Here is a 57671-nt window from a genome sequence, read left to right as displayed (position 1 = left end):
TTCCAACTGTAATCGTTTGCGTTTTGTATCCCATAAAACTGAATACCAATACATCTCCTGCTTTGGCTTCGATCTTATATAATCCGTCAAAATCAGTTGCAGTGCTTGTTTTTGTTCCCTGAACCAAAACAGTGGCACCCGGAACTCCCATATTATCCTCTGCCGATGTTACATTTCCGCTTACAGTTTGAGATTGTGCCTGAGCAAAACCTGACTGTATCATCAATACACCAAGCAACAGCGCCATACAAAATGAGAGCGGCGTTGTTCTAATACAATATTTGCTTTTCATAATAGTTAAGAATTGGTTTAAATTATAGTTAGTTACTTTATATCTGATTAATAGGCATTCGAAATGATCTGCTCGAATAATTCCTGTCTTCCACTAAGTGGTTGAGGTTCTCCGCTTGCACGGGCAATTTTGCTAAGATCTTCAAGAGATAATTCTCCATTTTCAAACTTCGCTCCGTTTCCGCCGTCAAATGAACTGTAACGCTGCGTGCGTAATTTTTTATAATCTGTATTTTGTAGTATCTGATCTGCACAAATTAGTCCTCTTGCAAAAACATCCATTCCTGAAATGTGTGCAATGAATTTATCTTCTAAATCGATTGAATTTCTTCTCACTTTTGCATCAAAGTTTACACCACCGCCCTGAATTCCGCCACCTTCAAGGATAACCAACATCGCCTGAGTAACTTCCTGAAGATTGATTGGGAATTGATCTGTATCCCATCCGTTTTGATAATCTCCACGATTGGCATCAATACTTCCTAACATTCCCGCATCAACGGCAACCTGCAATTCATGTTCAAAAGAATGTCCGGCAAGAGTGGCGTGGTTTACTTCAAGATTTAATTTGAAATCATTCTGAAGTCCGTATTTATTAATGAATCCTAATGAAGTTGCTGCATCATAATCGTATTGATGTTTGGTAGGTTCCATTGGTTTTGGTTCGATAAGGAAGTTTCCCTTAAAACCTTCTTTACGGGCATAATCTTTACAGGTATTCAGGAATCTTCCTAAATGGTCTAATTCTCTTTTCATGTCTGTGTTCAGCAAACTCATGTATCCTTCGCGTCCTCCCCAGAAAACATAATTTTCACCCCCAAGTGCAATAGTGGCATCGATCGCAATTTTTGCCTGAGCTCCCGCATACGCCAAAACATCAAAGTTTGGGTTGGTTGCAGCACCATTCATATAGCGTGGATTACTGAATAAGTTTGAAGTTCCCCACAACAATTTAATGCCTGATTCCTGTTGTTTTTGTTTAGCATACTCCACCATAGTCTGAATACGCGCTTCAAATTCGGCAAGTGTTGGCGCATCATCCACCACATCAACATCATGAAAACAGTAGTAAGGCAAACCTAATTTGGTCATAAATTCAAAAGCCGCATCCATTTTGTCTTTGGCTCTTAAAATCACATTCTCATTTTTATTCCATGAAAAAGTTTCAGTCGAAGCCCCAAACGGATCTCCTCCTGTGTTGCATAGCGTATGCCAGTACGCCATCGAAAAACGCAAATGTTCTTTTAGCGTTTTTCCCGCAACGATACGATTTTCATCATACCATTTAAACGCCAACGGGTTATCACTTTCTCTGCCTTCGAATTTAATCGTGTCTATATTTTTAAAATAAGATTGTTTAGTTGTACTCATTTTTATTGTTCTATTTTAATTTGATTTTTCCATTCTTGATACAAATCCTGATATTGAGAAGTCAGGATTTTATTAGGTTCAATTAGGTCTAAACATTGCAATCCCTGAAAAGCTTCGTCCAGCGAATTGTAATATCCGTAACCGTATGCAGCACCTCTTGCAGCACCTTCGGCTCCTGAAGTATTGTATAATTCTAAAGTTGTTTGTGTGGTATTGGTGAAGATTTCCCTGAAAACCGGACTCAAAAACAGGTTTGAATTTCCTGCTCGAACCACTGTTCCTGAAACTCCAACTTCTTTCATTACATCAAAACCGTAGTTCATAGCAAACCCGATTCCTTCGCAGGCCGCGCGCACTAAATGTGACGGCTGATGCATATTGAAATTTAAATTCTGAATTCCTGAAGTCGCATTTTTATTGTTGAAAATACGTTCAACACCGTTTCCGAAAGGATAAAAACGAAGTCCGTTGCTTCCTGCCTCTACTTTTGCAGCTTCGGTATTTAGTTTTTCGTACGCAATTAAATCCGTTCTGTCAACTGACATAATTTTACGCAACCATTGGTATAAAATTCCCGAACCGTTAATGCATAACATTACGCCGTTGCGTTTCTCGGCTTCGGTATTATTGAGGTGTAAAAAAGTATTGATTCTGTTTTGTTTGTCGTAAGCATCCTGATCGCTTACAGCATATACTACTGCCGAAGTTCCGGCTGTTGTAGCAATTTCTCCGGGTTTTAAAACATTCAATGACAATGCATTGTTAGGTTGATCTCCGGCTCTATAGGTTATTTTAGCATCAGGATTAAGTCCTAATTCTTGTGCAATATCTAAGTGAATTGTTGCCTGAATTCCGAAATTTGAAACAATTTCCGGAACAATATCTGCTGGTAATCCCATCTGAGAAAGGATTTGGGTTGCCAGTTTTCCTTCTGAGAAATTCCACAAAGCGGCTTCTGATAATCCCGAAGTACTAATTTGCGCTACTTTTGATAATTTTGCAGCAATAAAATCACCCGGAAGCATCATGTATTTTGCTTTTGCAAAAACTTCAGGCTGATTGTCTTTTACCCATTTTAGTTTTGAAGCCGTAAAGTTTCCCGGACTTCCCAAAATTTGCTGCTGACAATTTTTAGCGCCCATTTGATCATAAATTTCGTCTCCAATACCAGCGGCACGACTGTCGCACCAAATAATTGAAGATCGAATGGGATTCAGATTTTCATCGGTTAAAACCAAACCATGCATTTGGTACGCAATTCCAATTCCGGCAATTTTTTTTAAATCAATATTCGATTTTAAGCCTAATTGTCTGATTCCGTCTTTTACATATTGCCACCACGATTCCGGATCTTGTTCTGCCCAGCCAAATTTTGGGGCAACAATTGGCATTTCAAAATCAGGAACACTAACAGCACCAATAGTCGTTCCTTTTTCAGGATCGAAAACTGATAATTTTATCGAAGAGCTTCCTAAATCAATTCCTAAAAAAAACATTTGGAGGTATTTAAAGTTAGTGATAGATTTGCCCCTTTTAAACTTATAGTCAAACTGAACTTATCTTATGGTTATTTTGACTACAAGTGTAAAACATTTTTTCTATATTAACAAAATATTAGGGTTATTTTTTTTCAATTCTGATTATATTATGGTTGTTATTATGAATACGATAAAATATCAGTTGAAATGGAATAAAAAAATATCAAAAAAATAACGAATTAGCCATTTGACAGTCAGCCATTTAAGGATCATCAGTTTCAAACACGTTTTTTAGTCAATTTCCAAATCGCTGATTGTCAGAAAATTATTTCGTTAAAAAAATATAAAGCTTTTATAAAGACAACTATACATTTTATTTATTTAATTTGTCAAAATTTAAATAGCACATGGTTAAAAATACAGATGACGATTCAGCTTTAAAAAGCGAGCAAACCGCAATGAACGCGATCACGATTGACTGTGTTATATTTGGTTTTGATCAGGGAAGTTTAGAAGTGCTTTTGGTGCAACACGGAGAAGGGATCAGTAAAGGAAAATGGGGGCTTCCGGGAGGGTGGATTTATAAAAAAGAAAGCACCGATAATGCCGCACATCGTTTATTGAATGAACTTACCGGTCTTGATAATATTTATCTGGAACAATTGAAAGCGTTTGGGGATCCGGATCGTTTTCCGCTTCGACGTGTTATTACTATTGGCTATTATGCCTTGGTAAAACGAGAAGACTATAATATTAAAGCAGGTTTTACGGCTTCTGATGCCAAATGGTATAAAATCAACAGCATTCCGGATTTGATTTATGATCATAACGAAATCTTAGAATATAGTCTGAAACATTTACGAAACAGAGTACGCCAGGCTCCTATTGGTTTTAATCTTTTGCCTGAGAAATTTACCTTATTGCAATTAATGCATTTATACGAAGAGGTTTTAGGAATCGAAATGGACAAATCTAATTTTAGACGAAAGATTCTGCACATGAAATTATTGGTGGCACTAGACGAAAAACAACAGGATGTTTCGCACAGAGCGGCAAAATTATATAAATTTGATCCCGAGATTTACAATAAACTCACTGAAAAAGGATTCAATTTTGAATTTTAAAACTCCTTTTAAGCAATGACTTTTTCACCATCTAAGAATAGTTCTGAAACAGCTCCTCAACCCACTATCCCGGCGATAGACGGAATAACGATTGATTGCGTTATATTTGGATTCAACAAAGCGAGCCTTGAAGTACTTTTAGTACAACATGCTGAGGGAGAAAGCAAAGGAAAATGGGGACTTCTGGGTGGCTACATGAAAAAAGAAGAGAGTGCCGATGATGCCGCGCAACGCATTGTATACGAACTGACAAGTCTTGACAATATTTATCTTGAACAATTGAAGGCGTTTACAAACCCCAATCGTGTACCGGAAAGAAGAGTGGTGACTATTGGTTATTATACTTTGGTGAATCGCGAAGATTATAACATCAAGGCCAGTTTATCTGTAATTGAAGCCAAGTGGTACAAGATTAACGGGATACCTGATTTAATTTTTGATCATAATGAAATTCTGGATTTTAGTTTGATGCAATTGCGTAATCGCGTTCGTCAGGCTCCTATTGGTTTTAATCTTTTACCTGAAAAATTTACCTTATTGCAGTTAATGCATTTGTATGAAGAAATATTAGGGATCGAATTGGATAAATCTAATTTTCGCCGAAAAATTCTGCACATGAAATTGTTGGTTGCCCTGGATGAAAAGCAACAAGATGTGTCACACAGAGCAGCGAAATTATATAAATTTGATTCGGAAATTTACAAGAAACTGACTGAAAAGGGATTTAATTTTGAATTTTAAAGGTTGTTTTAAATCTTAGATTCTAACTATATAACAACTACATTCCAGAATCCAAAACTTTGCGCTATCTTTGCGCCTTAATAACATGCTCTAAGGCAATTGCTACAGCGCAAATTTATACCCTGAAATTACTTAAAAACTCGTTTAGAGAATTGACATATTAAAATGAAAAAGATACGTAACTTTTGCATTATTGCACACATTGACCACGGTAAAAGTACACTGGCAGACCGCTTATTAGGCGCAACACAAACCGTTACAGCTCGTGAAGAAAAAGCACAATTGCTTGACAACATGGACCTGGAGCGCGAGCGTGGAATCACCATTAAGAGTCATGCCATTCAGATGGAATATACTTATAAAGGTGAGGAATATATTTTGAATTTGATTGATACTCCCGGTCACGTCGATTTTTCATACGAAGTTTCACGATCTATTGCTGCCTGCGAAGGCGCACTTTTGATTGTTGATGCTGCACAAAGTATTCAGGCACAAACTATTTCGAACTTGTATTTAGCTTTAGAAAATGACCTGGAAATTATTCCGGTATTGAATAAAGTAGATTTACCAAGTGCCAATCCGGAAGAAGTTAGTGATGATATTATTGATTTATTAGGATGTAAATTAGAAGATATTATTCATGCCTCCGGAAAAACAGGTTTTGGTGTTGAGAATATTTTGGCTGCCATTATCGAGAAAATCCCACCTCCGTCAGGAAATGTTGATGAGCCTTTACAAGCTTTGATCTTCGATTCACATTACAATCCGTTTCGTGGAATTGAAGTCATTTTCCGTGTGAAAAACGGACAGATTAAAAAGGGGCAAAAAATTAAATTCATGGCCACAGGAAATGAATATTTTGCTGATGAAATTGGAACTTTAAAATTGAATCAGGTTCCTAAAAATGTGATTTCTGCAGGTGATGTTGGTTATTTAATTTCAGGAATTAAAGAAGCCAAAGACGTAAAAGTTGGAGATACTCTAACAGATGCTAAAACACCTACTACCAATATGATTACCGGTTTTGAGGATGTAAAACCAATGGTATTTGCCGGAATTTATCCTGTCGATACTGAAGACTATGAAGATTTGCGTTCTTCGATGGAAAAACTGCAACTGAATGACGCTTCGTTAGTTTTTACTCCTGAAAGTTCTGCGGCTTTAGGTTTTGGTTTCCGTTGCGGATTCTTAGGAATGCTTCACATGGAAATTATCCAGGAACGTTTAGAACGTGAGTTCGATATGACTGTAATTACTACAGTTCCTAACGTTTCGTATTTGGCTTATACCAAAAAAGATCCTGAAACTCCATTTGTAGTAAATAATCCTTCTGACTTGCCTGAACCTTCTCGTTTAGACAGAGTTGAAGAACCTTATATTAAAGCAACGATCATTACAAAAGCTGACTTTGTTGGAAACGTAATGAGTTTATGTATCGAAAAACGTGGTGTAATTACCAACCAAACGTATTTGACTACAGAACGTGTTGAATTGAATTTTGATATGCCGTTGGCCGAAATTGTATTCGATTTTTACGATCGTTTAAAAACAGTTTCTAAAGGTTATGCTTCTTTTGACTACTCTCCTATTGGAATGAGAACTTCAAAATTAGTAAAACTGGATGTTCTTTTGAATGCTCAGACAGTTGATGCTCTTTCTGCATTGATTCACGAAGACAACGCCTATAACATCGGTAAAAAAATGACCGAGAAATTACGAGAATTAATTCCGAGACAACAATTCGACATTCCGATTCAGGCTGCAATTGGAGCTAAAATTATTGCTCGTGAAACCATTAAGGCACTTCGTAAAGACGTTACCGCAAAATGTTATGGTGGAGATATTTCGCGTAAGCGTAAATTGCTTGAAAAACAGAAAAAAGGTAAAAAACGTATGAGACAAGTAGGAAACGTAGAAATTCCTCAAGAAGCTTTTATGGCTGTTTTGAAATTGAATGACTAGATCCTTCTAGCTTACTACTTAACATAAATCAAAGTCTGGTAACAAAAGTTATCAGGCTTTTTTTTATATCGCAATCACACAAGCTAAAATAAAACTTACAAAAAAATTAATTATTGTAAGTTTTTTATATATTTTTACTGAAATTAAAAATTTAAGTATAATTATTATGAAATCAAAAATCACAGCAATTTTAGCATTATTAGCTTTTTCATTTGCAAATGCACAACAACAAGAAGTTGACGAACAATTAAAAACGGGTAAAGGGGTTCAATTTGAAAAAGGCGATATGTTTATGGAGGGGTCAATTAAAATCAGTACTGGCGGAACAAATGATTATTATGGTTTAAGTCCTCAATTTGGATACTTCTTAAATGATAAGATTGCTATTGGAGGTAAATTGAGCTTTTCTTCTAATGAAGTAAAAAAAGCATCTGACGAAAGTGACGCAATAAATGGAACTAAAACTACTCAATTTGGAGTTGGGGCTTTTGCAAGATATTATTTCCTGGAATTGGCTTCAAAACGCTTCAAAGCTTATTCTGAAGTTGGCTTAGGATATGGACATAACAAAACAGAAATTAATTCGTATAGTGATACTAGTAATAGTATTACTGCTGATATTAATGTAGGTTTAAACTATTTTTTTACAAAAAACTTAGCTGTTTCCTTTACTTTGGCCAATATATTATCTTACAACAGCGTTTCTCCTGAAAATGGACCTTCTTCAAATACTTTCAACTTAAACCTGAACTTATTTGAAAATATTTTTGATACACCGCAATTTGGTTTATTATATAGATTCTAGGAATAAAAATTAACCAATAAAGAGAACCCGATGACTAACGTTATCGGTGCTTTTTATTTTAATGAAAAGCCATTTTTTACCCCATGATAATCCCATAAACTATACATAAAACGTTAATTAAGCAATCAAAATAAACACGTAAATACCTACTAAAATGTAGGATTATTAACTCAATAACTTCATTTTTAATGCAATTGATTGGTTTTTTGAAATTTTTGAGATTAAAAACATAACTTTAATCTTACAACATTTAAAAGCAATTATTATGAAAACTAAATTTTTTATTATTTTATCGATGCTAACTTTTTCATTTGCCAATGCGCAACAGGGGGAAGTCGACTCTGAAATGAATTCTGCAAAAGGCGTGACTTTTCAAAGCGGAGATATGTTTCTCGAAGGTTCTATCAAAATTAGTACAGGCGGCGACTCGGATTATTACGGATTTAGTCCAAAATTTGGTTATCTATTAAGTGATAAATTTGCGGTTGGGGCAAAACTAAATTACTCTAGTGAAAAACTGGAAGCAGCTCCACAAACAAAAACAAATGTATTTGGAGTGGGTGCTTTTGCGCGTTACTACTTTTTAGAATTAGATAAAAAGCGTTTTAAAGCTTTTGCTGAGGCTGGCTTAGGTTATGGACGTAATAAAATTGAAACTCCACCAAATAGCGATACCAGCAACAGCGTTACGGCAGACATTACCGTTGGTCTTAACTATTTTGTTACCAAAAACATTGCAGTAACTTTTACATTAGCTAATGTATTAGCATACAACAGCGTTGCACCTGAAAATGGTAAATCATCAGATACTTTTAATTTAAATATTAATTTATTTGAAAACATTTTCGATCAGCCACAATTTGGACTTTTATATCGATTCTAGGTTTGTATCAATCAAATACTAAAAAAGCTGTCTCAATTTGGGACAGCTTTTTTATTTCTTTACACTTTCAACATTTGTATCTTTGAAACTTAAAAAAAACTCAGCAACTGATAGCCTTAGTCGCTCAGTAACTCTAAAAGAAAAAAAATGGACGAAACTCCAAAACGATTTGACCGTATTGTCGCTATTCTTATTCAATTACAATCGAAAAAAATTGTAAAGGCACAAGAATTAGCAGATCGTTTTGAAGTAAGTCTAAGAACTATTTACAGGGATATTCGAACTCTCGAAGCTTCAGGAGTTCCTATTTACAGTGAGGCCGGAGTGGGTTATGCCTTAATGGAAGGCTACAGGTTACCACCCGTTATGTTTACGCGAGAAGAAGTAGGCAGTTTTATTGCTGCAGAAAAATTGATGCAAAAGTTTACTGATCCGTCTCTGGGTTCACATTATGCAACTGCCATGTACAAATTGAAATCGGTTTTGAAAAGCACAGATAAAGACTGGCTTTCGAATATAGAATCGAGAGTGGTTATGCAGACTTCAGGGCCACTATTTCATGATAAATCGCCTAATACTCTGGCACTTTTATTTGGAAGTATTGCAGAGAAAAAACAAATAGTCTTATGTTATAAAACTTTAGAAGCTGAAGAAGCCAGCTATAGAAATATTGAACCTGTGGGGGTTTTTCATGACAATAATAATTGGTACTTTCTTGGGTATTGTCATCTGCGAAAAGATTACCGGCAATTTAGAACGGATAGGATTCATGGCATTCAAAAAACCGAATGCGATTTTACAATAGAACATGATTCTCTGGAAACTTATCTAAATAAAACCGAAACAATTCCGACTACAAAAGTCCGAATTCTGGTTTCGAAAAAAATAATCAATTATCTTCGGTATGAACAAAAATATCACGGCTATGTTTCTGAAAGAGAAGTTGAAGATCAAATCGAAATGACGTTTATGTCTCGTGACATTCAGGAAGGCTTTCCGCGTTGGTTTTTGATGTTTGGCGATTACGCCAGTATTCTGGAACCCGAAAAACTTAAAATCCGAACGCTGGAACTGGTAGAAAATTATATAAAAAGACTCTCATAAAAAAACTCCTAAAAGAAGAATTTCAGGTTCATCTCTCAGGAGTTTTTTTATTTAGCCAATCTTCAAAAATGCTATCTTTCCCAGAAAAAAGGAGGATCAATTCCTAAAGCTCTCAGATATACATATCCTTGTCCACGGTGGTGCACTTCATTATCAACAAAATACAATATATTCTGAATCACCGGAAATTCATACTGGCCAAAAAGATTAAAAATTTCATTAAAGTCTTCAATTGATAATTTCTCCCAATACTGATCTATTTCTGCCGTTGCTTCATCCCATTTTTCAAGATATTGCGCCTTAAAAATCAATTTTTCTGTTTCTTCAGTAAAGGGCTTAACTTCTTTATTGACAATTCCTTTAAGTCCGGGAACTGCAATGGCTAAAAGTTCATCGGCTAATTTAGAAAAAGTTCTCATCCCTCCTATCGAAAATTCGAAAAAGTCTTTTTCCGGAAATGCTTCAATCACACGGCGTGTAAGGGCGCGGTGACCTTGCCAGTGTTTCAATAAATCTTCGGGAGTAATTACCTGAGCTGCTAATGTTTTCATAGTTTTAAAGTTTTAATTGTTTTTAATACTTCAAAAGTATTGAGGGTCGGTGACAACAGTTTGTCAACAGGAAAAAAAATATTTAATTTTTTTTTCCTGTTGACAAACGTAGAGACGCACAACAGTACGTTTCACCCAACATAACCTCATTTATCCCATTAGCCAAACCCAACGGGTTAAAAATCTGTCGGGTTTAACAACCAATCATCTACTTATCCTTCAACCACTCAAACAATCGATTGGCATCTTTATATTGAAACAATTGTGTTCCCTCGTTCATTGTGGCAGCAGATCCACAGGCCACTCCCCACCGAATGACTTCTTTCAGACTTTTATTTTGAGACAATGCCCAAACCATTCCGCCCACCATACTATCACCGGCTCCAACGGTGCTTTTCCTGACAACGTTTGGCGCAGGAACATATTCGTAATTATCTTTGGTAACTAAAACGGCTCCTTGTGGTCCCAATGAAACTACTATAATTTCGGCCCCGCCCTTAGCAATAATTTTTTTAGCAGCTTCATTTACTTCTTCCATTTCAAGACGTTCTACTCCAACTAATTTTGCCAATTCACCTACATTTGGTTTTATTAGATAAACACCAGTCTCGAGAACTTTCTTTAATGCTTCACCGGAAGTATCAATAATTAATTTTGAATTTGCTCCTTTGGCAATTTCAGCTACTTTTTGATAAAAATCAGTAGACAAGCCTTCATTTAAACTTCCGCTTGCGACCAGAAATTTTGGTTTTAAATTCGAAATGGTTTTTAAAACCTTTTTAACTTCTGAATCAGATAAGACATCACCGGAAAATCCAAAACGGTATTGAGAATTTGTATTATCATCAACTGCAATAAAATTTTCTCTGGTGGTAGTTTTGATTTCAATCGCTTCAAAATCTACTTTTTCTTTGGTCACCAGATCTTTCAACATTTGCCCTACTCCTCCGCCTGAGGTAAAAACAGCTAATGAACTTCCCTGTAATCGGGAAATTGCTTTCGATACATTAATGCCACCGCCTCCGGCATCAAATTGCGGTTCTTTGCATCTAATTTTCTGCTCTGCGATTAAACCTGAAAAATGAGTACTTTTATCTACGGAAGGATTTACAGTGAGGGTTACGATATCGAATGTTTTCATTTCATCTTTTTTTTATATCTCTTAAAGATCCGAAAAAAAATATCATTTCTAGAAAAAAGAAAATTATACGCATTGCTGTGTTCCTTCTACATCCGTGCCTCTACACTATTTCGCCATTAAAATTTGTACCTTTGCAACTTAATAACATTGGAATTCAGAAAAAATGATCGAAGATAAAAATCCGCAACGTACCAGTATAGCACAATTAGGCGAGTTTGGCTTAATTGAACATTTAACCAAAAATTTTGATGTCACACAAGAATCTACTTTAAAAAGTATAGGAGATGATGCTGCAGTTCTTGATTTTAAAGACAAAAAAGTAGTGGTTTCGACTGATTTATTAATTGAAGGTGTGCATTTTGATTTGGCCTATATGCCCTTGAAACATCTAGGATATAAAGCAGTGGTTGTAAATTTGTCTGACATTTGCGCCATGAATGCCAAACCAACGCAAATAACGGTTTCTGTGGCCGTTTCTAATCGTTTTCCACTAGAAGCTTTAGAAGAATTATTTGATGGGATTACGCACGCCGCAAAAGAATATAAAGTTGATGTGATTGGCGGAGATACCACCTCATCGCAAAAGGGATTGATTATTAGTATCACAGCTATTGGTGAAGCCGATGAAGATGAACTGGTATATAGAAATGGTGCCAAACAAACGGACCTGCTTGTCGTAACAGGTGATATTGGTGCTGCTTATATGGGATTACAAGTTTTAGAGCGTGAAAAACAAGTTTTTCAGGTAAACCCCAACAGCCAGCCTGATCTGGATATGTACAGTTATCTAATCGAACGCCAGTTAAAACCTGAAGCCCGCAAAGATGTCCGTACTTTGTTGCATGCGCTTGAAATTAAACCAACTTCTATGATCGATATTTCAGACGGTTTATCATCTGAGATTATTCATTTATGCAAGCAGTCAAAAGTGGGTTGTAATTTATACGAAGACAAACTTCCGTTAGATCCGCAATTTATTTCGACTTGCGAAGAGTTTAATATTGACAGCACAACTGTTGCAATTAATGGTGGTGAAGATTATGAATTGCTTTTCACGATTGACATCAATGATTTTGATAAGATAAAAGGAAATCCAAATTTTTCTGTTATAGGTCACATGGCAGACGAAAGCGAAGGGATACATCTGGTTACCCGCGCTAATACTCAAATTGCGTTGAAAGCTCGCGGTTGGGATGCTTTGACTGAATAATTTATTTGAAAATTGAATATAAAATTCCAAATTTCAATACTTAACAAGCATTGGAATTTGGAATTTTCATTTTGGAATTTATTTATAAAAGCCCTTTGCTCTTAGCTTCTTTTACTAATTCTTCATCAGAACCGGATCGCACTTTGAGAAGTTCTTTTAAGCTAGCTCTTCTTCTTTCAATTGCATTTAAAGAAATCGGAATATACTGCGGCATATCTTCAACTGCTGTTCCTTTCGATAAATGAAATAAAATTTGTTTGTCAAACTCATCAATTTCAATTGAATTATGAGGCGATTGATTGATTATTTTCTGAACCGACTGACTATAATATTTGTCGTTTTTCATCACTTTATCCAGGGCAAAAAGCAACTCATCAAAAGTGAGGTCATTTTTTATAATCAAACCATTTGGACTTATGGTTCTGATAATGGTTTTGATTTTTAGCAGCTCTGTGTACATCGTTAATAAAATCACTTTGCATGTTGGCATTTTTTTTAAAATTAGCCTGGCTAAATCTTCGCCGGAAAAAATATCTTTTTCTTCATAAGCGGGCATGCTAATATCTAAAAAGGCGATATCAAAATCGGGGATCTGGTCGTCTTCGATTAACTCATATCCGGATTTACAATCATGAGCCTGCGAAATCAGAAATTCGTATTGATGAGGATTATAGCGGGTTATCGCATTTTTATATCCCTCAATAATAAAAGGATGATCATCTACAATTAATATATTCTTTTTAATTAATGGAGGATCTGTGGCATTTAAGTCAATTGTCATGTATTGTGTAGGTTAATTTTCTGATCTATTGGGACTTTAACTACAAGAAGAGTTCCTTCTCCTTTGGCAGACTTTAAGGCAACTGTACCCTTACATTCTGCGGCTCTGTATTGAATATTATGCAAGCCTATACCGTTTTTTGTTCTGTGGGCGTTAAAGCCAACACCATCATCAAAAATGGATAACACCAAATGATCTATTTCACTTTTAAATTCAATTGTAATCGTATTTGCATTGGCATATTTATTACAATTCTGAAGTGCTTCCTGAACAATTCTGTACAAATTAATTTTAACGGCATTACTTACCAATTCCCATTTGATATTAGAATCGAAAGATGTTATTAATTTTGAATGATATGTATGTCGTTGATCTTCGAATAACTTGTTTAAAATAGCAACAAAATTATTGATTAATTCGGATTTCTCTCTATTTAAATCATGTGAAATTTCACGGATATCTTCTTCGATGTGCTTAAGTTCTGCCAAATACTTTTTTCTTTTTGGAGCTGCTTCTGCCTCATCCACTTTATCCAAGCTATCCAGACTGATCCGTACTCCAAACATCCTTCCTAATACACCATCATGCAAATCCTGGGCTACTTTTTTCTTTTCTTTAATACGGGTGAGCTCAATATCATTTTGCTGTGAAATCATCAGATTATAAATATCCTCATTAGCGACTTGCTGCTGTTGCTTAAAAATTAATTCTCGATTTTTCGCCTGTTGTATTTTGTAAACATAAAAAAACAAGCCAATTAAAGTACAAATACTAAAAACATATATTAAGGTTTTGTTCTTTTCTTGCAGGCTTGAATTCTGATCTTTTATTTCGTTGGTTTCGTACTCTATACGGGAGAATTTCTCCCCCATTTTACGTTCTTCCCTTTGCAATTCTTCATTAATTTTTATGTATTCCTTTGAGTATTTGGATGCATTTTGAGGATCTACAATTGCAATTTGTTTAAGAGCATCTAAAGTATTTCTTGGTTTACGTAAAGTTCTGGATAAATTCAAGGCTTGTTTAGAAAATTGAATTGCTTTAAAAGTATCCTTCCTGAATGCATAATATTCAGATAAATGTATTCTATTTAATATAATTCCAGATGAAAGCTTTAAACTATCTCTAATTTTCAATGCACTATAAAACTCTACGGGAAGTCCCTTAAATTCTTTTGACTTAAATTTTGAATATGCTAAATTATCTAAAAGCATAGCATACAACACTGTGTTACCATTAAACAAATCTTTTTGCTCCAGACCTTTTTTAAAATAGATTTTTGCTTGATTAAAATTATGCATATTTAAATAAACAAATCCAATATTATTAAGTGAAGTTGCTTTTAGCTGAAGTTCTAATGGAATTGATTTATCCTCGAGTATAAATAATGCTTTATTGTGGTATTCCAATGCTTTGTCATATTCTTCACGGTCATTGTATATAATTCCTAATAAATTATAACTATCATAAAGATCATTATTAACATTTTTCTTGTTTTTCAAAGCTTTAAGAGCTTTAAAAACAGTTATTTCACTTTCAAAAAAGTCCCCCGCACCCAATTGTAAATCCGCTTTAGTTAAAAAGGTTCTAGCGAGATTAACATTATCATTAATGGCTAAATATATTTTCTCTGCTTTAAAATAATTCAAAAATGCACTATCTAATATCTCTTGCGATTGATAATAATCTCCCAAATAAATATAAGCTTTAGCCATATTGATTGAATCTTTACTATTAATAGATTCCTCTAAAACTAGTTTCGACACACTTTTAAAAGATTGCCAATCACTCATATTATAGTAACGGTTGGCAACTTTAAAAAGATTTACTTTTTTTATTGAGTCATCTATTTGATTCTTAATAATATCAAATGCTTTTTTATTATATTTTTGCTTATATTCAAAAGGCAAATTTAAATCATTGGCTAACGAGAGATAAGTAGAGAGACTGTCTTTTCGAGAATTTAAATACATCTCTTCATTTTTATTATTGGTACAACCAAATAAAATGAGAAATAATAATAATAATAATAATATCTGCGAAAGTTTACTCAATGTATATCTTTGATTTTTATCAAAAATACTAAAACAATGGACATAAAAAAAAGGCTATCAAAAACTGATAGCCTTTTATACGTTTTATTTTATTTTTCCTAGTCTAATTTTATTCTAGATTTTGTCAATTGACTATCAGAAGCAAAACTATTTAATTGTCGTTCATTAGAATTTAACTCATTAGACGCAGTAAAAATATCTTGTTTTTTTTGACCATTTCTTCCTGCTTGGCCACCAAGATCAACATCTTCCGTTATCATTGTTCCTTTGTTTGATTCACTATTTATTTTTGGAGTTGCAAAAGAAGTTGCTACCATTACTGTAGAAATTAATGCGAATGTTAAAGCTGCTTTTTTCATGATCTTAGGGTATTAATTTGTTTGATTTATTGTTTTGGGAGATGATTGCTTTTACGCTAATCACAATGCAAAACTAACATCACAAACAAAAAAAATTATATGAAAAAACAGGTTTATGGTAGAACATACCCAATTGGTAGTCAATGGGCATCAATCTAATGTAAACGCTTAATTATTAGACTTCTAAGTAATTTCCTATAGAAAAATCAGCAATAATAAAATCTACATTTGATTTGTAAGTTTTAGAAAAAGGAATCTTTTTGGAAGAGTTTTTTATGTAACAAACTGAGTTTCCGTTATGAATTCTCGAAATGTAATTCTGATTCACAATATAACTGTTATGAATCCGTATGAATGGATGTAATAAAACACTCTCAAAATGCTTTAATGTTTTAAAAGCAGTTATCATTTCGCCGGAATTCAAATAGATATCTGTTGAATTATTATCAGCCTGAAGATAGCAAATATCATCGGCATTTATGTAACGATAATCGCCATATGATTTAATACAAATAACAAGAGGCTTTTCTTCCGTTTTTGGAATTTGAACGAATGGAAGTACCGAAGAAGTTATTTCATCTCTTATTTCAACAGAATCTGTTAGTGAGAAAGCTTTCTCCAGCTTTAAAACTGCCTTAAGCAAATCGCCTGGCAAGACAGGTTTTAATATGTAATCGAGAATACCGTACTGAATGGCATCAAAAGCCAATTCTTTTTTTGTGGTAGTCACAATTACTTTAGGGATAATGGATAAAAACCGATAAAGCTCATTGATAAAAGCAAGCGATAAATTACTGGATAAATCTTCCGGATCAATTTCTAAAAAAACAATTGAAGGCTGATGTTGCAAAACCAAATCTAAACCTTCCTTGTAATTCGTAGCCCACGCCACAAAAGTTAATTCTGAGAAACCTCCCGCGACAGTTTTGGTCTTCAAAATACTTTCTGTATCATCGTCAATGATAATATACGAATACTTTTTCAATGTTAGTTTTTGTTGAATTTTCATGAATCCCCGACAACTATCCAGATAGCCTCATCAATGCTTTTGAAAAATTTATTTTTAGTGGTTTATTCGCAATTAAAAATACAAATTTCAACTATTTTACTATTTCATTGTTAATACATTGCAAATAAATGTTAACACATAAAGGCAAAATGCATATTTCATCGACAAAATACACCATTTTAGATTAAAAAAAATCCCAAATTCCATAAAGGAGTTTGGGATTTATATCATTTGATTTTTGATAAACCTACATTTTCATCAACCAGTTTTTCATTGAGACTTCATTCTCGATTATATCTTTCAATTCAGAAATTTTAACACGATCCTGTTTCATCGTGTCCCTATGACGAATTGTAACCGTTTCGTCTTCGATAGTTTGATGATCTACTGTGATACAAAACGGAGTTCCAAGTGCATCTTGTCTTCTGTAACGACGTCCTACAGCATCTTTTTCATCATACGCTACACTGAAATCCCATTTTAAATCTTCGATAATTTTTTTAGCAATTTCCGGTAGTCCGTCTTTTTTAACCAATGGTAAAATAGCCGCTTTTGTTGGCGCTAAAACTGATGGTAATTTTAAAACTGTCCTTGTTGAACCGTCTTCAAGCGTCTCTTCTTGTAATGAAGTGGCAAAAACAGCCAGAAACATACGATCTAAACCTACTGAAGTTTCAACTACATATGGCACATAGTTTTCATTCAGTTCAGGATCAAAATATTGCAATTTTCTACCTGAAAATTTTTCATGTGCTTTTAAATCGAAATCTGTACGAGAGTGAATTCCTTCTAATTCTTTGAAACCGAATGGAAAATTAAACTCAATATCAGCAGCGGCATTTGCGTAATGTGCTAATTTTTCGTGATCGTGAAAACGGTAATTTTCTTTTCCTAATCCCAATGATAAATGCCATTTCAAACGTGTTTCTTTCCAGTATTCGTATGATTTCATTTCTTCGCCCGGACGCACAAAAAATTGCATTTCCATTTGTTCGAATTCACGCATACGGAAGATAAATTGTCTTGCAACAATTTCGTTTCTAAACGCTTTACCGGTTTGTGCAATTCCAAAAGGAATTTTCATACGACCTGATTTTTGAACGTTCAGAAAATTCACAAAAATACCCTGTGCTGTTTCCGGACGCAAATACAAATCCATTGCAGTATCTGCAGAAGCGCCTAATTTTGTTCCGAACATTAAGTTGAACTGACGTACTTCTGTCCAGTTTCTTGAACCGGTTTCAGGATCAGCAATTTCTAATTCTTCGATTAAAGCTTTTACATCTTCCAGATCTCCATTTCCTAAAGAACGTCCTAAACGCTCTCTAATTTCTGTTTCTTTAGCCAAATATTCAATTACTCTGGCATTTGTAGTTACAAATTCCTCTTCGTTGAAAGCATCTCCAAAACGGGCTTTTGCTTTTTCGATTTCTTTTTTAGCTTTCAGGTTTAGCTTTTCAGCATAATCTTCTACTAAAACATCGGCTCTATATCTTTTCTTTGAATCTTTATTATCAATTAACGGATCATTGAAAGCATCAACGTGGCCTGAAGCTTTCCAAGTCGTTGGATGCATTAATATTGCAGCATCAAGGCCCACAATATTCTCGTTCATCTGAACCATTGATTTCCACCAATATTCACGGATATTCTTTTTTAACTCGACACCATTTTGTGCGTAATCATACACTGCACTCAATCCATCGTATACTTCGCTTGACGGAAAAATATATCCGTACTCTTTTGCGTGCGAAACCACATTCTTTAATAAATCTTCTTGTTTTGCCATAGTGATGCAAAAATATAAAAAGTACGTTTAAAAAAAAGAAAAATTATAAAGATTGAAGCATTGATTTCGTTATTTTTGTAACTAAATTCTTTCTATTTGTGTTTAATTATCTTATTAATCTCTTTTTCCCTAAAGTTTGTGCCGGATGTCATACCATTTTGCTCACCAATGAAAGTGTTTTGTGTACTCATTGTCGTCACGAAATGCCGCTGACACAATATCATTTAGATCCTAAAAACGAAGCTGTCAAGAAATTTTATGGCAAGATTACGATCGAGCATGCTTCAGCCCTTTTGTATTTTAATAAAAAAGGAATTGTTCAGGAACTTATACATAACCTAAAATATAAGGGCCGCGAAGAAATTGGAACTGTTTTAGGCAATTGGTATGTTGAAGACTTAAAACAATTGAATTTAGAAACCCCATTTGACATTATAATTCCTGTTCCGTTACATCCAAAAAAATTCAGGGAGCGTGGCTATAATCAGGTTACTACTTTTGGGAAGGCGCTAGCCAAAGGTTTAAATATTTGTTATGACGACAGTATTTTATATCGAAAAAAATATTCAAAAACCCAGTCCAAGAAGAATCTGGCAGGCAGGTCTGATAATATCGAGAATCTATTTGATGTAATCTTTACAGAAGAAAACCAAAACAAACATTTTTTACTGGTAGATGATGTTTTGACTACTGGCGCAACTCTCGAAGCTTGTTCACGTGCTTTATTAAAAATTCCAGGGTCCAAAATTAGTATTGTCTCTATGGCAATAGCGAATTCTTAAGTTTTAAAATAAATTCAAAAAACAAAAAAATCCAAATTCCAATGACTGCAAAAGTTGGAATTTGGACTTTAAATATTGAAATTTAGAAGTTTAATTTACAATTATTTTCTTAACCGTTCTTTTCTCTCCATCAATGATGGTAACAAGATACATTCCGGAAGATACATTTGACAACTGTATATTTTGTTTCAAATGACGTGTATTATCGAAAGAATTAAAATAAACTTGTTTACCTACAATATTATGTACAAAAACCTCAATTCTATTTAAGGAATCACTCTCTAACTGAATGGTTAAATTTCCTTTACTTGGATTTGGGTATAGCGCAAAATCTACACTTATAAGACTAGGCTCTCCTAAAGTAAACGTTTGATTGCAAATATTTATCGAAGCCGAATTTATTTTTCCAAAATTCCCCACAACGGCATCCCGAACTCTAAAAGTCCAGGTCCCCTTAGGATCCTGACCGTTGAAAGCACTTAACAAATCAACCGGAACAACAATTTGACTTGTTATCAAAGAACAATCCAAAGCTACTCCCGCATCATCATACTGAAGTGCCAAAGTAGACTGTATTCCGCCACAACTTTTATTATATAAATTAACAATTGTTCCTTTTGGACTCACCATCTGAATTTCGACATCAGAAAGTTTATCATGTGTAAAATTCACCATAACATTTACGTCAGATACCGTTCCTGTTGATGCAGGTACATTTACAGTTCTTGTCGTAAAAGTTGTTCCAAAAGGAATATCAAAAGCATTTCCGAAACTATAGGAATCACAAGCTGTAGTTGACGTATAACCCACTGCAAATGATTTGCTATTGATGGCATAATAAATATTCCCTGCAGGTTCCACCAAAACCCTGCAATTTGTAGATGCTTCTACACTTGTTGGAATCTGAACTGTTTCAGTACCATCATTTGCAGTATTTGACGCTAAAACTATAGGAAATGTTAATCCGCCGTCTATAGATAATTTTATGTTTACATTGGAAGAACCTTGCAAAGTATTGGTATTATTGACACTCCATGTTACGGTTTGAAAAGATCCTATTTGCCAACTTACGTCATCTGTATTTTGAGAAGTAACTGCAAATGGCCCCGCGTTGGCCACTACATTTACAATCATGGCATCGGTATTTGTTTGAGCTATGCCCTGAGCGGCATTATCTCTTCCGGTTAAAGTAAAGTGCAATGTTCTTGCAATAGAAGAAACAGACTCCCACATAGTAGTCAACTTATTTTGAAGAACGGTATTTAAAGCCGGCATATATCGAACCTGAGAACTGCCTGGGAGTAAAGATCTAAATAACGGACCATCTGGTTTTGCGGGATAAGCAATACTATTACTATTCGCAGTTGTTGATGATAAAGCACTGTCATTTTGTTCCCAAGTATAAGTAACATTGCCGGAATCTGCACCTGTACCTTTTAAAACAAATGCTGTATTAATTGGAATTGTATAATCTAAACCCGCATTAATCGTTGGGGGATTATTTGTGATTGAACTATTAACCGGACAACTTTTGGCCGCAAGATTATTCTGAATTTGCGAAATACTTACGTATGCAAAATAATCATCTGAGTTATTCTGAACATTATACTTTGTTATTCCTGCGTAACCCATTATCGTAGAACCACTTCCCGGCTCCACGTTTACGCCTGTTCTTTCAGTTCCATCAAAAGAAAAAGTGTGATTAGCTCCCAATTGATGTCCCATCTCATGCGCCACAAAATCAATATCAAAAGAATCTCCCTGAGGCTTGCCATTAGACGGAGATGTATATCCACTTCCTTTACCAATAACATTTGAAGATGTAGGACTGACACAAACACACCCTATACACGCTGCATTACCTCCTCCTCCGGTTGCTCCAAACAAATGTCCAATATCATAATTTCCTTCGCCAATAACACTGGTTAATGTGCTTTGAACTTCTTTGCTCCAATAATCATTTCCATCTGAGTTATCTACGGATGTTCCTATATTGGCATCAGAATAGGGATCTGTCGCAGCATTTGTATAAATTACGGCATCTGTATTGGCAATCAGGATCAACTGTACTGCAAGGTCTTTATTAAAAACGCCATTAACTCTCGTTAAAGAAGCATTCATTCCTGCTAATGCTCCTGCTTTTGTTCCCCCAAAATAAGCCGTATATTCTCCTGTACAAGAAAGCGCCAATCGTAAAGTTTTGAAAACTTTATTGCTTGCTGCCGATTTTGATGTTTTAGATGAAGTATTTGTATTCGAAGAAATAGCTGTGGTTTTGCATTCTAATCGGTTTGTTGAAGTTTCATCATTTTTAGTAAACAAAACATACTCCGCATTATTATCAGGATTTTGTTCTATATATTCAGAAGGTTTGTCCGCACGAAACACCATGGTCTGTACGCCAATTGGCGCCACACTAAAATGAATTTTTGCTGTTTTATCATCTAAACCACTTCCTTCATAAGCTCTGATTTCCGGATATTTTGCTTGTAATTCGGGCTCAAAATTAGAAGATTCCCAAACTGTAAATCTTTCTAAAATACCACTGGAATTTGGAAACGTAATTTCTGTAGTCGCACTTTTTGATGATTGATTAGTTGTTCCGGAAAGCTTAGACCATAAAAAATCCGTATTAAGCTTATAGTAAAGTCTTTCTGAATTAGACGAATTTATTCTTTTGCTCACAGAACCGGAACTCACTTGCTGCCATAAATCATTATTTTGGGCATGAATAGTTGCACAACAAAAAATAAAAAATAAAAAAAGTAGCTTTTTTTTCATACTCGAATTGAATTGAATAATCAAAATTAAGGGAATTAAATTAAATTCTTACATATATAAGACAATTAATGCTTTTTAATCGACGAGTGAGTTCATTTTCACAAAAAGAAACAGATTATAATTAAAAATCAATTGGGCTTAGTATTAAATTTAAAATAGATAGTATAAATTTGCATCATCTTAAATTATTTGTTTTGAAGCTCTTTCATTCTATAAACGATTTTCAGTCAACCAAGAAAACAATTTTAACTCTTGGTACCTTTGACGGCGTACATATTGGTCACAAAAAAATTCTGGAACGAATTACTCAAAATACTGAAAACGGAAAATACGAAAGTTTAGTACTTACTTTTTTTCCGCATCCCAGAATGGTTTTACAAGAAAAATCAGAAATAAAATTACTAAATACTATTTCTGAGAAAACAAAACTTCTGGAAGCAACCGGAATTGAAAACCTTGTTATTCATCCGTTTAATGAAAGTTTCTCACGACTAACAGCAGAAGAATTTGTACATTCTATTTTGGTTAATCAATTTCATATACAAAAAATTATTATTGGACACGATCACCGTTTTGGCAGAAACAGGACTGCGAATATTGATGATTTGATTGCTTTTGGAGCTGAATATGGCTTTGAAGTGGAACAAATTTCAGCTCAGGAAATTCAGGATGTATCCGTAAGTTCAACCAAAATCAGAAAAGCATTAAACGAAGGAAATATGTCCTTGGCCAATGAGTATTTGGGTTATGCTTATTTTTTATCGGGCGAAGTTGTAAAAGGAAGACAATTGGGAAGAACAATTGGTTTCCCGACAGCCAATATCAAAATTGAAGAAGAGTACAAATTAATTCCAAAAAATGGGGTTTATGTAATAAAAGCTTTAGTGGGCGAAAAAGATTTTTTTGGAATGATGAATATCGGCTTTAATCCAACTGTAGAAGGGCAGAATCAAACTATAGAAGTAAATCTATTTGACTTTGATGCTGATATTTATGGTCAGAAAATTGAAGTTTCATTATTAGAATATCTTCGCGAAGAACAAAAATTTGGTTCACTGGATTTACTTACTGCCCAGTTAAATCAGGACAAAAAAGATGCTTTGGCATTTGTGAGTCGACTCTAAGCATTTATTTTTTTAATTTTTCATTCGCTGTTTTTTTGGCGAAAGCTTAATTTTATTTGTTTGTGAAATGTGTAGTCCCTACGGGACAAAACATCTTGTTCAACAAATTTTCTACCAACATGTAATCTCTACGAGATATTCTTCATGGTAGCATTGCAACACAAATCTAAAGCGATAAAATCTCAATCCTAATGTACTATGTTAGGAGTTGAATATTGACAGAATGTTACCATCTATATTCCACAAACACAAATGTCCCATAGGGACTATACTTTCAAGTATTACATTTCTTAAATTATCATCTTTCTGCTTTATTACAACTGCATTCTTCATAGTTTTAACGATTTTTAAATCATCGTAGTTATTTTTTTAGTAAATTTGATATAGAACTCTGTTTATCAAATATTTACTATTAACTTCTTTAAAATAACTGCTATGAAATTACCTAAAGAAATAACCAACGGTTTCTTGATATTCCTTGGAATAGGAATTTATTTTTTATTGATGAACGTATTAGGTTTAGCACATTTGTTCTATTTGCGTACCCTGAATGTATTTTTTATATTTTATGGCGTCAACAGAACAATGAAAATGAACCTTCACGAAGGAGAAACCAATTTTGTATCTAATGCCGTTTCTGCTATGGCAACTTCTGTAGTTGGTGTAGCATTAAGTGTTTTTGGTTTACTCATTTACAGTTATGCCCGAGGTGGAGATGCCTATGTAAAAACATTATCAGAAACTTTTATGTTTGGAGGAAACCCTTCAGTACCAACGTACTGCATTTGTTTATTATTTGAAGGAGTCGCCTCTTCCGTCATCGTCACTTTGATGATGATGTTGTATTGGAACAACAAATATGTCGCCGATTAATTTCCCAAATAACAGAACCTTTTTAAAGCTCTAAAATCATACGAAACACATTCTATGTTTTTAGAGTTTTTTTTTGAAAAATATATTATATCTCATTTACAAAATTCAACATTTGGTGATTAGAACAATTTAACTACTTTTGAAGCTTCAAAAACAATGTATCAATGAGTATTACAAAACACAATTGGACTAAAGACGAGATTATCGCCATATACAATAAACCTATGATGGACTTGTTGTATGAAGCAGCAACTATACATAGAGAAAAGCATGATCCTAACGTTGTTCAGGTATCTACTCTACTTTCTATCAAAACCGGAGGATGTCCGGAAGATTGTGGTTATTGTCCTCAAGCTGCCCGTTACAACACAGGAGTTGAAGGAAATGATTTAATGAGTGTTAGCCAGGTAAAAGCACAAGCTTTGCGTGCTAAATCCAGTGGATCATCTCGTGTTTGCATGGGAGCTGCCTGGAGAAACGTAAAAGATGGTGAAGAATTTGATCAGGTTTTAGAAATGGTTCGTACCATCAATAAACTCGACATGGAAGTTTGTTGTACACTGGGTATGATTACCGAAAATCAGGCGCAACGTTTAGCTGAAGCAGGTTTATATGCCTACAATCACAACTTAGATACTTCTGAAGAATATTATAAAGATGTGATTTCTACCCGTGGTTTTGAAGACCGTTTGCAAACGATCGAGAATGTTCGTAAAACCAATGTTACGGTTTGTAGCGGAGGAATTATAGGGATGGGTGAAAGTATCGAAGACAGGGCCGGAATGCTTGTAGCGCTTTCCACCTTAAATCCACAACCGGAATCTGTACCGATCAATGCTTTGGTCGCTGTTGAAGGGACGCCGATGGAAGAAGAAAAACCGGTTGAAATCTGGGAGATGATTCGCATGGTTGCAACCACCAGAATTGTAATGCCGGATACGCAAGTACGTTTATCAGCAGGAAGAACCAATATGAGTCGCGAAGGACAGGCAATGTGCTTTTTTGCGGGAGCAAATTCTATTTTTGCCGGCGATAAATTATTGACAACACCCAACCCTGATGTTCAGGAAGACATGAAAATGTTTGAATTGTTAGGATTGATTCCACAAAAACCATTTGTAAAAGTTTCACAACCACAAACCGTAGAAGCAGCTGACTCTCAGTTTGCTCCTTTAGGCGAAAAACCTAAATGGTCGAGACCTGGACATAGTATTGAAAGAAACCTTGAAGCTTCGATCAAATCAAAAATTTAGTTAATAGAGTTCATAAATCTCGATAAATATTTTTAAATTGCTTATAACACAGAGTTATAAGCAATTTTTTTATTTAAAGAGATGAAGTTAAAGCAAATCGAAAGGGTAAAAAAGATCTCAAAAGCTGATTTTATTTCCCAATATGTAAAAAATCAAATTCCAGTTGTTGTTGAAGAGCTAACTGAAGATTGGCCGGCTTACCATAAATGGAAACTGCACTATATCAAAGAAATCGCAGGTGATACTATCGTTCCTTTGTACGATAACAGACCCGTAAATCATCAAGACGGCTTTAATGAGGCGCATACTAAAATGAAAATGAGCGATTATATCAATCTTTTAGAATCAAAACCTACTAACTACCGCATCTTTCTTTATAATTTAATGAAAGAGGTGCCAACACTAAAAGAGGACTTTTTGTGGCCTGATATCGGTTTAAAATTGGTCAAGCAAATGCCAATGTTATTTTTTGGTGGAGAAAGCTCTAAAGTATTCATGCATTATGATATTGATTACTCAAACATCCTGCATTTCCATTTTCATGGAGAAAAACAATGTATGATTTTTGCTCCGAATCAGTCCAAATACATGTATAAAGTACCGCACGCTTTGATTTCTAGAGAAGACATCGATTTTGACAATCCTGATTATGACAAATTTCCTGCCCTTGAAAATGCGGAGGGTTTTATTACCAATCTAAAACATGGTGAGATGCTTTATATGCCAGAAGGTTATTGGCATTATATGAAATATTTAACTCCCGGATTTTCCATGAGTCTGCGTGCTTTTCCAAAAAGTATTACCAACTTATCAAAAGCTGTTTATAATGTTTTTATTATGCGTCATTTTGATATTATGATGCGTAAATTCAAAGGCCAGAAATGGATTGATTATAAAAATGAAAAAGCAATCCGGGATACAAATGAGCATTTGCAAAAGACTTTTTTAAGAAAGGTTTCTTAATAAAAAAAGCAACTATAAAATTATAATTCTACAGTTGCTTTTTGCTTTCTTATTATTATTTAAAACACTATTTTTCTGGTTGCTGTAAAATCATTCTCTAGAATTACTTTTACTATTAAAACCTGATTACTGGATGGCAGGTCTTGAATTTGAAGTTTTGTATTCTCAACTTTTTTTGTATTGTAAAGCTGCTTTCCCGTAATATCAAAAATGTTTACTTCTTTTATATTTTCTTTTGATGAAATAATATTAATCATCTTATTTTTTACGGAAACCAAAATACCATTTTCCTGATTTTCAAAATCTTTAGTTCCTAAAGTTGTATTGGTATATCTTAAAACCAAACGATCTGTAAAAGTCCCTACTGCAGTAGTGAAAGTATAATTACTTGCTCGCAAATCATGAATTACTCCTGTTACCTTATCTTCAATATAAATTGCCTGAGTGGTCATATCCCCATCTACTTCGTCTATCGAAATGGTAAAATCACCAGCAATTATCGTTCGATATCCTAACGGAACTAAATCTGAATTTGTAAATGGTAATGCACGGCCCTGAATTATATATTTATTTTCATTTGCAATGCTATAGAAATCGAGATAAGGATTTGCATCAAGAGAAATTCCGTCATATCTGACATCATAATCATTAGTTGCACCTTCTATGTAGGCCACTAATAATTGTTTAAAAACTCCATTTGCATTTGTCATATCGAGCCAAATTCGGTGTTTTTCTAAAACTGTTTCTTTTGAAGAATTTTCGGTTTTGAAGAATTGACTATTGTTGGTTCCGCCTAATCGCATTGAATTGTTAAAATTAACTTTTCCTCCACTTAAAGCATTTACATAAAATGCTTGTCCGGCTGCTATTTTACCTGTTGGTTTTATACCATTGTCAAGTGCCGGATTGTTATTATGTCCTGGATCTGATTTGGCAGACACTCCACCACTTTGGTTATAACTTGCATAATCATCTGTAGTGTACTGCTGTGTTGGTGTAGGCTTTGCCGGAGTATTATGGGTCCAAAAATAAATGGTCCCGTTTAAAATTGAATTTTGACTTATAAGTACATCGGCACTTAAAGCAGACGGATAAGGATTGCCTACCAAATAATAATTTCCTGCAGCCAAAAGTTCGCCTTGCAAATTTCCATTATTAGGAACACCATTGAATAGTGCGGTATAAGTCTGTTTCGTACTATTATTGTAAGTGTCCGGACCTCGAATAATATATCCTTTTCCAACCACCATATTACTTTGCCTGTCTGTCATTACCCATTGTGTACCATCATTACCATAGTATTTAGTAGAAGTCGTAAGAGGCGAAACATCTACTAATTTTTGAGGATTTACCGGAGTAGACCAGTACACATAATCTTTCTGAAAAATTGGTGTAGTTATACGTTCGTAAGCAATACTTCCTGAATTGGTAACATTATTAACCTGTACCAAACTAGAATTATTTTTGAAAGTTAGTAAAGTTCCCGTCGAGGGATCAACAACTAGTCCATTAGTAATCGTTAATGTGTTTAATGCGTTTATAGTTACGCTTATTCCCGCATTTATATGACAAGTGCAACTCGTTAGATCACCAGCGGAAGAAAAATTATCAGCAAATATAATATTTTGATCCATTGTTGGTGTTCCGGCTGACCACCCTCCCGCAGCAGTATAGGTATTGGTTACTAAAGAATTTATAGTAATATTTTGTAAGGCTGCCGAAGAACAACTTCCGGGATATTGAACTGTAAAATTGTATGCTCCGGGAATTAATCCTGTGATCGTATAAGTTGTCAAATCAGAACCGGTCCCCCCTGTATAAGTATTTGAAGAAGTACCAGTTTGTGTAATTACATAATCACTTCTGTTTGGCAAGCCTTTTAGAACTATAGTACCGGTTGGCGCAAGGCACGTAGGCTGCACAGAAGAATTGAATTGAGGAGAAGCTGGTACGTACTGCACTGTTACGGGATAGGTCGCAGTTACTACATAAGGACTTGAACAAGCAGGCGAAGCAGTTACCGTCATTGTTAATGTAACCTGATTCCCTGCATCCGCTGTTGCAGAATTGTATGTTGGGGTTACGGTGGTTGCATTTGTAAGTGTTCCCGCACCATTATGTGTCCATAAAATGGTTCCGTTTGCAGCAGAAGCTCCACTAACAGTAGCAGATCCGTTTGCACAAATCGTTTGCGAACCTGATGAAGCGGCTGTTGGCGCCCCTTGAATATTGATAGTATAACTGGCTGTGGCCGTTTGTGGTGAACAGGAGTTATTGCTTGTAACAGTCATGGTCAAAATAACCGTTCTTGCAGTTCCTCCCAATGATGGGGTATAAGTTGGAGTGAGTGTCGTTGCATTGGTTAATGTTCCTGAACCTCCGCTGAAAGACCATAAAATAGTTCCATTGGTCGCTGTTGCTCCTGTTACAGTTGCAGAACCATTGGAACAAATTGTGGCACTACCTCCTGCTGTGGCTGTTGGCAAAGGAGAAACTGTTACTACAGCTGGCAAAGAAGAAGAGCTTGTACATCCTCCCGCATTTACTACTTTTACAGTATAACTTCCTGCTGCAGCAACTATAATACTTTGTGTGGTTGCCCCTGTAGACCATACATTATTTGTCGCCACACTAGAAGTGAGGGTAACACTACCATTCTGACAAATACTTAAAGATCCTGAAGCAGATATAGTGGGTGCTGAAGGCAAAGTCAGAGTACTTGTAGAAGCAGGAGACGGAATCCCGTATGCACTATCTGCACAACCATTTCTGGCTAAAGCTCTGTAATAATAAATAGTCCCGGGATTTAGTCCCGTAAAAGTATATGATGTTGCTGTAATTCCGGAAAATGTCTGCGTAACTGCAGTAGCCGGAAATGTATTATCTGTAGAAATCTGTATCTGATATGTTAGCGCATTTGTTACAGCCGTCCAATTTGCTGTAAAACCCGTACAAACAACACTTGTAGAGGCTGCAAAAACAACAGTACCGGGGGCAATGGCAGGTTTATATGCAATTGTATTAGAATTAGCACTAATACAAGTTCCGCTAAAAGCTCTGACCCTGTAGAAATAATTTGTTGTATTATTTAAACCCGTAACATTATAGGTAAAAACGTTACCGACATTCAGACTGTTAATTAGAAAACTTCCAAAATTAATGTCTGTAGAAACGTCAAGCACGTAATAACTTGTTCCTGAAACGGCTTGCCAGTTGGCTGTAATCTGTGTACAAGTAGCTCCAGTTCCTGCCAAAGCAACCGGGGCAGTCCCCGAAGAAATTGGCGTAATGTTAACAGTATTGCCTGAACTCAACGTTGAAACACAATTATCACCTGCATTAGCGCTTGTTCCTGATGTCAATGATGTAACTACTAAACTAGTAGTTGCTAAAGTTGTAAAACCGGAAACACTAAAAGTACCACTTCCGCCGGTAGTTACCGTCATACTTACAGGCGTTTGTGTTACACCTCCTAACTGATATGCTACAGTATAGAGCCCTACAGGTAAACCACTGAGAGTTATCGTTGAGGATGTTCCTACGCATACATCAACAACAGATGCTGCAATATTGGTTAAGGAGTAAGTAGGACAAGTATAAGCAATCGTTACTCTTCCTGCTCCTCCTGTTCCACCGGTCCCAACTGAGCCTAAAACGGCTGATTTTGATCCGCCGCCACCGCCTCCGGGTTGAGTACCCGCAATACCATTAGCATTGGCTAATAAGCCAGAAGCACCGGCTCCTCCGACTCCTCCACTATTTCCGCCGGAACCGCCGGAACCTGCAACTGCAGGCAAAAGAGTCTGGCCCGCGCCTCCTGCGCCTCCATCTGCCTTTGTCTGACCTGTTGATGCAGAAGCTAAACCTGCTGCTCCTGCAGCTGGACTACCATCATTTGAATTTGCTGTACCACCGCCACCACCCACGGCAGTAACATAACTGGTGATTAAAGAAGAACCTCCGCCAGCGCCATTACTACTTCCGGCTCCTGCGGTTCCTCCTGCCCCTACAGTAATGGATAAATTTGTATTTACTCCTGCGGGCATCGTATAGGTACCACCGGCAAAAGCACCACCACCACCACCGGCAGCAGCTCTTTGCAAAGATAATAATGGAATTGTGGATCCACCACCACCACCACCACCACCCCAGGCATTCATTGTTACTGACGGAACGCCTGCAGGAACATAAAAAGTAGTTGTTCCGGTGCTTGAAAAAGTAACTGTGGTTTGTGCATAAAAGAATAAGGGGAATGCAACTAGCTGAAGTGTAAGTAAAATTCTTTTCATTGTGGTATCTTTTACATTAAAAAACATAAACTATTGATCAGAAAAAATCTAATAGCATGATTTATAAATACCAGAATAAACAAAACAAAAATAGAGGAAGTCTGATCCTGAAATTACAAGAGAAATAATGATGCAATACGTACTTTTTGTTTCATTTAATTAGGTATTTAAATTCGGCAATCAGTATTTAGGCAGATAAAAAGCTAAAAAATAAATGGTTATTTTAGCTTCATTCGAAAAGTATAAGAATTGTCTTAATTTGGATTTTACGCATATACAACAACAAGGTACGATTTTATTTACATCGTAGCCAGATATTAAAAGTTAAAATGTAAGAATTTAACACTTAGTAAATTTTCACCGAACTAAATAACAGCCATTTAACCTGTAAAACAAACCTTAGTCCATTTTAGATTCCAAATTCGAATTTGATTGTGATACATTAAAATTATAGTAATTTTAAATTTAAGAGAGAAAAGTTAAAATATAATCTTCTTAGTTATAGTACATCCATTTTTCAACATTATCCTTATTAACAAGACCTGATTCTCAACTGTCAAATTTGATACCTGAAATTGCTTGTCTTCTATCTCATTTTTATCATAGAGTAATTTTCCTAATACATCAAAAATTAGTACTTGTTTTATAAGTTCTTTTGTAGAAGTTACTGTAACAATTTTATCTTTTACGGAAATTAAAATGTCTTTTTCCGTATTTTCAAATTCATTTTTACCCAAGGTCTGATTAGTATATTTTAATACAAAACGATCATTAAAAGTTCCTGCTTCAGTGATAAAAAAATAGGGTCCTTCTTTTAAATTATGAATGGTTTGCAACTTCTTATCTTGAATAAAAATATTCAAATCTTCAAAAAATCCATCTGTATGATCAATATTAATACTAAAAACATCATTGATACTAGTTCTGTACCCCAAAACAATTGAATCTGTTTCAACAAAAGGTAAAGTCCTACCCTGAATCACCAAATTTTTATTATCAACTACGCTATAAAAATCTACAAATTGGTTCGCATTCAAAGTTATTGCATCATAGTCATCATCATATGAATTTATTGCACCCTGGATATATCCTAATAAAATTTGCTTGAAAAGACCATCAACGTTTTTAAAATTTAACCAGATACGATGTTTTTCTATGACATTTCTATTGTCTGTTTCTTTGTTATTTTTAACAGCCTTAAAAAAAGTTGAATTCTTTCCTTTTATTCTCATACTATTATTAAACTCAATCATTTCTGAGTTTTTACTTCTAACAAAAAAAGCCTGACCTGCAGCAATTGTACCATCTGGAATAGTTTCATTAATCCCTGATGCTAATGCACCTCTTGTACCTACTCCGCCAAGTAAATTATAAACCGCATAATCATCAGCAGTATATTTTTTATTCATAATAGGTGTATTATGTGTCCAGAAAGACAGGGCACCCATTATTTTATTTTTATTTTTAATCAAAAAGGTGTCTGCATTTAAAGCTGAAGGATAAGGATTTCCTATTAAACAAGGCCTATCAGCTAAATCTAAATTTACATTGATTTTGCCATTGTTAGGAATTCCTTTAAAAACTGCTTCAAATTTTTCAGGAACATTTATCGAAAAATCCAGAGGTCCTCTAATAATATACCCCTTTGCAGAAATCATAACATTAGAAGGATTTTCTTTATTCCAATTGTTTAATACCGAATCAAAAGAGAAAAATTTATCTAATGCTGTATTTGGTGAAACGTCAATTAATTTTTGATTCTGAACGGGTGATGACCAATAGGTATAATCAGATTGTAATATAGGAGAAGATTTTCTTTTTAAATGAATAATACCGGAATTGACCATCTCATCATCGGATTGATAAAGACTGGCAGAATCTTCCAAGGCCAAAATTCCGGAACCGGTATAAGAAAATTCAATTCCTAAAGTATTTTCGCTTAAAATTGTTACCGTTTTTCTTTCATCAACAGCGCAACTACATACATTTGTTGTGGTTAAATTTGGATAATCCTCTTTAAAAACGATTTCTTTTTCAACTGACGGAAATCCATTTGACCATGAAATACCATCCCAAAAAGTGGAATCCAGGCATAACTTTAAGCGTGCTACTCTATGTTTTGAAACACCTGATATCGAATTAAAATCGCCACCTATAATGATCTTAGCATCCGATGTAAAACACATTGAAAAGAGTTTATTATTAAGTGAAGCATCGAATGAAGAGTCGTAATTTCCTGATTTATCTAAACGTATTAGTCTTGAAGAAGAATTTGTTTTGTAGGTTCCTGAAAAAGTTCCGCCTACTAAAATACGATCATCAGGCTGAACTAAAACACTTCGAACATCACCTTTACTAAACCCAGTCCCCGACTCAAAAGTTGTATCTAAACTTCCATCAAAATTCAAACGAATAATTCTTTTTTGCGAAGTTCCGTTATAGGTTAAAAAAGATCCTCCTAAAATTATTTTTTGATCAGATTGCAATCCTATTGTGTAAACATATTTATCAAAACCGATTCCAACATTAAAACTGAGATCTCTACTTCCATCCGTGTTCAATCGAATTAAACGAGGAGATGAATGACTATCGAAACTATTAAATCTTCCCGCTACCAATATTTTTCCATTAGGCTGAATGAATAATGTTTCAATAATGGCGTCGGTACCAATACCAACATTAAAAGTAGTATCGCGTAAACCGTTCTGTAGCAATCTTATTATTTTTCCGGCTTGCACACCGTTATAAGTTGAAAAATTCCCTGCGACAATTATTTTTCCATCAGATTGCATTGCTATTGCATATATCTGACTGTTAAATCCAGTACCTATGGTGAATGTATTGTCAATTTCTCCATCTGATAAAATTCGGACAATGCGATTTGTAACTATTTCATTATATTTTGTAAAATTCCCTCCAAAAATGATCTTTCCATCTGATTGTAATATCGCAGATCTTACGGTATTATTTGCTCCTGATTTTCCTGAATTAAAAGTACCATCAAACGAACCGTCTTCTAAAATCCGGGCTATTTTAGCACTGTTAATTCCATTAAATTTGGTAAAATTTCCAAAGACCATTGTTTTTTTATTTGGCAATGGTAAAAGTTTAAAGACAGAATTATCAAAGCCAATTCCGGCAGATAAATAACTAACATCATGTTCTCCGTCAGGATTAATTTTTGCTAATTTTCCTTGATTTAAACTATCAAAAACTGAAAATGACCCACCAATAAACCAAGCTCCTTCAGCGTCAAACGCCAGACACAAAACAGATGCGGATCCCGGACCTGAGCCTATATCAAAGTCTGTTTTCAGCGTTCCGTCTGAATTTAGGAAACAAATACGATTGACCTCAGTACCATTATAAAAACCTGTAAATGATCCACCAACCATAATATTTCCTAAAACATCTGTTTTTATAACCTGAACGGCTTCTTCACTAAAACCTGATCCGGAAAAAAAACTGTCATCGGTAGTTCCATCTTCATTAATTCTGATGATTCTATTGGCTTGGGTTCCTTTATAATTTGTAAATTTCCCTCCCAGAATAATTTTCCCGTCAGACTGAGCTGCTATTGCATTTACATCATCATTAAAGCCGGTTCCAACATTAAAATTATCATCTCTTCTGCCATCAGGCATTAAACGGATAATTCTGTTAGCCGAAAACCCGTTAAAGCTTGTAAAGTTTCCGCCAATTAAAATCCTCCCATTAGATAAAACCTTAACATTTGTAATGTTTGACAAAGCACCAGATCCTGTATTGAAAGAAGTATCTAACAAACCGTTTGACTCAATTCGTGCAATTCGATTTACGGTAACATTATTATATTTTGTAAAACTTCCTACTATTATGATCTTTCCATCCTCTTGCGGAGATATCTCATAAATTATACCCGTTGTTGCGGCAATTGACGTATTGAATGATGCATCATAGGAACCATCTTTATTTATTCGAATTAGCCTTCCTGCCTTAACTCCCTTATAATTTGTAAAGCTGCCCCCTAAAATTATTTTACCATCAGGCTGAACATAGCTTGTATATACTTTACCATTGAAACCTTCTCCTACATCAAAAGTATCATCGACAGTACCATCTGGTTTTAAACGTATTAAACCGGAAAATAAATTCCCATTAAGACTTAAATAGTCACCACCAACAATTAGATTTTGATCGGATTGTAAAAATAATGTTCGGACTGTATTGTCGAAACCATCTCCATTTTGCCCGTCATCGAGTACGTTAAAAGTAACATCTACCTTACCTTGTTGTGCCCAAACTGAAGAATTACCAAAATAGCCAAGTAGCACTACTGAAAGAATAAAATTTTTAATCAAAATAAAAGAATATCGGGTTAATAATTTTTGTAAGAATTAACCGAAATTACATATCTTAATTTAAAATTGCAATACCGTGTTTTAGTGATTTTTTATCGGATATAAAAAAATCCATTCGCCGCAGCGAATGGATTTTTTTATGAACATAACTTATTGTATTTATTTATTACTGAAATATGATTTTTCGGGTTGTTGTGAAATCATTTTCCAGGGTTACTTTTACCAGTAAAACCTGATTGGCTGATGGCAGGTTTTGAATCTGAAGTTCTGTATTGCCTACTTTCTTTTTATTGTACAGCTGTTTTCCGGAAATATCAAAAATAGTTACTTCTTTTATATTTTCTTTTGATGAAAGTACATTGATTACTTTGCTTTTTACCGAAACCAAAATTCCGTTTTCAAGATTTTCAAAATCTCCTGTTCCTAAGGTTTTGTTGGTGTAACGAAGTACAAAACGATCTGTAAAAGTTCCGATGGCACTTTTGAAGGTATAGTTACCGGTGGTTAAGTCATGAATTACACCTGTAGTTTTATCTTCGAGATAGATTTTCTGGCTGTTCATGTTTTGATCCACTTCATCGATGGCAATGGTAAAGTCGCTTTCAGTAGTTGTTCTGTACCCTAAAGCAACGGTATCACTATCTGTAAAAGGTAAAGCACGTCCCTGAATTACAAATTTCTCTGTATTGTTTAGGCTATAGAAATCAAGATACGGGTTGGCGTCAAAAGAAATTCCGTCATATTTGGTATCATACTCATTGGTTGCACCTTGTATATACCCCACCAATACTTGCTTGAAAGCTCCTGTTGCATTGGTCATGTTTAACCAGATACGATGCTTTTCTATTGCTTCTTTTTTTGACGTATTGGTACTTCTGAAAAACTGACTGTTAGTAGCTGCGCCTTCTCGCATACTATTATTAAAATTAACTCTTCCTCCCGGGCTTAATATATTTACGAAAAAGGCCTGTCCTGCGGCTACAAATCCTGTCGGCTTTTTACCAGAATCATTTCCCGGAATATCAGAATGCTGTCCATCTGATTTTGCAGATACCCCGCCACTTAGGTTATAAGCTGCATAATCATCTACGGTATATTGTTGGGACGGTGTTGGTTTTGCCGGTGTGTTGTGTGTCCAGAAATAAACGGTCCCGTTTAGAATAGCGTTTTGATCGATAAGATCATCAACACTTAAAGCAGACGGGTAAGGGTTTCCTATTAAATGGTAGTTTCCGGCTGTTAATACTTCTCCTTGCAGGTTTCCATTATTAGGTACTCCTTTAAAAAGGGCAGTATAGGTTTGTCTGCTAATATTATTGTAAGTATCAGGACCACGAATAATATAGCCTTTTCCGATCACCATATTATTGGTTCTGTTGGTTTGCACCCACTGTGTTCCATCATTGCCATAGTATTTAGTAGCGGTGGTTGAAGAGGAAACATCAATTAATCGTTGTGGATTTACCGGTGTAGACCAATAGATATAATCTTTCTGTAGGATGGGGGTACTGATACGCTCATAATAGATGTCTCCTGAATTGGCTACATCATTACTTTGTACTAAACTTGAATTGTTCTTGAAGGTTAACTGTCCGTTTGATGTGACAGCATTGGTGATGGTCAGGGTTACACCACTGGAAACTATTACAGGATTCGAAGAGGTAATGGTCAGGGAACAAGCCGTTACATCAGTCGTAAAAGGCTGATTTGGAGAAACGGATGTTACAATCGCTTTTTTAGTAGCATCTGGTGTTCCGCCTAACCAGGTGGTACCATTCCAGGTTACTGTAGGCTGGTCAGCAATGGTGATTAATGCTGTTTGAGTTGATGTACAAGTGCCATTATTTACCGTAAAGTAATAACCTCCCGCAGCTAAACCGGTTACAGTATAACTTGATGTTCCAGGCATTGGACTATATGAAGCTGAAGCAAAACCGGTTTGATTAATGGTCCAGTTTCCTCCCGGTAAATTGTTCAATATAACGCTTCCTAAACTGGCGCAACTAACATTTGTTATTGTTCCTAATGTTGGAGTTGTTGGTAATGAGTTTACAGTTACAGTCGCAGTTACTGAACATCCATTATTGTTTGTGTATCTTATAACACTTGTACCTGCAGCAACGCCTGTAACTACACCCGTATTACTAACTGTTGCAACAGAAGTTGAAGCAGATGTCCATGGATTTGTAGAATTTGCTGTTCCTGATCCTGCCAATGATGTCGTTGTACTTTTACAAATATTTAAGTTTCCTGAAATAGTAGGTAATGGGTTTATTGTTATTACAGCATTTCCACTCATATTTGAAGTACAATTAGTAGAAGTATTTTTAGCAACAACCGTATATATACCAGCTGCTGTTTGAGGACCAAAATTAATCGCCGATCCTGATGTTGGTCCTGTAATAGAAGTTCCAGTATTGACACCGTCTTTTTGTAATTGGTAACTAATCCCTGAAGTTGAACCAACCAAACCAACCAATACTCCCGTACCACCAGTACAATATGATCCTCCCCCGGTAACAGCGAAAACTGTTGGAGCAGCAATTACGTTAACATATGTACTAGAAGGACTACTTGCACAACCACCTGCGGTAGTTGCAATTACTTTAAATTCTTTAAGACCAATTGTTGAAAATGTTACTGTAGGGTTTTTAATATTGGTAGCTGAAGTAAATGTAGCTCCTGTAGATGTTGTTGTCCATGAATAAGTTACTCCTGAAGCAGCAACATTATCTACATCCAATTGAACAGACTCATTCAAACAAGTGGTTAAAGTCTTATAAGTGCCTTTAGGTACTGTTGTAGCAACTGGGGCTACCTGATTACTTGGTAGTAAAACTATATTATCTATAATAGCACCATAGGTTGATGATCCTGCTAAAGAATTATAAAATTCAATCGATATTGAAGAACTAGTTGCAGTAAAAGTAAAAGAACCCGTTTGTGGAGTAGTAATACTACTAGTACTAAAAAATGCTGATGTAGAAGAAGATCCTCCTATTATTTTAATATCAACTGCAACGGGATCAGGAGCTCCCGGCCTTCGAGCATAAAGAAAATTTAATGTGTACGAAACACCTGGAATAACTGTTACAGATTGTCTTAGCGATGCCCCACTATCTAATTCTGCTGTAGCATCACTATTTCCAGTAGAAAAATAAGTGGTTTCCTGATTAATTTCAACCACAGAACCTGGTACTGAAGTAGCAGGAGACCAAGCCGTCGAACTAGCCGAAAAATCGCCATTAGTAATCAAATTCCCCGAACAATTAGCAATGACAACGTCATCTGTAGAGGAACTACAAACACTACCATTACTTATTGTCCATCTTAACACATATGTACCAACTGCTGCTCGATTAAATATAGCTGTTGGATTTGTCGTACTACTAAATTGACTTAAAGCTGTACTCGGACCACTCACTATTGACCACATTCCAGTACCCACTGTTGGAGTATTGGCGCCCAAGGTAAAAGAAGAACTACTTGCCGTTTGATCGGGTCCTGCATTTGAAATTGTTGGAGGTTGATTGACAGTTACTGTAACGGTTCCTGGCATTTGTACAGAGTTTCCACAAGATGATGCTAATACATTGAAAGTTGTAGTTGCTGTTAAATTTCCTGTAGACAAATTAATAGTTGCACCTGTACCCGCAACTGCGGAACCAATTGATGCATTAGAAGCATCTCTCAATTGATAACTAACACCTACTTGTGATAAATCAACCCTAATGTTGCTACTACTACCAGAACAAATAGGTGATGGAACAGCTGCTATAGTCTTATTATCCGGCACATTAATTATTGTTATATCTGATGTTTTAAAGACTACATTTCCAGGTCCAACACCGTTAATATTACCTGCAAACCACGCAATTTGTTCAGATACTAAATCAAACGTAAGGTTGTTTATTCCCGTCGAAAGTGTAGTAGTATATCCTGCTCCTACATTGTTTGAAGCAGTAAATGGAATGCTGTAAACCCTCGTGCTTCCAGGGGCTAAATTACCTGCATTTGTACGAACATAATAATCCGCTCCGTTTATTGCACCGTTAGTATTCCACTTTACCCCTATATTAATATCTGGAGAGCTATCAGTCCAAGTAGCAGTTCCTATGTTCTGTATCTCAACGTTAACAGTTCTTGTTTCACCTGAACACCAAGTATCAGATCCATAAGTTGCACCTAATATTTTAGCTATATAAGTTAATTGAGATGTAATTTTTACTTTTCCGTTAGCACCTGCACCTCCTGCTTTGGCTAAACCGTCATTTTCACCGCCGCCACCGCCACCGCCGGGCACTTTACCAGCATTCCCAACGCCATTTGTAGCCCCTGTGCCACCAGTATTAATGCTATTTGCACCATTTCCTCCATTACCTGCCGGAACATCTCCTCCACTACCACCGTTAGCACCGGTTAGATTAAGATCTCCACTTACAGTGATATCTGCTCCTGTTGCTTCTCCTCCTAAACCACCAGAATTTACTGCATTATTACTTTGAGTTCCTAATGCACCTCCATTTGCCCGCAATGACAAAGCTGATGGAGTATGTGTTACTGTAGAATTATTTCCTATAGTTCCATTACCAGTATTACCTCCGGCTCCTCCGGCTCCAACTGTATAAGTAATGGTTTGCCCGGGAACTACTGTAATAATTTTAGTAGAATAACCACCACCACCACCACCAGAGCCTCCTCTTCCATTATTTTTAGATCCGCCGCCGCCGCCGCCAGCCCCCCATACTTCTATTTTAACACTGTTAATTCCAGCAGGAACTTTATAGTTTTTTCCTGTTGTTGGCGTAGAATCGTCAACAAGAACAGTTTGTCCGAAACCAAATTGAACAGCAAAAAACATCCCCAAACAAAACAGTTTCACACTGGAACTAAATGATTTTCCAGAAAAAGAATCAGAAGATTTTAAAAATGAAAGACGAATAATCAAAAGTAATTTTTGAATCATACAAACGGTGGTATTTATATTTAAATTTGTTTTTTTTATTTCGCAAATAAAAAAGCAGCTCCATTTGAAAGTGCGACATTCCTATTTGGACTTTTTTACAACCAAAATTTTCAGATAAAATCCTGTCTTACAGACAAGATTGAAGTGTTAAAATTTACGCACAAAAATATTATAATTCTGCACATATACAACATTTTAGCAAAAGACTTTTTAAGAAAAACAAAAAAAAGCATATAGAATTTAACATCAAAATGATTATTTTTAGCAATAATCGTTAAAAAGAAAGAAAAAACCCATGAGTGTAATTTATACAATAAAAGAGGCAACACAAAAATTGGAACACTTTTGCGCCTATCAGGAGCGCTGTCATGCTGAAGTAGTATCTAAACTATACAGTCTAAAAATGACTTCTGATGAAATGAATATTGTTGTAGTTCACTTAATTGAAAATAACTTTCTAAACGAAACGCGTTTTGCCTGCAGCTTTGCCAGAGGCAAACATCGCATTAAGCATTGGGGCAGAATCAGGATTACAAATGAGCTCAAAATCAAACAGATTTCATCGACCAATATTACCTTGGCTTTAAAAGAAATTACAGATGAAGAATATGAATCTACTTTTGAAGAACTTTCTGAAAGATGCTGGAACAATCTACAGGAAAAAAATACTTTAAAAAAGCGAAAAAAGTTCTGCGATTACATGTTGCGTAGAGGATATGAAAGTTTCTTAGTCTACGACAAAGTAACTCAATTAGAAAAGAATTTGTAAAGCTAAAAAACTCAAATTAAAACAACCATTTTACGATCATTTTTCTTATAATCCGATATGTTGTAAAACACAACTTTATTGCGAATTACTTGCTTAAACGACGTTTTTTATAACTATAGCTTTAAAAATCACCTCGTTTTTTTATATATTTTACGATTTTTCCTATAATTAAGTTTAACATTTTATAAGAAATAACATAAAATATGAATTCTCGTAATGTAGCTTGTCGATTATTTTAACATTTCATCGATTATATACCCCTTCTAAAAACCCATCCCATTTCAGACACGTAGATGTATCTATATTTGCTCGGGCAATTTTTATAGCATGTCCGGCATAACAAATTGTATAGAAAACATTTAGCATGAAGAAAACTTTACTTTTACTTTTACTATTACCTTTTTTAGGATTTAGCCAGGCTGCATCAGGAACTTATGTCATTAATTCAGGAAGTGCTGCACCATTAAATTCATTATCAAATGCAATCGCTTACATTAATGCCAACGGAATTAGTGCTCCGGTTACTCTTTTGCTTGATAGTGATCAGGTTGTTACTTCTCAAATTGTAATCAATTCGTTTTCAGGAAGTAGTGCCACCAATACTTTAACCATTAAACCAAATACGGGGAAAACGATTTTAATATCCGGAGGGCAACTCAACACGTCGACGTCAATAATAAAATTAAACGGAGCAGATAATGTTATTATTGATGGAAGCAATACGACAAATGGTACATCCCAAAATTTAACCATTAAAAGCAACATATCCTCAAATTACAATAACGAAAGTATTATCTGGATTGGAAGTGCAAGTAGTGCAAACGGTGCAAATAACAATATTATTAAAAATACTCTTTTATCCGGAAACTCAACCTCTAATAATGCTCCTGTTATCAACGGAATCGTTTTTGCCAGTTCTGCAGATGTTAACAATCAGGAAGATATTGCTAATTCAGACAATTTAATACAAAATAATACTTTTTCTAAAATCAGATATGCAATCAACGTAAAAGGAAATAGCTCAACCTATTCTAAAAACTTAACTATATCTGATAATACTTTTGGAGGAAGCGGTAACGAAATATTAATTAGCGCAATACGAATTTCAAATGGTCAAAACTATACGATTTCGAAAAATACAATTGCCGGAATGGTTAGAACAGATAATAGTTTTAGACTAAGCGGGATTTTATTAGAAGGAAATTCAAATACTGGTGTTATAAGCAAAAATATTATTAAAGGAATTTATGGTAATGGAGGAGGTAGAGCTACCGCCATTTGGGTAAACTTAAGTACCACTAATACGGGTTTAACTATTTCAAATAATTTTATTAATGATATTAAAACCAGCAGCACTAATCCTGACGACTATGATAATTCGGGTTCAGGGATTTTTATTGAAGGAGGTAAAGGAATAAATATCTACTATAACACTGTGGTACTAAACAGTACTCAGACTGGATTTTCAAGTGCTTTAATAGCAGTTAATTCAGCAACAACTCTATTAAATGTAAGAAACAATATTTTTTCAAATAATAGTAGTGGCGGTACAAAATATGCTTTATTTACAAACATAAACAAAACCGACTTCACCGATATTAATTACAACAACTATAAGACTTCGGGAACTTATATAGCATATTATGGAGCCCAGATAACTACACTTGCACAATTACAAAGTGCTACTGGAAAAGATTCAAAATCACAAACAACTACACCTGCTTTTATAAGTAGTAATGACTTTCATTTAGACGCTGCAAATACCGCTAATAACAATTTGCTAGTAGGAACTCCAATTACAGGAATAACTACAGATATTGATGAAGATACCAGAACGAAGCCGTACATGGGTGCAGATGAATTAAAAATCTGTACACCTCCAACAATAACAACCCAACCAACAGCTTTAATAGCTTGCGAAGGTCAGGACGGAACATTTAGCGTAGCAACATCAACTACAGGAGCAACGTACCAATGGCAATATTCTGCCGATGGATCAACAGGATGGACAAATACGGATGGTACTCAGTTTGTATCAGACCATACAAAAGCAACATTAGTATTAACAAACATACCTCTATCATACACCGGTTATTTTGTACGTTGTATTGTTTCGAATTCTGCAACTTGTTTTACATATTCAAATACTGCGAAACTAACCGTTAATCCTAAAGTTGTTGCAAGTGTAAGTATTACTTCATCAGAAGCTTCTACGACAATTTGCGACGGGACTTTGGTCACTTTTAAAGCAACTCCAGTTAATGGCGGGACAACACCAAAATACCAATGGTACATTGGAACAACATTGCTTACAGGCCAAACGGGTGTACAGTACACCACAAACGGATTAAAAGATGGAGATGCTATTAAAGTTGTAATGACATCGAATGCTACTTCAGCTTGTTTAACTTCAAGTCCGGCAACTTCAAATGTTATTATAGTATCGATAATAAAAACAGACAGAGGAAGAACAAAAGGAGGAATTCATATTTGTCAGGGAAGTGCAAATCCGACTTTGGGAGTCTACAATTTTGACGATCCTAATAAAGATGCACCTTACTCAGATCCCGTTAAAATTATCAGATGGGAATATAGTGATGATAATAACGTCACATGGACGCCTATTGTAAACACAGCCGGTCTAATAACTTATAAACCTACAACAGTTTTAACAGCTTCCAGAAATTATAGAGCAGTAGCAAAAAACGGAACTTGTAACGAGCAATATGCTATCGAAACAAGAATTGATATTGAATTTGCACCGACAATAAATTCACAGTCTACTGCGACTCAAACGCAATGTATTGGTGGTACATTCAATCCATTAACAGTTTCGGCAACAGGATTTGGTACATTATCATATCAATGGTACAGTAATACAGCTAAAAGTACAACAGGCGGGACTTCATTAGTAAGTGCCAACGGAGCGCAAACAAATAACTATATACCACAAGCAACAACTGCCGGAACATTATACTACTACTGCATTGTTACAGGTACTTGCGGGCCAACTATAAGCGCAGCCTCAGAAGCTATTGTCACAAAAGCAGCTCCAACGGCTCCAAGAGTTGGAATGATTACACAACCTAATTGTACAAAAGCAACGGGAAGCGTAGTCCTTGAAGATGTTCCACATTCTGGAAGATTACTTGAATCGAGAGGAACAGTTTATAATTTTACAACTTCAGGAACTACATTCGAAATTTCAGGATTAGCTCCCGGAACCTATAAATTTGCTATTGAAGACAATTGTACTGTTGTGTACTCTGCAGATATTGTTATTAAGTCTACAACAAATATCTGGAATGGTACGAGCTGGTCCGGAGGAACTCCAACAGCAACCGATCCAATCGAATTTACAGGTACTTATAATCTGGATAATGATGTAGTGGGATGTTCATGTACTGTAAGCAATAACGCAAATGTTACGATACAAAAGGGAAGAACTTTAACCATTATAAATGAAGTTAATGTTAATTCAGGAACACTGACATTTGAAAATAGTGCAAGTTTAGTTCAGATAAATAATGTAGTCAATACAGGAAGCATCTCTTATAAGCGTATAACTCCTGCAATTTTTCAGAAGGATTATCTCTATTGGTCTACTCCGGTAAATCCTCAAAAATTAGTTGATGTTTCACCTTCAACAACTTCTACCAAATATTATGGGAATGATGGTACCCAATGGGTACAGACTAATAGAGAGAGCAATATGGTTATCGGAAAAGGGTATATCATTCGTGGTCCTGCAAATTATTCAAACACTGCTAAACAAGAATTTACGGCAACTTTCAAAGGAGTACCTAATAATGGAGACTTAGAAGGAGAAGCTCTGGTTGCAGGAAATTATTTTTTGCTAGGAAATCCTTACCCATCTGCTTTAAATGCTGATGATCTGATAAATAAGAATAAAATATTGAATGGAACCATTTATCTCTGGACACATAATACGCCTGCAAAACCTACGCCAACTCAACAGTATACGGTAGACGATTATGCGGCTTATAACTTAAGTGGTGGGGTATCTGCGAAATCAGATCCAAACCATTCAGGAACTTCTGGAGTGGATAATGGCACTAAGCCAACAGGTAAAATAGCGGCAGGACAAGCATTTTTTGTGAATGCTTTAGAAGCAGGAAAGGTAAAATTTACGAATTCAATGCGAATTGGAGGAGCTAACAATAGTCAATTTTTCAAATCAGGAAATACGTCTAAAGAAACAGCTGTCGAAAAAAACAGGATTTGGCTGAATATGACCAATGCTGAAGGAGTTTTTAAACAAGTATTGGTAGGTTATATTGAAGGTGCAACTGATGAATATGATGCGAAATATGATGGAATTTCTTTTGATGGCAATCCGTATCTTGATTTTTACAGCGTAAACAACACAAACAAATACGTCATTCAGGGACGAGCTTTACCGTTTACAAACACTGATATTGTTCCACTAGGTTACAGAACTACAGTTGAGGGTGATTTTACAATTTCTATTGATGAAGTAGATGGCAATATGAGTAATCAGGCAATTTATGTAGAAGACAAAACAAGCGGTGTTATTCATGATTTAACAACTAGTAACTATACTTTTAAAACTGTTGCGGGATCTTTTACAGATCGCTTGGTTTTAAGATATACAAACAAAACTCTTGGAACAGGCGATTTTGAAAATGTAGAAAATGGCCTTTTAGTTTCAGTTAAAGACAAAGTAATCAACATACAATCATCAAAAGAAAATATAAAAGAAATTACGGTTTTTGATGTAACAGGAAAAATGCTTTATAACAAGAATAAAATAGGGGCAACAGAATTGCAAATAGCAAATTTACAATCCGGCAATCAGGTTTTATTCCTTAAAGTAACATTAGAAAATGACTTTACTGCATCGAAGAAAATAATTTTTAATTGATTCAGAAAACCATAATAGATACAATCCGGCATCGAAAGTTGCCGGATTTTTCAGGTAATAGTAACCCTAAAATTTTACAGTATATAGACAGTAATATTAAATAAGGTTAATTATTTATCCCCCTACTTTAAAAAAAAAAAAGCTTCTAATCACTAAACAATCAAACTAAAATCAACCAAATTTTATGTCCCTCAAATCATTTGTTTTATCACATTCTTTATTATTAAAAAAATTACCAATACTTTTTTTTCTAATTTCTTTAGAAACATATAGCCAGGTCACAATCACAGAAATCCATACCGACTGGAAAGGATACTGGAAATCGAATTCGATCACCGGAGCAGGGAATAGACCCGATGATTATAATAATTTATTAGCTTTTAAATGGAATAACATTACTTATTCTACTGGTGTTGAAGACAATACATTGACGACAAAAGGAGTACCTTTTAATGCTCAAAAGTTTCGATCCTTAAAAATAGGCAGTATAGGATTGAACAACAACACCTATATTTTGCAAGGTTCAATGATCGATAAATCTGCTACAGCTGCAATTTTAGTTCCGGCATTAGCGGGATCTGTTGCAACTGGGGCAGAGCTGGCCTCGAGACTTACAGACGGGAGCAATGGCCTGTCATTAGGAACAGGTGTCGCAAATATAAAAGCCGGTTCGGCCGAATTTAAAATTGGAACCAATAACCTTAATCTGCTTGGGATTGATGATGGCACCCCGGATTTAATTATAACTCAGGTCGCAGATCCCGGAACAAGCAGCCAATCTGATATCTTTAAATTTGTTGACGCAAACGGAAACACGGTAGGAAACGAAATATCTGTTGCGTTTGGAGCTGTTTCTCCTGTAGGAACTTATAGTTTGGATTTATTCAAGGCAGATGGAGGCGCAAATGGCTTTTCTCCCGCCTCTACCAGAGACATTAGACTAGTAGGGATCGAAACAAAAGCTTTTGGTATTACAAACTCAAATGCTGCGCAAGTAGATCGTTTTGTTATTAGTTTTACCGGTAGTTCAGATTGTGCTTTTATTGCTTTTAATACAAACTCATTAAAGCTGGCAGAATTAAGTTTGATAAAAACGGCTTCAATGATATCTTGTGGAAAAGTAGGAGATATCATAACCTATAACTTTGAAGTTATGAATACAGGAGATGTACCCATAACGGATATTTATATCACGGATCCAATGCCTGGGATGTCGATTTCAGGAAATCATATTGCCACTCTTGCTGCAAAAGCAACAGTTACATTAACAGGAACCTATCAAATTACAGCAGCCGATGTACAAGCAGGTAAAATTGTCAACTCGGCAAAAGTTACAGGAACTGATCCTTCTTTAAATATTGTGGAAGATATTTCGGGTACAGCCTATAACAATAACATCCAAACCACAACAATTTTACTGACAGCGCCAACAATTGGAAATATCACTAATCTTTCATGTGGTTCATTGGGCAAAGTAATTTTAAACAATCTGCCTTCAAACGAAAGTTGGACCTTAACACAAACTGGAACATCTTCAGCAACCATATCAGGAAGCGGAACTACTTTTACCGTAGAAAATCTTGCGTCAGGAACCTATAATTTTACTGTAAAAACGTTTTCAGGTTGCAAATCACCTTTGTCGGAGTCCGTTACCATTGCTGACCAGCCTACAGTAACCTGGAATGGTACCACCTGGTTAGGCGGAACACCAGATGCTACTAAAAAAGCGATTGTAACATCCGTTTCTCCAAATCAGCCTTTTACGACTGATGTAACGGCTTGTTCCCTGACCATTACCTCTTCGAATCCTGTAATAGTTTCCAGTGGTGTAACCCTGACCATCACCAATGCTGTCACATCAAACGGACAGTTAACCTTCAAGAACAATTCAAGTTTAGTACAAAGTAATGATGTAGCCAATTCAGGAGACATCTATTATGAGCGTATCAGTACCCCCATCCTACAGAAAGATTATATCTATTGGTCTACACCGGTAAATCCACAACGATTAATTGATGTTTCCTCTTCAACCACCGCTACTAAATACTATGGCAATGATGGAACACAGTGGGTGCAAACCAACAGAACCAATAATATGGTGATCGGAAAAGGCTATATTATTCGTGGTCCTGATACTTACAATAATATTAGCAGACAAACCTATACTGCCCTTTTTAAAGGAGTACCTAATAATGGAAACCTGCAAGGAGAAGTATTAACAGCCGGAAACTACCATTTAATAGGAAACCCTTACCCGTCTGCTTTAAGTGTTGATGATCTTATCGATCAAAACGCTATTCTAAACGGGACCGTTTATTTCTGGACACACAACACACCGGCAAAACCAACACCGTCCCAACAATATACCGTAGATGATTATGCAGCTTATAACCTAAGTGGCGGGGTATCTGCAAAATCAGATGGACAGCATTCTGATATTCCGGGAAATGATTCTGGTAAAAAGCCGACAGGATTTGTAGCCGCAGGACAGGCCTTTTTCGTAAATATATTAAGCCCGGGAGGAAGAGTTAATTTTAATAATAGTATGCGAGAAGGCGCAGCTACTAACAGTCAGTTTTTCAGAAGTACCAATACGTCAAAAAAAGAAGCAATAGAAAAGCATCGTATCTGGTTAAACATGACCAATGCAACAGGAGCTTTCAAGCAAGTATTGGTGGGGTATATACAAGGTGCAACCAATGAGTATGATACCAAATATGACGGAATTTCTTTTGACGCCAACCCGTATCTTGATTTCTATAGCCTAAACAATACAGAGAAATTTGTAATTCAGGGACGTGCTTTACCTTTTACAGATAGTGATACCGTTGCTTTAGGGTACAGAACAACTACTGAAAGCGACTTTACCATTGCCATCGATGAAGTGGATCAAAACATGAACAGCCAGAAAATCTATCTCGAAGATAAAACTACAGGTGTAATTCATGACTTAACCACCGGTAACTATACCTTCAAAAGTGCCATCGGAACTTTTACAGATCGTTTTGTACTTCGTTACACCAACAAAACCTTAGGAACAGGAGATTTTGAAAATCTTGAAAACGGAATTTTGGTTTCGGTAAAAAGCAAAGTAATCAATGTACTTTCATCAAAAGAAAATATAAAAGAAGTAACTATTTTTGATATTTCCGGAAAACAGCTGTACAATAAAAAGAAAGTAGGCAATACAGAACTTCAGATTCAAAACCTGCCATCAGCCAATCAGGTTTTACTGGTAAAAGTAACCCTGGAAAATGATTTTACAACAACCCGAAAAATCATATTTCAGTAATAAATAAACACAATAAGTTATGTTCATAAAAAAATCCATTCGCTGCGGCGAATGGATTTTTTTTATATCCCGAATGAAACTAACTATTTTACTAATCAATAAATCACGCTTTTTCAATCAGGATACTCACCGCATTTCCGCCAAAGCCAACAGCATTGATTAGAACCCTTTTTATCGATTTTGTTTGATGTTGCTTTATTCCAAACGGAACTCCTATAAAAGTATCATGCTCAAACATTAGAAGGGCGAGTTCTAAACTCAATATTCCGGATGCTCCAAACGTGTGCCCTATTTTCCATTTATTAGTCGTTAATAATGGCAATTGAGATCCAAAAACTTTTTCGATGGCACGCAATTCTGTCAAATCGCCTTTTATCGTTCCCGGTGCATGCATAACAATCGCATCTATACTTTCTAAAGCCACATCTTTCAATGCCATTTTCATAGATTTCTGAAAACAGGTTGCTTCTGCAGAAATAGAAATATTATGTTCTAAAATCTCCGTAGCATAACCAACTCCGGCAATATAAGCAATCGCATTTTGCCTCTCTCCTGCTTCTAAGCAACAAACCGCCGCTCCTTCGCCTAAAATCATAGTGTTTTGCGTTTTCTCAAAATCAAAAGCTAAGTTTGGCCAGGAATCTTCCTCCTGATTGATTCTCGAATATATTTTTAGAGCCCGCATTTGAGCTATTGTAAAATCCGTCAATGGTGCTTCACTCCCTCCCACCAAAAACTTATCAGCCATTCCGGATTTTAGCCATGCAACTCCATTTAATACTGCATGAAGTGCTGTTGAACATGTTATAGAATGCGAGATTTCAGGTCCCGTACTTTGCAAATCGTGTGCAATCCATGATGAAATATTTCCTAATGTAGTTGTAGGTGATGCTAACGTTTGAGCTTTACCGGTATCCAAATATTCTTTATAATGTTTTTCGAATAGATCTGTCGCACCGCGCGAAGAACCAATATTGATTCCGAAAATAGTATCTGAACCCCATCCTGCTTGTTGAACTGCTTTTCGTGAAGCTGCTATCGCAAACAAAACCGAATCGTCAAGAAATTTATACTTAATGTCTGATTCTCTTAATTCTGCTATTATTTGTTTCGATTCAGGATCAAGAGAAGCTACCGAAGTTTCTTGCTGATCTAAAAACTGTTTCGAAAAGTAATGCTGATTATCCAGATATTTTTCCCAAACTCCTTCAGAAGTATTTCCTAAAGGCGAAATAGAAGAGAAAGCGGTAATGGCAATTTTTTGTGTACTCACAATATTTTATTTACTGCGAACTCGCATTATGTAACCGCAAAGTTCGCAAAAGTTTATTCAAAAATTTTAGAAAGTTCACAAAGCATTAAACTAATCTTATACTTCCTTATATAACTTATATGGTTTAAAGACTATTATACCATTTCTATCGCTTCTTCGATTGTTTGATATATTTTACTAAGTTGTTCGTCTGTTATAATGTATGGAGGTAAAATATAAACGATATTACCAACAGGGCGCAAAACAACTCCTTTATCAATAAAGAAATTATAAAGCTTCGTTCGCATAGATCCGTAATAACTTTCTTGTGAATCTGATTTGATTTCGACCGCAAAAATAACACCCAATGTTCTGGCTGTAATTACTTTTGAATGGTTTTCGATTTTCTTTTGAAAGTTTAGATGACTGGCGTTGATTCTTTTAATGTTAGCCTGCATTTCTTCTGTTTCTAATAAATCAATACTTGCGAGAGCCGCAGCACAACCCGTTGGGTTTGCCGTAAAAGTATGTCCGTGAAATAATGCTTTATTGATATCATCGTCATAAAACGCATCAAAAACTTCTTGCGTAAAAGTCGTAATTGCCATTGGGATTGTTCCTCCCGTTAGAGCTTTAGAAAGGCAAATCATATCCGGCTGTTCCGAAACATAATCCATCGCAAAGGTTTTTCCTGTTTTACCAAAACCTGTCATCACTTCATCGGCAATGGTCAGAACCTTATTTTCTGCACAAATCTGAATCAGTTTGGCCAAAGCTTCCGGTTCATACATCACCATTCCGGCAGCTCCTTGTACTAAAGGTTCAAAAATAAAACCAGCACAATTATAATTTTGAATTACATTTTTTAATGCATCAAAACTTTCCTGCTCCTTCCCTTTTACCGGAACCGGAATCCGGACCACATCTATAAACATTCCCTGAAAAGCTTGCGTATAAAATGAGATTCCGCTTGCTGCCATTGCCGCAAAAGTATCTCCGTGAAAGGCATTTTCGAAAGCAATTATGGTCGTTCGTTTTTCGTTTTTATTAAAGAAATATTGTAACGCTACTTTTATCGCTACTTCTACCGCAGTCGAACCATTATCTGAAAAGAAGATTTTCTGCTGGTTTTTAGGTAAAATTTCAATCAATCGTTCGGCTACTTTTATAGCAGGTTCATGCGTAAAACCTCCAAATAAAACGTGCTCTAAAGTTGTTAATTGCTTGTATATCGCATCGGCAATAAATTTATTACTGTGCCCAAACGGATTCACCCACCACGATGCGATGGCATCAATATATTCTTTGCCGTTTTCATCCCAAAGCAAAGCACCTTCACCTCTGGAAATCGCAATTGGTGCTTGTGCTGTTTTGTGTTGTGTATAAGGATGCCAAAGATACAGGCTGTCTTTTTCTGTTAATGTCATAATAGTGAAAAGTTTTTTGTTAGATGTGAAATGTGATCCTTTTACTTGTCACAAATACATTTTACAATTTTAGTTTGAAAGGTATCTCGGAAAATGTAGATGCTCTCATTTTACATTTTACAAACCTCATTTTACATTTTTAATAAGTTCTCACGAAATAAATCAGCATATTCTTGAACTACATTTTGATCAAAATAAGGTTCTTCATCAATTCTTCCAATGCATTTTATTCCGGTTTTATTTAAAATTAAACTTTCGGTTGCTTTATTCTCGCTTCCGCTAAAGATAATTCCGGCAACTTCAAAACTTCGATTTCGGATTGCTTCTATCGTTAATAAAGTATGATTTATACTTCCTAAATAATGTCTGGAAACTACGATCACTTTATAATCAGGCTGAATCAAATCGATGATTAAATCTTTTTCATTCAAGGGAACAAAAATTCCACCGGCACCTTCAATCACTAAATGATTCTCTGTTTTCGGTTCTTCGATCTTCTTTAAATCAATTGAGATTCCATCAATTTCTGCAGCCAAATGCGGACTTGCAGGCGTGTTTAATTTATAAGTATTGGGATGAAATTGGGATATAGTACTTCGACTTCGCTCAGTATGACAACTTAATAGTTTTTTAACTTTATGACTATCAGAATTGTCTAAATCTCCCGCCTGAATCGGTTTCCAATAATCTGCTTCTAAAGCTTCAACAATAATAGCAGAAGTTATGGTTTTACCCACATCAGTCGAAATTCCTGTTACAAATATTTTCATAATTACTGGACCACAAATAACACAGATGAAACAGGTCAATGTGGATTTTTTTAATATTCTATCACCTAAAAGAACAGATAACTTATATAAATTAGTTTATCCGCGGGTAATGAAACAAAAATACCAATAAAAAACAAAACCCATCATTACGACGGGTTTATTGTTTTGATTATTCTTCTTTTAATTCATCTATCACTTTTTTTATCTCTTTAGCATATTTCCCATACATAAAATGCACCCACCATTCTAAAAATACCCCCATTAATAAAATGGAAAATATAATAACCAGAAATAAACTAATTAATTGAGAATTTGCAAAATCAATGATTTGAAAATTAGCCTTTTTAGAAAACTCCATATAAAAAAAACCAACCAAAAACAAGACCATAAAAGGAGTCAGTGCAAACCCAAAAGTTTTATACAATTCCATGTTCAGTCTCACATCAAAATAAGTTTCATATAAACTATCTTTTGTCTTTAAAGTTATATTATTGAGTCGCTTATAAAACAGATATAACTTTACTAAATAATAAATACAAACCGCCACAAATACGCTGAAGAACAAATAAAAAGTCTTCATGATTTTTGGTTCGAAATCGCAAATTAAAGGTACAAATCCAATCAAAATAATCGCTACGATTTGATATATCAATTCATGTCTAAGATTTTTTCTAATCTTATCCAAAGGTGTATTTGCCGTTTGTATTTTTTCTATATTATCAGGAAGAACAATATTATCCGTCTTTTCGTTATTCCATGCATTCTGTATATCGTTAAAATCCATATCCTTGATTTTTAATAATTTCTTTTAATTTCTCTTTTGCTCTGTTTAATTTTACTCTGGCATTTCCTTCAGATATCCCCAGATTTTCTCCTATTTCTTTATGTGAAAAACCCTCTAACTGATAAAAAATAATGGCTTTATCTATTTTTTCTAGTTTCTGAACCGCTTTATAAAAATGATCAATTTGACTTTCTTTTATATGAGAATCTCCTTCATCGTCTTTGATGTTTTCTGAGGCTATTTCATATTTATCAACCTTTCGTTTTTCTTTCTTCAGGAAAACAATTGCCGTATTTACTGCTACGCGATACATCCACGTCGAAAACTGACTTTCGTTTCTAAAAGAATCATACGATTTCCAAAGCTGACAAACAATCTCCTGAAACAAATCCTGCTGATCATAAGGGTTATCCATGTACATTTTAGAAACTTTGTAAAGTATTCCTTTATGACTTTCGATCCTTTTTAAAAATTCTTGTTCTTTCTCTTTCAAAACGATATTATTTCGTTACTGGTTTTACTTTATATCCTGCTTTTCTCAATAAATTAATTACTCCTTTTTCACCTGCTAAATGTCCTACGCCAACTGCCACAAACAAACTTTCCTTTTTCATCATCCCCGGCATTGTCTGAGCCCAATCTTGATTTCTGTCATCGAGTATCCATTTTTTGGCATTTTTACTCATCACCTTTTCGTTTGCAAGATCATTATAAAGATTTATTACATTTTCTGCTTTATAATCTTCTACCATTTTCTTAGTTTCGGCTTTACTAAAATCCTCCAGAGTTTCAATTAATTCTGAATCTGTGTAAGCATTTGCTAACACATTGCTTTGCTTTTTTACGGTTTCGAAACCTCCAATACTTTTATTTTCTTTTTTAGCCAAATCTATAAAATCTGATTCATATGATTTTAAGGTTTCGCAGTCAAATGTTTTCATAGAGATAAAACCCATAATAGCACCTAAAGTAAAACCGTCTAATTGTTTAATTTTTAGCCCGGTATTTTTTTGTAAAACTGCATCTAATTTCGACAATTGTTCCGGCGACAACTTCTTGCTTAATGGTTCTGAAGCAATGGCTCCTTTTTGCATATCGGCCATTTCATTTGGATCAGATAAATTGATCTCTAAAATTAGTTTATCTGATTTCTGAAATGCATTTTTTGTTTTTTCTGCCATAAAATAATCGGTTGGGCAAATACCATGAATTGTTCCGTAAACATAAGATGGTTTTGATAATCCGTTTCCTGAGACTTCCCACAAAAGGGAATTTTCTTTTTTTGGAGATTTCGTCTGTCCCTGAATTGTACCGCTAAAAACTAAAGCAAGTATTGCAAGTACTGATGTAAATAGATTTTTCATTTTGTTGATTGATTGATTTGATGATTAAAACTCCTGTTATTTGCTATATTTTTTTCTTTGTAACGAAGCAAAAGTTGCCACAAGCAAACAAACAATTACAATGAAAAGATGCGGATAAGGTTTACCATAAAAATGATGGTTTATTAAAGAATAGATTACTTGTATTGATGTTAAAAAAAGTAATACATTACAAATGATTCTTTTTATTGAAATGATTATAGCTTTCATAATTATTTTGGTTTATTTGATTACGACTCGTAAGTAATCAAACAATAAAAACGTTACAAAATAATTTAAACTTTTTTATAGAAGTGAGGAATTAAAGGTGATGAGAGCAGTATTTTTTTTACAATATACTTTCAATTCCACAAAGAGAATAACACAGCTTCACAAAATTATTCTTTATGCAGCTTTGTGCAAACTTCGTAAATCTTTGTGAAACTACTTTAACTAAAATACAAAATCTCTTAACAGTTCTAAAATCTCGTTAATTTCATCTTGAGAGTTATAACTATGAATGCAAAAACGTAAACGCTCTTGTCCCTCCGGAACAGTTGGCGAAAGAATTGGTTTCACATCAAAACCTTTATCCTGAAGTTGCTGTGCCAATCGTTTTACGTTTTCATTTCCCGGAACAATTGCTGATTGTATGGCAGATTTGCTTCGAACAAACATAGGTTTTAAACCCAGTACGTTTTTTTGTTGATTGAACAAAACAATATTCTGACGTAGTTTTTCGATGGTTTCTTTTTCAACTTCCAGTTGCTGATAAGCTACCCAAATTGTGGCTACAGAATGAGGAGATAATCCGGTGGTATAAATAAAGCTTCGGGCAAAGTTTACCAGATATTCCTTAAGATCTGTACTTCCTAAAATCACAGAACCATGACAACCTAAACCTTTTCCGAAAGTCATAATTCGGGCAAAGATTCTGTTATGCAATTGAAGGTATTGCATTAATCCTTCCCCTTTTTCTCCAAAAACACCTAAAGTATGTGCTTCATCAACGACAAGATAACAATTGAATTTCTCAGAGAGCTGAACCAATTCTTCTAAATTCGGACTATCTCCATCCATAGAAAAAACGGTTTCGGTAACAATATAAATATTTGTATCAGGGAATTTTAAGATAAGGCGCTCTAAATCTTCAAAATCATTGTGATTGAATTTATATGATTTTGCATTTGACATTACAATTCCGTCCCGTATAGATGCGTGACTTAGCTCATCATACAATATAACATCATTGCGCTGCGGTACAGCGCTAAAAAAACCAACATTGGCATCATAACCCGAATTAAAAATTAAAGCCGATTCAGCGTCATGAAACGCAGCAACAAACGTTTCAGCAATGTGATACAATGCATGGTTCCCTGAAATTAATCTTGATCCCGTTGCGCCATTCTGAAAAATTTCATTTTCTAATAAGCAGGCATGAGTCTGTTTAAAAATAGTTTCGGATTTAGAAAACCCAATATAATCATTAGAAGAAAAATCAATTAAATTATTAAACACAGGCAATTTCCTAAGCGAATTGTTCTGTTTACGATTTTCAAGCTTTTGAATTAGATTTTCTGGTAATTTCATAAAAGCAAAGTTATGAAATTGAAGTTGATATTAAATCAACAGCGGACTTGTTATCGCCCGCTGCTTTTTAATCTGATTTTAAATTGCACTTATAAAAGGGGATTGTCTGATATATTTTGAGTCAATCATTTCCCGAACCATAAATTTCGCAATATCAAATGCACTGATTTTATCTCCCAAGCAATCTTCCAGACTTATAGAAATCTCAGAACTTATAGCTGTAAATTCAATAAACGGAACCCGAACTTGTGTCCAATTTACGTTGCTTAGTTCTAACCAATTATAGGCTTTTTGTCGGTCTTCCTGAATTATCGGAAAATTGGTTTTCATCCAATCGGTCGCCATTTGTGTTTTGGTACTTTTTTTGTCAAATGGAGTCTCAACATTAAGACCCGCTAATAAAACATAACGCTGGATTCCGTAGTCATTCATTACTTGCAAAATGTTCTTTGTTGCTACACTTGCGACCAAAGGCTCTTCTTTACGTTGTCCGATAGTGCTAATAATGGCTTGGCAATCCTTAAGCAATACTTGTATAGATCCAAGATCAAGGGCATCGCCTTGGATGATTTCAATTTCCGGATTTTGAAGAGTAAAGTTGTCTGGATTTCTCAGCAAAAGTTTCACGCTAAATCCTTCTTTTAATAACTGGTTTACAATATAATTTCCAGTTCTTCCGCCACCGCCTAAAACAGCAACTTTTTGTATATTTTTCATATATTCTTTATAAAATTCGACATAAACAATTTGCGTTTTATCAAGTGGATAAAACGAAACAATAAAAACTTACTGAGCTTTTATTAAATAATCAATATTTTATAAAGAGATTTTAATAGTTCAAATATACGGGTTTTGATAAATAAAAAAAAGCCATTCACCGCAGCAAATGACATTTAAATTTATTTTGAAGTAAACCCTTTATTTATATTAATAAATTGTATAGGTCACAGAAGTACTTGTGGTGCTATTAATTACATAGTTAGTAGTAACTGGAAGTCCACGTGCAATAAGATCACGTTCAACAGCCGTAATTGGTTATTCGCAACAACTATTCCATGGAGCTGAACGCGTAACGCCATCTACAATATTTAAAGCTTCAATCTTTTTTTGAATTTTAACTGAAACTCTACTATCATTATTAGAACTTGTAGTTAGCGACATCGTCCCAAAACCCAATGCTATTACCAGCATTCCTAAAAAAACTTTTTTCATAATAAATATTTTATATGTTAATAGAACTACAAATATATATTATTTCCTTAATTTTCTGACAAAAAAACAAAACAATCCTCTGTCTATTAAATACTTATAAAAAAAACATGAGGATAAAATGTATTTCGCAAGAAGAAATGGCGCAACAAGTCAATGTTCCAAAATCACCCTTTGGAGGGCCTGAAAAGTGCGAAGTACAAAATGAGATAAAAAATGGAAGCTATTTTATTTCAGATAAAACACAAAAAAGCCTGACGATTAAGTCAGGCTTTTCTTTATAGATA

General features: G+C 35.0%; 39 protein-coding genes (1 of these 39 only partly in view). 16 read left to right on the top strand and 23 right to left on the bottom strand.

Annotated elements, in window-relative coordinates; all coding sequences use genetic code 11:
• The 3 genes in view from ACQY44_RS14060 to ACQY44_RS14050 are tightly spaced (at most 47 nt apart) and all read right to left on the bottom strand, a layout consistent with a single transcriptional unit that may run on beyond the window.
• A protein-coding gene (locus ACQY44_RS14060; protein ID WP_428230956.1) for a SusC/RagA family TonB-linked outer membrane protein crosses the window boundary here: on the bottom strand, nt 1-292 show its 5' portion. The gene continues 2798 nt to the left of window position 1, outside the view; 292 of the gene's 3090 nt are visible here — the first part of the coding sequence; it begins with the start codon at nt 290-292; its stop codon lies off the left edge, out of view.
• A gap of 47 nt (nt 293-339) precedes the next feature.
• Nucleotides 340-1662 carry a xylose isomerase gene (xylA, locus tag ACQY44_RS14055; protein WP_428230955.1) on the bottom strand — a complete coding sequence of 441 codons (1323 nt, stop codon included), beginning with the start codon at nt 1660-1662 and terminating at the stop codon, nt 340-342.
• Between the two features lie 2 nt (nt 1663-1664).
• Nucleotides 1665-3158, bottom strand: a complete 1494-nt coding sequence (locus ACQY44_RS14050; protein WP_428230954.1) for a xylulokinase — start codon at nt 3156-3158, stop codon at nt 1665-1667.
• A 389-nt stretch (nt 3159-3547) separates the two neighbouring features.
• On the opposite strand from ACQY44_RS14050, the gene ACQY44_RS14045 reads away from it, so the two are divergent.
• The 6 genes from ACQY44_RS14045 (at nt 3548) to ACQY44_RS14020 (ending at nt 9759) form a co-directional block, all read left to right on the top strand.
• Nucleotides 3548-4264 (top strand): NUDIX hydrolase, encoded by a 717-nt coding sequence (locus ACQY44_RS14045; protein ID WP_428230953.1) that lies wholly within the window; start codon nt 3548-3550, stop codon nt 4262-4264.
• A gap of 15 nt (nt 4265-4279) precedes the next feature.
• A complete protein-coding gene (locus ACQY44_RS14040; protein WP_428230952.1) occupies nt 4280-5005 on the top strand; it encodes an NUDIX hydrolase in 726 nt (241 codons plus the stop codon).
• A gap of 165 nt (nt 5006-5170) precedes the next feature.
• A complete protein-coding gene (lepA, locus tag ACQY44_RS14035) occupies nt 5171-6967 on the top strand; it encodes a translation elongation factor 4 (RefSeq protein WP_395330540.1) in 1797 nt (598 codons plus the stop codon).
• Between the two features lie 166 nt (nt 6968-7133).
• Complete coding sequence (locus ACQY44_RS14030) at nt 7134-7772, top strand: outer membrane beta-barrel protein (protein ID WP_428230951.1); 639 nt, start codon at nt 7134-7136, stop codon at nt 7770-7772.
• A gap of 265 nt (nt 7773-8037) precedes the next feature.
• On the top strand, nt 8038-8655 hold the full coding sequence (locus ACQY44_RS14025; protein WP_428230950.1) for an outer membrane beta-barrel protein: 618 nt from the start codon (nt 8038-8040) through the stop codon (nt 8653-8655).
• Nucleotides 8656-8802: 147 nt separating this feature from the next.
• Nucleotides 8803-9759, top strand: a complete 957-nt coding sequence (locus ACQY44_RS14020; RefSeq protein WP_428230949.1) for a helix-turn-helix transcriptional regulator — start codon at nt 8803-8805, stop codon at nt 9757-9759.
• A gap of 71 nt (nt 9760-9830) precedes the next feature.
• On the opposite strand, the gene ACQY44_RS14015 is transcribed toward ACQY44_RS14020, so the two are convergent.
• Nucleotides 9831-10310 carry a DinB family protein gene (locus tag ACQY44_RS14015; protein WP_428230948.1) on the bottom strand — a complete coding sequence of 160 codons (480 nt, stop codon included), beginning with the start codon at nt 10308-10310 and terminating at the stop codon, nt 9831-9833.
• A gap of 208 nt (nt 10311-10518) precedes the next feature.
• On the bottom strand, nt 10519-11451 hold the full coding sequence (locus ACQY44_RS14010) for a 1-phosphofructokinase family hexose kinase (RefSeq protein WP_428230947.1): 933 nt from the start codon (nt 11449-11451) through the stop codon (nt 10519-10521).
• A 163-nt stretch (nt 11452-11614) separates the two neighbouring features.
• Between ACQY44_RS14010 and thiL the strand changes: the two genes are divergently transcribed.
• A complete protein-coding gene (thiL, locus tag ACQY44_RS14005) occupies nt 11615-12661 on the top strand; it encodes a thiamine-phosphate kinase (RefSeq protein ID WP_072957015.1) in 1047 nt (348 codons plus the stop codon).
• 82 nt (nt 12662-12743) lie between these two features.
• On the opposite strand, the gene ACQY44_RS14000 is transcribed toward thiL, so the two are convergent.
• The 5 genes from ACQY44_RS14000 to ACQY44_RS13980 form a co-directional block, all read right to left on the bottom strand.
• On the bottom strand, nt 12744-13442 hold the full coding sequence (locus ACQY44_RS14000; protein ID WP_428230946.1) for a response regulator: 699 nt from the start codon (nt 13440-13442) through the stop codon (nt 12744-12746).
• Nucleotides 13439-15496: a tetratricopeptide repeat-containing sensor histidine kinase gene (locus ACQY44_RS13995; protein ID WP_428230945.1), complete on the bottom strand. Its 2058-nt coding sequence runs from the start codon at nt 15494-15496 to the stop codon at nt 13439-13441. The genes ACQY44_RS14000 and ACQY44_RS13995 overlap by 4 nt, the downstream gene beginning before the upstream one ends.
• A 98-nt stretch (nt 15497-15594) precedes the next feature.
• Entirely contained in the window at nt 15595-15855 is a 261-nt protein-coding gene (locus ACQY44_RS13990; RefSeq protein ID WP_428230944.1) for a hypothetical protein, read from the bottom strand.
• 175 nt (nt 15856-16030) lie between these two features.
• On the bottom strand, nt 16031-16864 hold the full coding sequence (locus tag ACQY44_RS13985) for a LytR/AlgR family response regulator transcription factor (protein WP_428230943.1): 834 nt from the start codon (nt 16862-16864) through the stop codon (nt 16031-16033).
• 247 nt (nt 16865-17111) lie between these two features.
• Entirely contained in the window at nt 17112-18653 is a 1542-nt protein-coding gene (locus ACQY44_RS13980; protein ID WP_428230942.1) for a glycine--tRNA ligase, read from the bottom strand.
• Between the two features lie 98 nt (nt 18654-18751).
• On the opposite strand from ACQY44_RS13980, the gene ACQY44_RS13975 reads away from it, so the two are divergent.
• A complete protein-coding gene (locus ACQY44_RS13975) occupies nt 18752-19435 on the top strand; it encodes a ComF family protein (RefSeq protein ID WP_428230941.1) in 684 nt (227 codons plus the stop codon).
• A gap of 90 nt (nt 19436-19525) precedes the next feature.
• Here the strand turns inward: ACQY44_RS13975 and ACQY44_RS13970 are convergent, their stop codons facing one another.
• Nucleotides 19526-22216, bottom strand: coding sequence for a reprolysin-like metallopeptidase (locus ACQY44_RS13970; RefSeq protein ID WP_428230940.1), 2691 nt, complete (start codon nt 22214-22216; stop codon nt 19526-19528).
• Between the two features lie 194 nt (nt 22217-22410).
• Here ACQY44_RS13970 and ACQY44_RS13965 point away from each other — a divergent pair, with 194 nt between their 5' ends.
• The 4 genes from ACQY44_RS13965 (at nt 22411) to ACQY44_RS13950 (ending at nt 26429) form a co-directional block, all read left to right on the top strand.
• A complete protein-coding gene (locus tag ACQY44_RS13965; RefSeq protein WP_428230939.1) occupies nt 22411-23340 on the top strand; it encodes a bifunctional riboflavin kinase/FAD synthetase in 930 nt (309 codons plus the stop codon).
• Nucleotides 23341-23775: 435 nt separating this feature from the next.
• Nucleotides 23776-24213, top strand: coding sequence for a hypothetical protein (locus ACQY44_RS13960; protein ID WP_428230938.1), 438 nt, complete (start codon nt 23776-23778; stop codon nt 24211-24213).
• Nucleotides 24214-24377: 164 nt separating this feature from the next.
• A complete protein-coding gene (gene bioB, locus ACQY44_RS13955; RefSeq protein WP_428230937.1) occupies nt 24378-25466 on the top strand; it encodes a biotin synthase BioB in 1089 nt (362 codons plus the stop codon).
• Nucleotides 25467-25547: 81 nt separating this feature from the next.
• Entirely contained in the window at nt 25548-26429 is an 882-nt protein-coding gene (locus tag ACQY44_RS13950; RefSeq protein ID WP_428230936.1) for a cupin-like domain-containing protein, read from the top strand.
• A gap of 59 nt (nt 26430-26488) precedes the next feature.
• Here the strand turns inward: ACQY44_RS13950 and ACQY44_RS13945 are convergent, their stop codons facing one another.
• The 3 genes from ACQY44_RS13945 to ACQY44_RS13935 form a co-directional block, all read right to left on the bottom strand.
• A complete protein-coding gene (locus ACQY44_RS13945; RefSeq protein WP_428230935.1) occupies nt 26489-30718 on the bottom strand; it encodes a T9SS sorting signal type C domain-containing protein in 4230 nt (1409 codons plus the stop codon).
• A gap of 479 nt (nt 30719-31197) precedes the next feature.
• Entirely contained in the window at nt 31198-35058 is a 3861-nt protein-coding gene (locus ACQY44_RS13940) for a T9SS sorting signal type C domain-containing protein (RefSeq protein ID WP_428230934.1), read from the bottom strand.
• A gap of 166 nt (nt 35059-35224) precedes the next feature.
• Nucleotides 35225-40024: a T9SS sorting signal type C domain-containing protein gene (locus ACQY44_RS13935; protein WP_428230933.1), complete on the bottom strand. Its 4800-nt coding sequence runs from the start codon at nt 40022-40024 to the stop codon at nt 35225-35227.
• A 295-nt stretch (nt 40025-40319) separates the two neighbouring features.
• Here ACQY44_RS13935 and ACQY44_RS13930 point away from each other — a divergent pair, with 295 nt between their 5' ends.
• The 3 genes from ACQY44_RS13930 (at nt 40320) to ACQY44_RS13920 (ending at nt 48991) form a co-directional block, all read left to right on the top strand.
• On the top strand, nt 40320-40793 hold the full coding sequence (locus ACQY44_RS13930) for a regulatory protein RecX (RefSeq protein ID WP_428230932.1): 474 nt from the start codon (nt 40320-40322) through the stop codon (nt 40791-40793).
• Nucleotides 40794-41157: 364 nt separating this feature from the next.
• Nucleotides 41158-45699 (top strand): T9SS sorting signal type C domain-containing protein, encoded by a 4542-nt coding sequence (locus ACQY44_RS13925; protein WP_428230931.1) that lies wholly within the window; start codon nt 41158-41160, stop codon nt 45697-45699.
• Nucleotides 45700-45883: 184 nt separating this feature from the next.
• A complete protein-coding gene (locus ACQY44_RS13920; protein ID WP_428230930.1) occupies nt 45884-48991 on the top strand; it encodes a DUF7507 domain-containing protein in 3108 nt (1035 codons plus the stop codon).
• A gap of 103 nt (nt 48992-49094) precedes the next feature.
• On the opposite strand, the gene ACQY44_RS13915 is transcribed toward ACQY44_RS13920, so the two are convergent.
• From ACQY44_RS13915 to ACQY44_RS13875, 9 genes are all read right to left on the bottom strand, one after another.
• Entirely contained in the window at nt 49095-50264 is a 1170-nt protein-coding gene (locus ACQY44_RS13915) for a beta-ketoacyl synthase N-terminal-like domain-containing protein (RefSeq protein WP_428230929.1), read from the bottom strand.
• Between the two features lie 134 nt (nt 50265-50398).
• On the bottom strand, nt 50399-51670 hold the full coding sequence (gene bioA / locus ACQY44_RS13910; protein ID WP_428230928.1) for an adenosylmethionine--8-amino-7-oxononanoate transaminase: 1272 nt from the start codon (nt 51668-51670) through the stop codon (nt 50399-50401).
• Between the two features lie 131 nt (nt 51671-51801).
• On the bottom strand, nt 51802-52440 hold the full coding sequence (gene bioD / locus ACQY44_RS13905; protein WP_428230927.1) for a dethiobiotin synthase: 639 nt from the start codon (nt 52438-52440) through the stop codon (nt 51802-51804).
• A gap of 169 nt (nt 52441-52609) precedes the next feature.
• The gene (locus ACQY44_RS13900) at nt 52610-53224 is read right to left on the bottom strand and encodes a hypothetical protein (RefSeq protein WP_428230926.1); all 615 of its coding nucleotides are present in this window, start codon (nt 53222-53224) and stop codon (nt 52610-52612) included.
• On the bottom strand, nt 53214-53717 hold the full coding sequence (locus ACQY44_RS13895) for an RNA polymerase sigma factor (RefSeq protein WP_428230925.1): 504 nt from the start codon (nt 53715-53717) through the stop codon (nt 53214-53216). Before ACQY44_RS13895 ends, ACQY44_RS13900 begins: the two co-directional genes overlap by 11 nt.
• Before the next feature lie 7 nt (nt 53718-53724).
• Nucleotides 53725-54588 (bottom strand): TraB/GumN family protein, encoded by an 864-nt coding sequence (locus tag ACQY44_RS13890; RefSeq protein WP_428230924.1) that lies wholly within the window; start codon nt 54586-54588, stop codon nt 53725-53727.
• Between the two features lie 450 nt (nt 54589-55038).
• A complete protein-coding gene (locus ACQY44_RS13885; protein ID WP_428230923.1) occupies nt 55039-56175 on the bottom strand; it encodes an aminotransferase class I/II-fold pyridoxal phosphate-dependent enzyme in 1137 nt (378 codons plus the stop codon).
• A 78-nt stretch (nt 56176-56253) separates the two neighbouring features.
• Complete coding sequence (locus tag ACQY44_RS13880; protein ID WP_428230922.1) at nt 56254-56892, bottom strand: NAD(P)-dependent oxidoreductase; 639 nt, start codon at nt 56890-56892, stop codon at nt 56254-56256.
• Nucleotides 56893-57210: 318 nt separating this feature from the next.
• Nucleotides 57211-57387 (bottom strand): hypothetical protein, encoded by a 177-nt coding sequence (locus ACQY44_RS13875; protein ID WP_428230921.1) that lies wholly within the window; start codon nt 57385-57387, stop codon nt 57211-57213.
• Between the two features lie 107 nt (nt 57388-57494).
• Between ACQY44_RS13875 and ACQY44_RS13870 the strand changes: the two genes are divergently transcribed.
• Nucleotides 57495-57668 carry a hypothetical protein gene (locus ACQY44_RS13870; protein ID WP_428230920.1) on the top strand — a complete coding sequence of 58 codons (174 nt, stop codon included), beginning with the start codon at nt 57495-57497 and terminating at the stop codon, nt 57666-57668.
• The last annotated feature ends 3 nt before the right edge of the window (nt 57669-57671 follow it).

It is taken from the genome of Flavobacterium sp., from assembly GCF_965277525.1.
Taxonomy (GTDB): Bacteria; Bacteroidota; Bacteroidia; order Flavobacteriales; family Flavobacteriaceae; genus Flavobacterium.
Note: the sequence above shows the minus strand (reverse complement) of the source record. Positions and strands in the feature narration are given on the sequence as shown.

Coding starts and splice junctions, on each gene's coding strand:
- xylA (WP_428230955.1), bottom strand. CDS start 1,662: ATGAGTACAACTAAACAATCTTATTTTAAAAATATAGACACGATTAAA.
- ACQY44_RS14050 (WP_428230954.1), bottom strand. CDS start 3,158: ATGTTTTTTTTAGGAATTGATTTAGGAAGCTCTTCGATAAAATTATCA.
- ACQY44_RS14045 (WP_428230953.1), top strand. CDS start 3,548: ATGGTTAAAAATACAGATGACGATTCAGCTTTAAAAAGCGAGCAAACC.
- ACQY44_RS14040 (WP_428230952.1), top strand. CDS start 4,280: ATGACTTTTTCACCATCTAAGAATAGTTCTGAAACAGCTCCTCAACCC.
- lepA (WP_395330540.1), top strand. CDS start 5,171: ATGAAAAAGATACGTAACTTTTGCATTATTGCACACATTGACCACGGT.
- ACQY44_RS14030 (WP_428230951.1), top strand. CDS start 7,134: ATGAAATCAAAAATCACAGCAATTTTAGCATTATTAGCTTTTTCATTT.
- ACQY44_RS14025 (WP_428230950.1), top strand. CDS start 8,038: ATGAAAACTAAATTTTTTATTATTTTATCGATGCTAACTTTTTCATTT.
- ACQY44_RS14020 (WP_428230949.1), top strand. CDS start 8,803: ATGGACGAAACTCCAAAACGATTTGACCGTATTGTCGCTATTCTTATT.
- ACQY44_RS14015 (WP_428230948.1), bottom strand. CDS start 10,310: ATGAAAACATTAGCAGCTCAGGTAATTACTCCCGAAGATTTATTGAAA.
- ACQY44_RS14010 (WP_428230947.1), bottom strand. CDS start 11,451: ATGAAAACATTCGATATCGTAACCCTCACTGTAAATCCTTCCGTAGAT.
- thiL (WP_072957015.1), top strand. CDS start 11,615: ATGATCGAAGATAAAAATCCGCAACGTACCAGTATAGCACAATTAGGC.
- ACQY44_RS14000 (WP_428230946.1), bottom strand. CDS start 13,442: ATGACAATTGACTTAAATGCCACAGATCCTCCATTAATTAAAAAGAAT.
- ACQY44_RS13990 (WP_428230944.1), bottom strand. CDS start 15,855: ATGAAAAAAGCAGCTTTAACATTCGCATTAATTTCTACAGTAATGGTA.
- ACQY44_RS13985 (WP_428230943.1), bottom strand. CDS start 16,864: ATGAAAATTCAACAAAAACTAACATTGAAAAAGTATTCGTATATTATC.
- ACQY44_RS13980 (WP_428230942.1), bottom strand. CDS start 18,653: ATGGCAAAACAAGAAGATTTATTAAAGAATGTGGTTTCGCACGCAAAA.
- ACQY44_RS13970 (WP_428230940.1), bottom strand. CDS start 22,216: ATGAAAAAAAAGCTACTTTTTTTATTTTTTATTTTTTGTTGTGCAACT.
- ACQY44_RS13960 (WP_428230938.1), top strand. CDS start 23,776: ATGAAATTACCTAAAGAAATAACCAACGGTTTCTTGATATTCCTTGGA.
- bioB (WP_428230937.1), top strand. CDS start 24,378: ATGAGTATTACAAAACACAATTGGACTAAAGACGAGATTATCGCCATA.
- ACQY44_RS13950 (WP_428230936.1), top strand. CDS start 25,548: ATGAAGTTAAAGCAAATCGAAAGGGTAAAAAAGATCTCAAAAGCTGAT.
- ACQY44_RS13945 (WP_428230935.1), bottom strand. CDS start 30,718: ATGAAAAGAATTTTACTTACACTTCAGCTAGTTGCATTCCCCTTATTC.
- ACQY44_RS13935 (WP_428230933.1), bottom strand. CDS start 40,024: ATGATTCAAAAATTACTTTTGATTATTCGTCTTTCATTTTTAAAATCT.
- ACQY44_RS13930 (WP_428230932.1), top strand. CDS start 40,320: ATGAGTGTAATTTATACAATAAAAGAGGCAACACAAAAATTGGAACAC.
- ACQY44_RS13925 (WP_428230931.1), top strand. CDS start 41,158: ATGAAGAAAACTTTACTTTTACTTTTACTATTACCTTTTTTAGGATTT.
- ACQY44_RS13920 (WP_428230930.1), top strand. CDS start 45,884: ATGTCCCTCAAATCATTTGTTTTATCACATTCTTTATTATTAAAAAAA.
- bioA (WP_428230928.1), bottom strand. CDS start 51,670: ATGACATTAACAGAAAAAGACAGCCTGTATCTTTGGCATCCTTATACA.
- bioD (WP_428230927.1), bottom strand. CDS start 52,440: ATGAAAATATTTGTAACAGGAATTTCGACTGATGTGGGTAAAACCATA.
- ACQY44_RS13900 (WP_428230926.1), bottom strand. CDS start 53,224: ATGGATTTTAACGATATACAGAATGCATGGAATAACGAAAAGACGGAT.
- ACQY44_RS13890 (WP_428230924.1), bottom strand. CDS start 54,588: ATGAAAAATCTATTTACATCAGTACTTGCAATACTTGCTTTAGTTTTT.
- ACQY44_RS13885 (WP_428230923.1), bottom strand. CDS start 56,175: ATGAAATTACCAGAAAATCTAATTCAAAAGCTTGAAAATCGTAAACAG.
- ACQY44_RS13880 (WP_428230922.1), bottom strand. CDS start 56,892: ATGAAAAATATACAAAAAGTTGCTGTTTTAGGCGGTGGCGGAAGAACT.
- ACQY44_RS13875 (WP_428230921.1), bottom strand. CDS start 57,387: ATGAAAAAAGTTTTTTTAGGAATGCTGGTAATAGCATTGGGTTTTGGG.
- ACQY44_RS13870 (WP_428230920.1), top strand. CDS start 57,495: ATGAGGATAAAATGTATTTCGCAAGAAGAAATGGCGCAACAAGTCAAT.